This window comes from Tessaracoccus antarcticus (assembly GCF_003688855.1).
Taxonomy (GTDB): Bacteria; Actinomycetota; Actinomycetes; order Propionibacteriales; family Propionibacteriaceae; genus Arachnia; species Arachnia antarctica.
Window position 1 is genome coordinate 801,045 of the sequence record NZ_REFW01000002.1, and the last position, 54,850, is coordinate 855,894.

The following is a 54,850-nucleotide window of genomic DNA, read 5'->3' on the forward strand; positions in this document are numbered from 1 at the left end:
ACTCTGGTGACGTGGCGTAGCTTTCCAGATAGGCATGCACCGCGGACATCCCGCGGGAGTGCAGGGTCACGGCGTCCAACCGGGCGCGGAGGTCCTGGACAAGATGGGTGTAGTCGGCCATCGCCTCGGCCAGCCGTCGCCGCTGTTGCCAGTGGTACTCGCTGGGTCCTGACGTGATGGCGGAGCGCACACGCTCATCGATGCGGCCCATTCCCTGCCGGAATGTGGCCACGGCACGGCGCACCGCCGGGTCCCGCAGGTCGCTGCACACCTCCTGCCGGTACTCGACCGTATCTGCGTCCCCCGGGGGACGTGTGAACAGTTCGACCATGAGACTGTCCTTCCCGGCGTCGCTGAGGGAGGACAGAACATGGTCGAGACGCAGGTCTGTGAGTGTGTCCGGGCTGACGGGTTCCGCGACCCGCACGGGGCCTGCGGAGAGGACACTGACGTCCGGCGTCTGCAGTGGGGTGGACGGTCCTGGGGTGATGGTGCGGGTCTCACGCGAAACGCTCATGGTCGTCCTCCATGATGGTGACGAGCAGGAGCCATTGGCCACTGTGGCGTTCAACGGCGAGCCCCACCGCCGCGTTCCTCCGATTCTACGTCGGATGACCGGAATCGGGACCGACCGGGAGTAGCGTGAAAGGCACTACGTCTTCATGGAGGTGTCCCGTGTCATTCACCATCACCCACCTGTCCGCCCTCGAGATTCTGGACTCCCGATCCCGACCCACTCTGCAGGTCACCCTCGGTCTGGCAGGGGGCGTCACAGTGAGTGCCGGGGTCCCGTCCGGAGCGTCAACGGGGACCCGCGAAGCGGTTGAACTCCGCGACGGCGACCCTGCGAGGTTCTCCGGGGGCGGGGTCGCAACCGCCGTCAACAACGTCAACACCGAGATCGCCGACCATCTCGTCGGACGCAACCTCACCACCCTGGCGGAGGCCGACGAGGCGATGCAGGGGCTGGATGGGACACCCAACAAGGCCCGACTCGGCGCGAACGCGATCGTCGGGGTGTCGATGGCGTTGGCCCGCGCCCTCGCTACGGCCGACGGTAAACCGCTGCACGCCTGGTTGCCGGGCTTCGGCCAGGCTCCGCGGCTCCCGGTCCCCTGCTTCAACGTTCTCAACGGCGGCGCCCACGCGCCGAACCCCCTCGATTTCCAGGAGTTCATGGTCTGTCCCCTGGGTGCACCGTCGATGGCTGAGGCTGTCCGCTCGGGCGCCGAGGTCTACGCGGCGCTGAAGAAGCGGCTCGCTGCCGGTGGACATTCCACCGGACTCGGCGACGAAGGTGGATTCGCTCCCAACCTGGCCGAGCCCGAAGAGGTTCTGGCCATGATCGTCGCGGCCATCACGGATGCCGGCTACACGCCCGGAACCACAGGGGTGGCGATCGCGCTCGACCCCGCCGCATCCGAGTTCCGCCAGGGCGACGGCAGCTACCGCGTGAATGGCCAGTCGCTGTCCAGCGACGACATGATCGAGCGGTACGCGGCCATGGTGGATGCCTACCCCATCTGGAGTATTGAGGACGGCCTTGGTGAGGACGACCACGACGGCTGGCAACGACTGACCACACGCCTCGGTGAACGCATCCAGCTCATGGGCGACGACAACTTCTGCACCAACCCGGCCATCATCTCCGAGGCCATCAGCGACGGTATCGCCAACTCCGCCCTCATCAAGCTCAACCAGATCGGCTCCGTCACCGAGACCCTGGAGGCCATGGCAATCTGTCATCGCGCCGGGTACACGCAAATGGTCTCCCACCGCTCCGGGGAAACACCAGACACCTTCATCGCCGATCTCGCCGTCGCCACCGGCTGCGGCCAGATCAAGACCGGCGCTCCGGCGCGCGGCGAGCGTGTCGCCAAGTACAACCGGCTCATCGAGATTGCTGCCTCCAACCCCGCCCTTCCTTTCGGTCGGGTCTGAGAGGTCTCCCTCGTCATGTAGGGGTGGTGGGGCGGTCACTCCAGGACAATGTCCACGGGGTCGAGGAGTTCTCCGACGAACTCACCGTCCACCTCATCGCTGAAACCCAGCAGACGCTGCTCTCCGTCGCCATCGGTGATGACCCTCGCGGCGTACAGCGAGTCGTGGTCAACGCGACGGGCCCTGTTGAGGTTCCACGGGCCGAGCAGCGTCTCCCCCGGAACCAGCCACACACCCCCGCCCTGCCCCGCGATGTGGAGGTCTGGGTGCAGTTCCCCCTCGGCGCAACTGAAAACCAGGTGAGGGACGCCGTCGAGTTCCACGTACTGCAGGACCTCCAGTTGCCCGAACTTTCCGGGACGAGACAGGGGCGGCCGAACCTCCCATGTGTCGAGGTCGGGACTCCAGGCGTAACCGACGACGCCCCGGGAGAAGGCGTCCCCCTCCCTGCTGCGCGCCGTGATCAGCATGTGCCAGCCATTGCCATCCGGGTCGGGGACCACCCAGGGGTCACGGAAGGCTTCGTCATGCCAGTTGGTCCCGTCGTACTTCTCGTACCATCGGGGGTCGGCCTCGAGCAACGGGTCGTCGCCGAAGCGTTCCCACTGGATGAGGTCGTCGGAGTCTGCCCGCCCGATGCGCTGGACGGTGGCGTCCTCGACGTTCGAGGTACCGGTGTAGAAGAGGTGGTACCGCCCCGACGGCCCTTCGACGACTGACCCCGTCCAGGTGGTCCTGTCGTCCCAGCCCGGCGTCCGTCGCGGAGCAAGGGCATCCGGCAGCACATCCCAGGTGCGGTAGTCGTCGCTGACGGCGTGACCCACCGAGGGGTTCATGTGCCGCAGGTGCGGATCTCCCAGCGATCGGTGGGCCTGGAGGTAGAACAGGTGGTGGCATCCCTGCTGGTCGTCGATGGACCACGAGTCCCACACCCACTTGTCCTCGAGTACGAGACCCATGGAGCACCTCCCGTTCGTCAAAGAAGGCGAGGATAGCCGACGTCGCGGGGCCGGCAGGACACAGCAGGATGGTCGGCCCCTTGTGGGAAGTCACCACCAGGGGCTCTGTAGGACCGTTGTCCATGGAATCGCTGGTGCACCAGCATCGCCTTTGTGAGCTCGATGCAGCAGAAGGGCGGGACGTGGGCAGAGTACGCGGTGGTGCGAGCCGACGCCTCGATCGTTGTCATTCCTGAGGGGCTCAGCTTCGAGCAGGCCGCCGCACTGCCCGTGGCCGGCAACACTGCCCTGAAGATCTTCCACGTCCTCACCAGCGTCCCGCACGGTGGATCCCTGTTCGTGGCGGCCACATCGTCGCGGCGGCCGGTACCCACCCCCGTCAGTGCAGGGAGTCATCGGCGGGGCCGCGGCGGTAGGCCGTGAATCTCACCCGCAGGTCGGGGCGGCTCGGGGCGGCGCAGAAGATGCCGGCCTCGACGACCAGGGTGGGGTCAAGGTGCGCCACCCGCACGAGTCGCCAGGGTTCGTCATCGACGCGTGCCCGGATGGTGACGGCGTCGCGGTCCCGGCTGGCACGGACGGTGACCTCGCGGCCCCGCCAGTGCGGGATCGGTGCCACCGACCAGTCCGAGGTGCCGTGGGTGACCACGGCACCCACTTGCAGCTCCCCGTCCGAGGCTTCGACACCGGCCTTGATCCACTCGTCGTCGGCGGCGCGCAGGAAGACTCCGGCCTGGTCGAACTGCGCGGAGAAGTCGAGGAGGAACGACACCTCGACGGCCTCCGGGTTGCCGAACGGTTCCAGGAGGGCGTGCTCCGAGTCGTGCACGAACCCGTAGGACGTGTGACGCCACGCGTCGCTGCCCTCCCTTGCCGTGACGACGACATGATCGCCATCGCTCCTGATGTCCTCGGGCGCATGGGTCCAGCGTCCGCCCGACACCAACGCAGGCAGCCCCGCTCCCAGTGACTCTTCGATATTCATGCAACCCATCCTCACTCATCGGCCAGTGCCATGGTGACGGGCCGTCACCGACGTCAGTGGGAGCTCCTGGCATCCACTTCGTAGGACGTGTTGATGGACTCGAAGAAGTTCACCAACTGGAGGGTGTCGTTGGCGGTCGCCATCCACTTTGCCGGGTTCGTGACGCCGTACTCGGGCTCGAACCCCAGTTCTTCCAACCGCCGGTCCGCCAGGTACTTCACGTACTGGTTGATGTAGTCGGCGTTCAACCCGAGAATCCCGTTCGGCAGCAGGTCCCGGTTGTAGGCCTCCTCCATCTCGACCGCATCCAGCACCATGGACCTGATCTCCTCCGCGAACTCGTCGGAGGCCACCTCGGGGTTCTCCTCCAACACCGTGAGGATGAGGTTGATGCCGAAGTTCAGGTGCAGGCTCTCGTCGCGCACGATCCAGTCGATGAGCGACGCGAAGTTGCGCAGCAGGTTCCGCTGCCTGAACGACAGGGCCACCATGAAACCGGAGTAGAACCAGATGCCCTCGAGGATCACGTTGTAGGCCACCAGGTTGCGGACGAAGTCGCGCTTGCCCTCCACGGTGTTGATGTCGAGGGTCTGTTCCGTCATCCTGCGGATGAACTTCACCTCGAACTCCTCCTTGGCAGCCATGGACGGCACGGTGATGTGCGACGCGTAGGCGGCCTTGCGGTCTATGGGGAAGGTCTCCAGCACGTACTCGAAGGCCATGCAGTGGTTGGCCTCCTCCCACATCTGCTTGGCAAGGTAGAGATGGCACTCGGCGGCGTTCACGTAGGGGTAGACACCAAAGGCCAGTGCCTTGTTGACCAGCAGTTCATTGGGATTGAAGTAGCTCATGAGGTGCGTGACGGCGTGTCGCTCCTCGTCGGTGAGCCGCGCGAAGTCGGCCAGGTCCTCACCGAGCTGCACCTCGTGTGGGAACCAGGTGTTGGCGACGGCCTGGTTGTAGAGATCGAGGGCCCACGGATAGGTGACGGGCTTCAGCAGGAGCCCTTCGGCGATGCCGGTCCCGAGGATTCTGGGGTTCGTCATGGTGGTGCCTTCTGGTTCTGTGGAGGTGGACGTGATCACTGGCAGGACTCGCACTGGAGGAGTTCCTGTGGGTCGGTGGGACAGGCCGCGCCGTCCGCGACGCCGACCTCAACCCCGACGGAAACGCTGGATTCCAGGAGCGGACGAACGACGACAGGGGTCACCGACGCCGGCGCACTACGGAGGGTGGCCCCACTGAACCCGAAGCCATGCCTGGCCGGGCGCGACGTCGTCGACTCTGCGTTCCCGGGACGGATCTTCTCCGCCTTGTTCACCCGCACGGTGGACTGCTCGGCGGTGTGGCGCGGCATCATGTGCAGGTAGTAGGTGGTCTTGACCCCCATCTCCCACGCTTTCAGGTACAGGGCGGCCATGCCCTGGACTGATCGATCGGCGAGGTAGATGTTCCGGCTGATCGCCTGATCTATCCACTTCTGGGCCCGGGCCGCCACGTTGATGAAGGCGTAGGGCGACAGCTGGAAGCTGGTGCGGTAGACATCCCTGAGATGGCCCGGGATCGCGTCGATGCATGACACGTCCCCCTGGGCGGCGAGCAGGTCTTCTTTCACCTCATCCCACAGGCCGAGCTTCTTCAGGTCGGCCACCAGATTCGGGTTCACCTCCAGAAACTTCCCCGCCGACGTGGCGCGGCTGAACAGTTGTGCGAACCGGGGATCCAGTCCGGGGGTTGTTCCCGCCACCAACCCGATGGACGCCGTGGGAGCGATTGCCAGCAGCGTCGCGTTCCGCACTCCCCCTGTGACCTTGGCCCGCAGGACGTCCCAGTCGAGGCGCATCGTGCGGGGCACCTCCACAGCCACGTCCCGGTCCCGGGCCAACGCGTCGAGGGTGTCGATGGGCACGAGTCCTTTCGACCATCCCGACCCCGCAAAGTTCGGGTAGGCACCGCGATCCCGGGCAAGGTCAGCCGAGGCGTCGATGGCGTGGTAGCTGATGAACTCCATCACCTCATCGATGAGGTCATACGCCGGCTCGCTGTCGTAGGCGTGGCCACAGCGCTCGACGATGTCGGTGAATCCCATCACCCCGAGACCGATGGCCCGGTTCGCCGTGTTGGAGGTCTGGGATTCAGGCACCGACGAGAGGGTGACGTCAATGAGGTTGTCGAGTTGACGCACGGCCGCCCGGGTGGAGTCCCGCAGACGCTCCCAGTCGATGACTGCGTCCGCGCCGGCGCCCTGCAGATGGCGGGACAGGTTGATGGAGGCGAGGTTGCAGACGGCCACGTTGTCGCGGTCCTGCGGCAAGCAGATCTCCGTGCACAGGTTGGAGAGGTGAATGGTCCCGGTGTTGTCGTTCAGTGCACGGGTGTTGATGGTGTCCTTCCACGTCAGCCACGGGTGCGACGTCGTCTGCAGTGAGACGAGGATGGAGCGGAACTGCTCACGGGCCCGCACCATGGTGTACCGGGGCATCTTCCCCGCTTCGGCCAGTGCGACGTACTCGGCGTAGCGGGCGGAGAAGGCTGAGCCGTAGAGCTCCACGAGGTCCGGGGTGTCCAGTGGGTCGAAGAGGTACCAGGGACTGTCGTCGCGCACCCTCTTCATGAACTCGTCGCTGATCCAGACGGCCGTGTTGGCGGTGCGGGTTCGACGGTAGGGGTCCCCGGAGTTCTGTCGCAGATCGAGGAACTGGGCGAAGTCGAGGTGCCAGTTCTCCATGTAGAAGCACAGGGCGCCAAACTTCTTGCCGCCGCGGGAGATGGCGCGAAGCGTGGAGTCAATGGTGTGCATGAAGGGGATGGGACCCGTCGAGGCCGTGTTGTTGGAGTGGATCGGTGAGCCTTCGCTGCGCAACTTGGTCATGCTCAGACCGATGCCTCCCGTGCCCTTCGTGAGCCACATCACGTCGCGCACACTCTTGGCGATGTGTTCGATGTCGTCCTCGGTCTGCATCACGAAACAGTTGGACAACTGCGGATGTGCGGTCCCTGCATTGACGAGGGTGGAGCCAGCCGCCAGGTATTCGAGCCGTGACATCCGGTGGTAGAAGTCGATGGCTGCGGTGGATGGATCGGCTTCGTTCAGGGACAACCCCATCGCCACGCGCATCCAGAAGAACTGGGGTACCTCGATGGGGTGCCGGGCACCGGCGGCGTTCGGTGCGGTGGTGAGCAGGTAGCGGGTGCGCATGGTGGCCACGCCGATGTAGTGGAGAAGGTCATCGCGGCGGGGATCGAGTGCTGCCGCGAGTTCGTCGAGCCGGAACGTGCCGGCCAGGCGGGCATCCAGGAGTCCGGCCGAGACGCCGGCATGGATGTAGCTGTCGAAACGGCTCCGGTGCAGCGCAACGATGGTGTCGGGGCTGCCGTCTCCGAAGAGGTCGTCGGTGGCGCCGAAGACCCGTTTGTAGAGACCCTTCACCGCCAACCGCGCCGCGATGGTGTCGAAGGCCGGATCCTCCTTGACGTTCTGGAGGGCAACCTGGATCACCGCCTCGTCGAGCTGCTCGGTGGTCATACGGTCGAAGAGAGTGATCTCCAGCTCCGACTGAATCTGCACGGCGCGGGCCATGCTGTCGTCGAGCCCGCGAGCCGCTGTCTCGATGGAGCGCGCGATTTCGTACCCGTCGTAGGGCACTGCTGTGCCGTCGCGCTTGATGACGTGAATGGTGGTCATGAATCCCCTCGGTGCTGACCTGTGAGTGTGCGCAGACACGCGGAGAGGATTCGTCGGACCCGTCAATGGGTCGTGGGACGCCAGCCCTCCCACGAGGCTGCGGAACCGACACCCCGCGGCGCGAGGCGGCAGTGGCAGGTCTTCGGACTCATGGGCGAGACCCGGTGAAAGTCACTGGATCGGACCTACTGGCCATCGCTTCCCGGGACCAGGTCCCAGTGCACTTGATGACGTTCGTTCCCACATACCGCTGCGGGGCAGCTCCGGATTCACACCGGATTCCCTCTTACGACGACCGTCAACCGACGGCCGAACCACTACGAGGATCACCATATAGGCGATTGTTCCGCGCCGCAAGCACCACATGTAGTGGTTCGACGAGAGCGAAAGGCCGTGACGGTCACACCGGCGCGAAGAACTCCAGGGCGTTGCCGTCGGGATCCTTGAAGCTGAGCGCGCTCCCGTACTCGGCGTCCTGGACGCCGCTGTGCACGACGCCGAGTGCGTCCAGGTGGTCCACCCACTGCGACAGCGCGTCGCGTGAGCCGCACGAGAACCCGAGGTGGTCCAGACCGGGGTTGGTGGGGTCGAAGGGGTGCCCGCTTCCAGGATGGTGCTGCGTCAGGCCAAGGTGGGAGCCGTCCGGGAGCGGAAGGACCCGTCGGGTGAACGGGCCGTCCGTCATCCCGCCGTCGGACTGGACACCCAGCACGCGCTCATAGAAGTCGAGGCTGACCTCCAGGTCGGTCACGCTCAGCGCTATGTGGTCAATCCCGGCGAAGCTGGGCATGAGGGCTCCTCAGATCACTATCGGGCACGGGGGTGGTGCACGAGCACACGAATTCTCGGGTTGGGCGCGAGTGTAGATCGCGCAGGAGGGCCGAACCCCCCCTTGTTCAGTCCGTGTCGTCGGCGATCCCGATGCTGCTGACACCCTCCAGTTCACTCACTTCGTGGATCAACTCGTCGATACCTGTCCGGCCCTGGAGTTGCACCAGCATCTCGACGCCCCGCCACTCGCCATGGTTGAAGGGTCGGCTCGAGAGGATCCTCGTCTGTACGTCGCGCGTGGTGGCCAGCATCAGGACCTCCCGCAGAATTCCACGCCCGTCCTCATAGGTCAGCTCCACGATCTCGCCGCCGCTGGTGCGCCGAAGAATGTTCAGCAGTGGCGTCATGAGAATGATGACGAAATGCAGCCCCAGGATCATGAGCGCCACACCGTACATGGCGGCGCCGCACGCCATGCCGATGGCTGCAGCCATCCACACGGAGGCCGCGGTGGTCAGGCCACGCACGGCGTCGCGCTGCACGAAGATGAGACCCGCGCCGAGGAACCCGACGCCTGACACGATCTGCGCGGCAATGCGCGACGCATCCCATTCCAGTACTGAGCCGACGCCGGCCGGGGAGCCGTACAGCGAGACCATCGTGAACAGGCAACTCCCCAGACCGACGAGGACGTGCGTTCGCACCCCCGCGCTCTTGCGTCGCAACTGTCGCTCGAGACCGATGAGCCCGCAGAACACAAACGCCAGCACGGCGCTCATCACTTCCATGGAGTTGGGCATGTTGAAGTCCGGCACGGTACCTCCTGGTGATGTGGGTGCTGCCTCGATGCTATGACGAAACCGGCGAGCCATCGTCACGGTGTCCTACGCGTGGTGTGAGGTCGCTGGTGAGCCGGACGCCTCCAACAGTGTCCGTGCGCCCGGTCCACTGACTCAGGGATACGAGTCGTCAACCTTCGGCTTCAGTTCAGTGGACAAAGAGGCCATCAAGCGGGACGCCAGTAGTGTCTGCGCTGGCGAGTGGGCGATTCTGGGCGTTTCTGTCCCGGATGGTCGCTGAAACTCCACACGTGAGGAGAAATCAGATGACTCGTGGCGAACTTGCCGACGGGGCGGCAAGCGGTCAGGTCTCAGCCGGCCTCCACCGCCAGTCCGGCGGCGATCACACCGTGTCAGTGCCAGCCGGAGTCGAGCTCAGGGTGGCTGCCCCACAACCGATGGCCCTGCTCCTGGACCAGTTCGACCGGACCCTGCTCGTGCCAACACTGGACCGTCTGGGCTGCACCCACTTCGACCGGCCCGAGGCCGAACTGCTCGGAGAAGCCCAACCACTGAACAACTTCGAACTGATCTTCATCGGCGCCGCCCGTGTCAGCGATGACGAAGGGATTCACACTCTTCGCGAGGTGCTGGCCCTGAACCCCAGCGCCACCATCATTCTCCTGTGTCGCAAGGAACTGATGACGCCACCCCTGCTGGTTGCCGCCATGCAGGCCGGGGTGAGTGACGTCGCCGACTGCCGCGATGCCATTGCGCTGAGCACGAGCATCGAGAGGGTCCTGCGGAAGGCCGACACCCGTGCCGAACGGGTGCTGGCCATCGGCGCCCACCCTGACGACGTCGAGATCGGTTGCGGTGGAACTCTTCTTGACCACAGGCGGCGTGGCGACCTGGTCTCCGTCCTCACCCTCAGCCGGGGCGCTGTCGGCGGTGACCAGTCCGAGCGGATCCTTGAGTCGACCGCGACGGCGGTCAGCATGGGGGCACAGCTGTTCCTTGCCGATCTGCCGGACACCTGCGTTGATCCAGGTGTCGAAACCATCCGGACCATCGAGGAGATCGTCAGGATGGTGGATCCGACGGTCATCTACGTGCACTCCAAGAACGACAACCACCAGGACCACCGGGCTGTACACATCGCTGCGATGAGCGCCACGCGCGGGGTCCCGCAGGTGTTCGCCTTTCAGTCCCCTTCGGCGACCAACGACTTCGCACCCACCAGATTTGTCGCCATCGACGAGGTGATCGTCCGCAAGGTGGAGGTCCTGGGCATTTTCGAGTCACAACGCCACCGGTCCTACCTCGAGCCGGAGATGGTCATCGCCTCGGCCCGCTACTGGGCCCGCAACCTCGCCCCCAGGGCCAGGTACGCGGAACCGTTCGAAATATTGCGCAGCATGACGCGTACCCCCACGCAGCCGCCCACCAGCTCCACCAGCTCACTGAAGCCCGCACCCGTGGTCAACATTCATCGTTTAGGGGTTGAGGCATGAACAGCCCGGCACATGGTCACACCATCCTGGTGACGGGGGCCGGCGGCGCTGCCGCCGTCACGCTGATCCGCGCACTGTGCGAGCAGCACACCATCATCGCGGCGGACATGGATCCCTTCGCCGTCGGCCTGTACCTCGTACCCGCCGGGCAGCGGGTGCTGCTCCCCCGGGGAGACGACCCCGGCTTTGTGACGGCGCTGCTGCGCGAGGCTCGCGAACGTGGAGTCGACCTGGTCATTCCGACGGTGGACGTGGAACTGCCCGGCGTGTCCGCGGCGGCCGACGACTTCGCGGAGACCGGCATCCGTCTGCTGGTGGAGAGCCCGGCAACACTGGACCAGTGCCTGGACAAGTGGGCACTCGTTCAGGCGTGCGCCCCGACGGTGCGCGTGCCGGTCACTGTGGTCCTGGACGAGGACGTCACCAGTGCAACGCTCGAGGCGTTGGGGACGCCCTTCATCATCAAGCCGCGTCGTGGCGCTGGCGGACGTGGATTCGCGGTGATCGACAACGAATCAATGCTCGAGGGACACCCCCGGGATGGCTCGCACATCCTTCAGGAGTTCCTGCCGGGCGAGGAGTTCTCCATCGATGTCCTGGCCCGGCCCGACGGTCACATCGTGGCCGCTGTCCCCCGGCTCCGGGACAAGGTTGATTCCGGCATAGCAGTGGCCGGACGTACCGTCCACGATGACGGTCTGATCGCGTTCGGCCGCTCAGTGGCCGAGGCAATCGGTGTGGTGGGCGTGGTCAATGTCCAGGTGCGACGTGCCAGGGACGGGAGCGCCGCGCTCCTCGAGGTCAATCCCCGATTCCCGGGCACCATGGCGCTGACCATGGCTTCAGGCATCAACATGCCGGAACTCGCCGTGGACGCCATCTTCGGAGATCCCCTTCCCGACTCTCTCGACTTCACCGAGATCGCTGTTGTCCGGCACTGGGACGAGGTGGTGGTGCCCATCGCCGAGTACGCGCTCGGGTCACACGCATCACGGAGCCCAGATGCATGAGCCCGGCGCCTTCCACCATGACGTCGCAGCCGCGATCGACACTCGGGTCGACTCCCACACCCATTCCGACTGGACTGACGGCGCGGACAGCATCGACGACATGGCCGATGCCGCCGTCGCGGCTGGCCTGAGGACCTGGGGGCTCAGCGACCACGTCCGCCACGACACCACGTGGCTGCCGGAGTACGTCACAGCAGTGCGGGCACTGCGGCGCGACGATCTCCTCATCCGGTGCGGGGTGGAGACAAAGATCATGAACGTCTCGGGACAGTTGGACCTTCCCCCCTCGTTGCCCGCCCTGGACTATCTCCTCATCGCGGACCATCAATTCCCGGGAGTCGACGGACCCGAGCACCCGTCGTCGGTCCGCGACCGACTCGCAGCCGGTCAGGTCACACCCTCGGCTGTGGTGGAGCAGCTCGTCGAGGCAACGGCCGCGGCACTGAGGTCCAGTCCCCTGCCACCCACGGTGGCCCACCCGTTCAGCCTGCTGCCCAAGTGCGGTCTCGACGAGCAACTCGTCACCGACGAGCTCCTGGACGTCCTCGCCACTGCATGCAGGGCCGTCGACGGCGCCGTGGAAGTCAACGAGAAGTGGCGGTGCCCCTCAGCACGGGTCCTCAGCGGCCTCATGCGGCGCGGCGTGACTCTGGTCGCAGGAAGTGACGCGCACCGCACAGCCGACGTCGGCCGATACACCCACCTGCACGAAGTCCTGGCCTCATTGTGATGCGGGGGCGATGACCATCACCGCACCGAGCACATTCTTCGGTTGGCTGCTCAGCGCGCTCATCCTCATCGGAGCGCTTCCCATGCTGTGCTCCGTGTTCCAGTTTTTCCTGGTGGGGCTCCACAGGTGGTTCTCGCACTACGACCGGGCTGATCCGGCCCACATGCCCCGCGTCGCAGTCCTCGTGCCTGCCTGGAACGAGGCACTCGTCCTCGACTTCTCTGTGGAGCGCATGATGGCGCTGGACTACCCGCAGGACAGGCTGCGGCTTGTCATCGTCGACGACGCCAGCACCGACGACACCCCCGACCTGCTCAGGGAGAAGCAGGAGCGGTACCCGGGTCGGATCGTCGTGCTGCGAAGGCAGCAGGGGGGCCAGGGCAAGTCGCACACCCTGAACCACGGGCTGGACGTCATCCTGGATGACGACTGGGCTGAGGCTGTACTCATCACCGACGCCGACGTCGTTTTTGCCCCGGATGCCATCGCAAAGCTGGCACGCCATCTCGCTGACCCCGAGGTGGGTGCCGTCATGGGTTTCATCCGCGAGGCAAGTGCTCCCCCCCACTGGTTGAGTCGCTACATCGGCTATGAGTATGCGACGGCACAGCTCGCGGCGCGTCGGGCGCAGAACGTCATCGGAGCACAGGCCTGCCTCGCCGGAGGCGCGCAACTTCTCAGCCGCGACAACCTCGAGGCACAAGGTGGGCGGATCGACACCACGACCCTCGCGGAGGACACTGTCACCACGTTCCTGACCCAGCTCGGCGGGCGGAAGGTGATCTTCGACCCCAACGCCCAGTGCTTCGCCGAGGAACCCGCCAGTGTCACGGGGTTGTGGAAGCAGAGGCTGCGGTGGTCGCGCGGGAACCTTCAGGTGTCGCGGCGTTTCCACTCCGTCTTCTTCCGGCGCAGCACAGTCCACCACCTCGGCAACGCCTGGCTCGGGCTCCAGTGGTACTCGACGTTGTTGCTGCCGGCGTTCATGGTGCTGGTGTCGGTGGCACTGGTGGTGATGTGGCTCTTCGATGCGGGCGACGCCAACCTCCTCTTCCGGATCTTCTGGAGCATCAGCGCCTTCGCGTTCGTCTTCACCACCACCTTCACCCTCACGCTCGACCGCAGGGTCGCGGCCCGCAGTTGGCGTCAGGCCTTCGTCTTTCCGGGGCTGGTCAATCTCAGCCTCATGGCCTACGTCATCGCGCCCGGCCCCATGCATGACCTGATCAGGGCGAGCTGCGAGGTCATTGGCCTCGGCTGGACGGAAGAGACCCGCAGCCTCCTGGCGCTGTTCGCCTATGCCTGGACCTCCTTGTGCATGCTCTTCGCCTGGCTCATCTTCCGGTTGGACCGCCTCACATGGATGCGTCCGGTCCTGTCGGTGTTCATGCTCGTGGTCGGCTTCGGGCCATTTCTCTGTTCCATCACGTTCGCGGCCTATGTCGCCCAACTCCGGGGAGCTGCCACCACCTGGGACAAGACGGAAAAGACCGGGAAGGTCGGTATCTCGTGAGCGCGACACCTGAGCGGGTCGACGAAGCAACGGTGGCCCTGAGTGAGGACGTGTCGTTCGAGCGGGGGCTGCTGTGGAAGGGATTGTTCTCCCTGGTGGTCGTCCTCGCGCTGGCCTACGCACGGATGCGGTGGTGGCTGTGATGCGGCGCCCGGCGTGGAAGGTCGCGCGCGCGGCAAGCTCCTCGAGCGCGATGGTGCTCACCGTGGCCACGTTCGCCCTCGCCGGCGTCCTTGGCAGCCTGATGATCCCCTCCGCAGCCGCGTCAGGCGAACCGGTCTGCGATTCGGCCGCTTCGGTGGAGTGGCAGTGGATCTGTTCACAGCTCGGCACCGGAACTCCTGTGTCCACGACGTCCACGATCGCCCCCGACTCCGACTACCCGCCGGAATGGACCGGACCCGTCTCCGGCACCTTCACCCTGCGTGATGTGGCCGCACCCGCCACCATCGCCGGATCCCCCGTCGTCATCGACACCCCTGTTTCCCTTGCCGACGCCTACCGGGGGCTCGTGGCGGGCCACGTGGAACTTCCGCAGGAGCCGGGACGCTGGATCATCAACGTGCTGCGAACCACTGACGCTGGTACTGCGCAAGCGCAACTCCAGACCATGGTCAACGCTGACGGCACCTTCACACTCGATCTCGGCACGGCGCGGGCACAGGAGCCCGGGAGCTGGGGTTTCCAGGTGCTCGACAGCCTTCATGGCTACGTACAGGAAGGCGCGACATGGCCGCAGCCAGCCGTTCTGGACGGCCTCGAGGTGCGCGCAATCGTCGTCACCGACACCGCCTACGTCATCGACACAGTGGAAGTCCACGCGGACAACACCTTCGCGTTCCCCTCGAGCCGGCCGGGCACCAAAGTGTTCCAGTTGATCGACACCACCTCCGGCTCGGTGCTGGCTGAGCATGCGCCAACCACAGGCCTGGTGCGGTCCTACGATGCCGCCGTTGGGACTCCCGCGCACGGACGCACGTTCACCTACGACCAGGCGCTCTCGGTCATCACGGCGGAATCGGTGGGCGACGACGCCCTCGCCCAGCAACTCGCCCGGGGGCTCATGCGCCTCCAGAGCGTTGGCGGCCGCAATGACGGCGCCTTCGTCACCTCGGCAGCCGCCCTGAACCCCGAGGCAGCTCAACGTGAGTACCGCACCGGCAACCACAGCATCGCCACCTACGCGCTGCTGCGCAGGCTTGGGGACCTGTCGCCCTCTGACCCCGACCGCCCTGCGCTCGTGTCCTCCACCACCCGCGGCGTCGAGTGGCTGCTCGCGCAACAGCAGTCGGGTGGGATCATGGACGGCCTCGTCACGGGGGGCAGCGGGAGTCTTCGTCCCGATGGCTCCTTCGATCCCTCGACGTCGATTCCCTGGGCCTCCACCGAGCACAATCTGGACGCCTGGCACACACTACGGCTTGCCGCAGAGGTTCTCGATGATCACGCTGCAGACCGAGGTGCTGCACGCCTCGAAACCGCGATCCTCACCCGCCTCTGGAACCCGGTGACGGGTCGCTTCCATCAGGGCTGGCAACCTGAAGGCGCCGACCCCACCCCGATGTTGGATCTCAACAGCTGGGGGGCGATCTTCCTCCAGAAGGTCGGTCGGGCGGATCTGGCGGCAGGTTCCCTGAGCCACGCGCAGGACTTTTTCGTCACGGACTCGGCAGTGTCGGGTTACGCCCCCCGCCTGCCGACGGTCTCTACTGCCGGAGTATGGTTCGAGGGCTCGGCCGGTGTAGCCCTGGCGCAGGGACGTCTGGGTCAGGGATCGGCCGCGGCCGTGACCATGGGGCGTTTGGAAGCGGGACGGCTGGCAAGTGGCGCATGGCCTGAGGCCACGCGGGTGGACGCTTCGATGGACATGACGAACGACCCGGCAATCGCCGCCACCGCCTGGGTCTTGTTGGCCCGAGCGTCACTCTCGGGGCACCCCACGATTTGGGACGATTGATCACATGAAGGAGCACCACCGCACATGACCTACACCCAACCCCTGGGGTATCGCCTGCCCGCGAGCCAGAGTCTGCCGTCGCTCAGTCGTGCCCTCGAGCGGTTCGGGTGGCCACTGTGGCGAACCGAGGTTCTCAGGGCCGTCTCCACGGTCTCCGCCGAACTGCTGGCCTCACACGGCGATCACGGTTCGGTCTACCGCAAGTGGTCCCACGACCAGATCAGTGAGTCCGATCTGGTGCTCAGCCATGTGAGCGACGGCAGCATTGTCTACAGGGCAGCAGAGTTCCTCGACATCGGCCACAGCCTCATGCACCGGATGTCCGCGCTTCCTCTGCCCGTGAAGCTCGACCTGCGGTGCCGCGCGCAGCTCATGGACGACCCGGGCGATCCCGAGCGTCAATGGACCTACGTGCTGTTCGGCACAGAACACCAACGGCTTGAGGACGCCTTCCTGCAGCTGCGAGGCATCGAGGTGTACGCCCTCACCGTCGAGGACGACATCCTGCAGGACCACGAGTCGGATCCGCTCTGGAGCGCGCGCTCCGTCGTGTGGGATCGGGTGCTGGCGCCCTACACCCGCTCATCCCCGCTGTCGATCTCCGCCCCCGAGCCGCAGGTCACCTTCGACATCGGGGAGTCCCTGTACTACACCCACATGGACGACGAGTTTCAGGCGCAGGGTAAAACAACGGTGACTGCCGTCGTGAAAGAGGTGTCACGGATGTTGGGCGACCAAGCACCGGGTGACCTCCTGGAGCAGCTCACCGCACCGATCAAGAGCTGAGCTCGATGGCCCGAACTGACCGGGCCTGACCCCCAACACCCACGTGCGGCGGGTGGGGAGGCACCCCCACCCGCCGACGCGCCGTCCTCAGAGGGAGGGGCGTCTCGCCAGAACCGACCTGGATCCGGCCAGCAACACCAGCATCAAGATGATCCCGACAGCAGCGTCCACTTCTCCGTCGGCGCCGGTGTGCGGCAAGCCCGGTGTGGGGCCGGTTCCGGGTGATGGGGTGGGCGTGGTCGAGGGTTCTTCGGCGGGCAGGGGGGCGGTGATGAGTCCCCAGTTCTTGACGAAGAAGTCAGCCGGATCGATGACGCCGCGCGCAGATGCCCACTCAATGAGGAGTTGGCGGATTTCTCGTTGCTCGTTGTACACGACCTTGGCGTCCGCGACGTGCGGGAACCCGCCGCCACCACTGGCCCGGTAGTTGTTGAGAGCCATCACGAAGGCGTCACCGTCGCCCACGGGTTTGCCGCCGGGGTAGGTCAGGCCCGTGATGCGTTTCCCGACGGGCTGGGAGATGTCGATGGAGTAGTTGAGGCCCGAGAGGATGTCGTAGTTGTAGTCCGGCTCGTCCCCCGCGTTGGTCCCTACCTCGGGGTCGAACGTCGCACCCTCCTTGACCTGGTTGAAGTACTTCGCCGAGTACTCGAGGTAGTCGCGCAGCTGTGCACCGGTGAGCTCCACCGCCATGAGGGTGTTTTCGTAGATGTAGAGACCCGCGATGTCCCGGATGCTCACCTTGCCTTTCGGGAAGACAGCCGTGCGGGAGAAGGGCGCCGCGATGGAGACCAGCGTGGCGTCCCCCAGGTCCTTCCCCAGTGCGGCGGCGACGGTCTCTGTCTGCACCCGGTTGATGAAGTCGATGATGGGTGTGTCCTCGTAGCGTGAAGTCTCCGCCTTCAACTCGGCCACGGAATCTGCCACCGGTCTGTTGACGTAGTCGATGGCCGCCTGGTGCTTGTCGGCCAGGAGGTCCTTGAGCGACTGGTCCTCCGACGAGATCTCGTAGCCGTACGTGGCAACGGCGTGCGGTGCATTGCCCTCACTCCAATCCACCATCCACCCCTGGCCATCGGTGTCTTGTACGAGCTTCACAGTGGTGCGGGTGATGCTGCGCGCCCAGTAGTACGGCTGTGTCAGCAGTACCTTCTCCCCAGCGACGTTGGTGATGATCGTCTCCGGGTCGTCCCGATGGGTGTGTCCGAACAGGATGTAGTCGATGCCCGGCACCTGGTGGGCGACATTGTTGATGGCGTTCTCGTACAGGGCCTGTTCGTCGTAGCCGTCGTCGGGGGCGTCCCCCTTGCCGCTGTGGGCGTTGATGACCACGACGTCGGCCTGCGCCGCGACGATGGGCACCCACTCCTTGGCTGTCTCCACGAGGTCGCGGAACTCCAGGATGCCGTCGACGTTCTGCTTGTCCCAGATCCGCACACCGGGGGTCACCAGGCCAATGACACCGACCTTCACGGTTGTGCCGTCGATGGTCCGTTCGATGATTTTGTACGGCTCGAGCCACGGCTCGCCGGTGGCGACGTCGATGACGTTGGCCCCCAGGAGTGCAGGCCCGCCCTCGTCGGTGTGCAGGTCCCGCTGGTAGGCCTTCAGCATGTCCAGGCCGTAGTTGAACTCGTGGTTCCCGATACCCAGGGTGTCGTAGCCGATGTGACGGAAGGCCTGCGCCATCGGGTGCTCCTCCTCGCCGGACAGGACGGCCCGTCGCCCCTCCCCGAACCCGTAGTAGTAGGTGAGGGGCGTGCCCTGGATCACATCGCCGCTGTCCATGAGGACGACCGATTCGGGCCCCACTTCTTCACGGACATCGTTCACATAGGACGACACCCTGGTCAGGCCCAGCACGTCGGCCTCCTTGCTGTACTCGGCGTTGGCGAAGTAGTCCCAGTTGTAGACGTGTCCGTGAACGTCGGTGGTGCCAAGGAGTGTCAGATCGATGCTGTCCGGCTCTGCATGTGCCGGACTGGTCAGGCCGGCCATCGCGGCAAGAGTCAACGCGGCGACAGCAACACCTGCAAGAGGTCTGCGCATGGGGAACCCTTCGGATCATCGGAGATTGCATCGCACCGGTTGCGACACTGCATCCAGTGCGCCTGACGCTACGTTTTGTCCCAAGGGGCTGTCAACCGTTCTACTGGCTGTCTTTGCGCAGAAAGGAAACTGCGCCCTCCCCGAAGCGCTCAGCCATGGTGGCGTCGTGATTCGGGAACAGGAATGGGTCCCTGGACGTGGTGCCACCGAGACCGGAATTCATGATCGACTCCCCCTGAAGATGTCGGTTCACCCTGGGTGGGAGGCTCTCCTGTTTCGCTGTCAGGATCCAGAAGTGGCCCTTGTTGCACGCTATGAGAATTTCGTCCTTCCCCGCAAAGATGCTGATTCTGCCGTCGTCCTGCGTGTGTTCCATGACCATGCGATCGCCTGCCGTTTCAGTTCAGAGTCCAAAAGCCTCGGGGTATTTCGTTCGTGCGTGATTGAGCAACTCCGGCTCTCTCGACGTTGCGACCACCGCAGTCAACGCTGCCGTCGCCTGGTTTGCCTTCTCGTCCGCCTTGGCGGCCTTGTTTTCCGCACTGGCCTTGCCCTGCGCCCCGAACCAGTAGCCCAGTGCCGTCGCGGTGAGGGGCAGGACCACCAGGAGAATGTCCTTGGCTCGTTGATACTCGTCAACGACGGTGGTGCCAGCGGTGTCCCGTGTGGGTGCAGTGCCGATACGCATTGACACCTCGAACAGCCACCATGCAGCCAGCACCAGGAGAATCAGTGTCAGGACTGGCCGAAACCAATCAGTGACTCCGCGCTCAGGGACCGTTGACGCCGCCGTGTTGGGAGTGATTGTCATGGCTCATACTGGCAGCCACAAAAGAGAAATGTCAATGACATTTAATAGTGCTTCTGTCACTGTCCTGGATGGAACTCGCAGGGTCTGGTGAGGGGCGGAGAACCGTCGTCTCTGCGACCTTGCTTGAGTGAACAATCGTCACCGGAGACAAGCCGTCTCACCCCTCGGCTGACGGGTTCGTGGGCAGCTTGGTGCCCGCGAAACTGTGGTGGAATGTCCCGATCTCGTGGCCGCGGCGGTCGCCGAGACGTCCTGCCAGCACCTGCCCGACAATCACCTCGAGGATGCTGGTCACCAGGGGTGACGCCACGGGCAGTGTGATCCCGATACTGCCGGGGACCGGGGCGGTGCTGATGTGCAGGACCGGAACCCCGTCCCCGACCATCACCTGGACGAGCTCGACCGCGCGGCCCCCGCCGAAGACCACACAACACGACGCACCCGGTAACGCCTCCGCGGGTCCGTGCAGGTACTGGTCGGTCTGGAAGCAGGCCGACGGCAGGCGGCCGGCTTCGCGTACCAGCAGCGCGGTCTCCCCTGCCGAGGCGAAGGACGAGCCTGCGCCGACGCACTCCACGGAGCCCGGCGAGGTCGTGGCATAGTGCCGGGAGAGGAGCCCATCCACTGCTGCCATCACGCTGGGCACCCACTCCCCCACCCGTCGGGGCGCCGACTCGAGCTCGTCGGCAAGACCGGCCAGGCCGAGCGACTCACCGACCAACGCAAGAGCGACAAGCGTGGAGGTGTAGCCGGAGACATATACGCCCGCGTCGGACACTGAACCCAGCGGAACCACGGTGTCGGCCACCGCTACGACCGGGGAGCCGGCAACGTTGGTGATCACGATCCGATGCCCAGCGCAGCGTGCGAGGGCCTCGATGGTTTCGGGGCTCCGTCCGGACTCACTGATGCCGATTGCCAGCGCCGCGGGCGAGAAGGAGAGTCCGCGCCAGTCGGCCGCCGGCCAGTTGAGTACTACCCTGTCGCGGCGCCGAGCCTCGTGGACGAGGAACTCAGCAGCCCACGTCGAAGCCCCCATGGCGAACACGGCAAGCACCTCCCCTGCTCGCCATGGCGGCAATGCGGCCCCCGCCAGCGCCTGCTTCACCGCCGTGGTTGTCCCAGCCAAGCTCTGGGGCTGGTCGCGAAGGGTATTCCAGTAGTCGGCGCGGTCCATTGTCTACCCCTTGATTGCTCCTGCGGACATGCCGCTGACGATGTTGCGCTGGAAGGCGAGTGCAATCAGGATCGGTGGCAGCGCGGCGACGAGGCCGCCCGCGGCAACGAGCCCGAAGTCGGTGGTGTAGCGGCCCGAGAACTCCGCGATGGCCACCGGGAGTGTCTTCGCAGCGTAGGTCGAGGTGAAGACCAGCGCGTAGAGGAATTCGTCCCAGGCCAGGAAGAAGGCAAACATCACGGCGGTGATGATCCCGGGCCTGGCGGTGGGCAGGACCACCCACCACAGTGCCCCCATCCGGGTGCAGCCATCGACGCGGGCCGCATCCTCCAATTCCTCGGGCACGGTGAGGAAATAGTTGGAGAGGATCCACAGCGTGAAGGGCACCACCAGCGCCAGGTCCACCAGGATGAGGCCGAACCGGTTGTCCAGCAGTCGGAGCTGGTTGAGGATGAAGTACAGCGGGATCAGCAGGGCGATCTGGGGCAGCATGTAGGTGCCGAGGAAGACGAGCAGGGTGAGCCTGCGTCCGCGGAACCGCAGGCGGGCAAAGGCGTAGGCCCCGAAGATACTCACTACCATCGCAATCGCCACCGTCACCGAAGCCACCACCAGGGAGTTGGCGATGGCTTCGAGAAATCCTCCACCCACGCCGTTCACTCCCCCAGGTGTGAGGATGGCGATGTAGCGGGTCAGGTCCGTTTCCTGGGGTAGCCAGCGCAGCGGCCTGTCCAGCAGTGAGCGGGCCGGCGTCACCGAGGCGATCGCCGTCCAGAACACGGGAAGCAGGTAGAGGACCGCAACAACCACGGCTGTCACGTGCAGGGCGATCAACTGGCGTCGGGTGGGCCTCACAGCAGGCTCATATCGGACGTGCGAATCAATCGCAGGTAGGTCAGGCAGAGAACGGCGATCGCCAGCACGATGAGCATTGCCATCGCTGAGCCCATGCCGAAGTTCTGGTCGGAGAACGCTGTGACGTAGGTGTAGTAGGAGATCACTGCGGTGCCGTTGGCAGGGCCGCCCCGGGTCATGGCGTAGATGATGTCGAAGACCTTGAACGCCTCGACGGTGCGCAGCACCACCACGATGCTGATCGCGGGCACCAGCAACGGCAGGGTGATGGCGCGGAACCGTTTCCACCAGCCGAGGCCGTCGACAGCCGCTGCCTCATAGATCTCGTGGGGAATCCCCGTCAGGCCGGCCAACAGGAAGAACGCAACAAGCGGGGTGGTCTTCCACGCATCCGCGAGGATGACCAGGTTCATCGCCTGCCACGGCTCGCTGAGCCAGGGCACGTAGTCATGGATCACGCCCAGTTGGGTGAGCAGGGCGTTGAGCGCGCCGTACTGGGCGTTGAAGATTCCCCGCCACATGGCGGCGTTGACGATGGTCGGGATGGCCCACGGGATCACAATGAGGGTGCGGAAGAGCCACCGCGCCCGCAATGGCGCGTTCAGCAGCAGTGCCAAGGCCAAGCCGAAGACCAATTCGACAGCCAGCGAAACCACGGTGAAGTAGAAGGTTCGGCCCAGCGAAGCCCACACCGACGGTGACTGCAGCATCCCGATGTAATTGCCCAGACCGATGAAGGCGGGGGCCGGGTCAAGTGCCGAACGCACGTCGAACAGCGAAACCAGCACCGTGCGGTAGAGCGGGAAGAGCACCACACCGAAGACCGTCAGGATCGCCGGGGCCAGCAACAGCCACGCAAACCGGGTCTGCACCCGGCTCGTGGAGCTGCGCCGACGTCTCGGCGTCCTGACGGCATCAGTGCTCATGCAATCACCCTGCGAGGCTCTGGTTGCCCTGGGTCACGGCATCGTCGAGAGCGGTCTTGACCGGCTTGATGCCCAACAGGGCATTCTGGATTTCCACCTGCAGGATGCTGGAAACCTTGTTGTAGTTCACCACCTGTGGCCTCAGGATTGACTCGGCGTAGGCAACCTTGCAGGCCTTGAACACCTCGGGATTGATCTTCACCACGTCAGGGTTGGAGTAACTGGATATCCAGTTGGGCATGGCCGACTCCGCCAACGGGTCCTGCACCCCCTGGCTCGTGGCGAACTCGATCAGCTTCCAGGCCGCGTCAGGGTTTTTCGAGCCGACGGTGATCGCGAAAGCCATGGCGCCATTGACGCCTGGCCTCATGTTGTCGGCGCCCGTGGGCGTCGCACTGACGCCGCACTTGCCGACGACCTTGGACGCCTTCTCGTCGTTCAGATCCCGGAACGCGGACTCCCAGTTCAACCCGAAAGCGGTGTCACCACTCTGCATGGCCTTGATCACGTCGTCCTCCAGGAAGGTCGGCGAACCCGGGGCCGACGTGCCGTCCTTGAGCGAATCCACCATCAGCTGGAGGGTCTGCTGACCCGGCGTGTCGTTGAAGATCAGCTTCCCGGACGCGTCGGTGAAGGCGCCACCGAAGGAACCGAGCAACTGCGCGAAGTCGCAGACCACGGCTTCGGCCTGCGACCAGCTCCACGCGATCGGGTTCTTGCTGACGCCCTTCTCCATCATCGTCCGTGCTGCTTTCATCACTCCTTCCCACGTGGTGATGTCATCCTCGGTGACCCCCGCCTTCGCCATGAGGTCCTTGTTGTAGTAGAAGAGCTTGGTGGAAGGGAACGCGGGTGCGCCGTAGAACTGCTCCTTGTAGAGGGCAGCCTGCAGAGCGCCGCCCTGCATGTCTGTTTTCCAACTGCTGGGGACGCGGTCGGTGACGTCGGCAATCATCTTCTTCTCGGCGAACTCCGGCGGCCAGATGACATCCATATGGATCACGTCGTAGGTGCCTGCAGCCGCCGAGGTGACGATCTTGTCGTGCAGCGCCTCGTAGGCCACGAAGGTGGGGTTGACGGTGATCTCCGGGTTGGCGGTGGTGAATTTGCTGATCACTGTGGCCCAGTCCTCCTCGGTCCACCCGGCCTGCTTCATCAGGAGGATGTTGACGGTGCCGGTGGGCACACCCCCGGTACCGGCGCTCGTGGGGCCTGCTGCGGGATCGGAGGCTCCCGTGACGGAGCAGCCTGCGGCCCCAGCCGCAACCAAGGCACCTCCGGTGAACATCAATGCCCGTCTTGTCAGAATCATGATCGGCTCCCTTCGATGTGCGCGCGAGACCGCGCGACTGGTGGTGATGACTCCGCCGTCACGTTGGCGGAATGGGAAAGCTGGCTGAGAAGGGCGAGTTCCTGTCGGGCCAGCAACACGGCGCCGCCGACCGGCGGATCAGTGAGCAGCACCACCGGCAGCCTGGGATGGAGCTGATGGACGCCAACGCGGATGGCCTCGGCGAGCCGTGGCTGCGCAGTCACCACGCCCCCGGCAAGCACCACGGCGCCGGGGTTCTGTCCGCCTGCGATGTGCAGCTCCACCAGTTCGACGAGTTCGGAGGCGTGACGCTGGATGACGGTTGCGGCCAACGGTGATCCGGCGTCTGCGGCTGCGAACACGGCTGGCGCCAGACGTCCCCAGTCAGTGATCGAGTGTCGGCGCTGGAACTCGGCGGCAAGGTCCTCCTCCGGCTCCGCGGACGGGGGCAGCCCCAACATGTTGCTGAGGTGGGTCAACGCGATCCGGTCGGGTCGGCCGCGGTCCCACTCGCGCAAGAGGTCGCGGACAAGGTCGCGCACCAGGGCTGGCGCGCTGCCCTCGTCGCCGACCAGGTATCCGTGGCCGCCCAGTCGCACTTCGACCCCGAGGTCGTCCATGGCGAGCACGATGGAGCCGGTGCCGGCGATGACGCTGATCACCGCCCCGGGGTAGCCAGCCGCTGGGCCGACGAGCCCCGCGTCGTTGAGTACTCGCACCGGGCCCATGGACAGTCTCCCCAGCTCCGTGGCAAGGTCGTCGGCGACCCGATCCGAGTCGATCCCGTGGGCGCCCACCACCAGTGCCGACCCGACCACCCGGTCCCCGCCCAGCTCGCGCATCAGAGCCGCGGCGTTGACGGAGCATTCGATCGCAGAACCGGGAGACCACCACTGTGATGTGGGAATCACGTAGTCGGCGAGGCGATCCGGGCCGCACTCGACCCGCACGTGGGTTTTGGTTCCTCCCACATCGACGCCGATGACTTTCCCCGGTTGCACGCTATCTCCTGATGATATTGAGGATTCCCTCACCGTAGTCGTGGCGCGTCTCCAAGGAGTGGTTGTTGTCGAAGCGCTCTCCGGTCGGATCATCGACCCGACCGGAGAAGCTCAGCCCGCGCCGCAGTTCGCTGGAAGGAATTCGTGCCGCCCCTGCCAGCACAGGCGCATACTGACGACAACGACGCCATGCATGGAGACCGTCGGCACTGTTGACCACGTCACTCCCCACCACTCAGCGTGGCCTCACCGGAAGGAGCATCATGATCAGCGAACAGACGTCACCCGAGACGAAGGGCGTCACTGTGGAGGTCCTTGGCACGGTTGATCTGGCGGGCGAGATCACGGGCATGGAGGGACGACAGCTCCGTATGCGCAGGGTGACCATCGACCCCGGGGGCGTCTTCGGCCCGATCCACGACCACCAGGGCCGACCGGGAACCGTCTACATCCTTGAGGGAACAATCACTGACCATCGCAACGGGATCGCGACGGACTACGGTCCGGGATTGGGCTGGCCGGAGGATCGGCACACGACCCATTGGCTCGAGAACAGGGGAAGCGCTTCGGCGGTCGAGATCTCCGTAGACGTCGTCATGAAGGAGTGAGCCTCTATGAGGACGCCCCGGTGGACTTCTGCAGTCGGTCGGCGAGAAAATGCGCGGTCCGGGACCAGGCAAGTTCCGACGCCTGTGCATGGAACCACGGCATGTCCCCGTTGTCGAAGGCATGGTTGGCGCCGGCGTACGTCATGATGGCCGTCTCGGGCTGAAGTGTGAGTGTTGCCTCGATGCGTCGCACTGTCTCCACCGGGATGAAGTCATCGGCCAGACCGAAGTGATGCAGGCTCGGTGCACCCACCCGGTGGTGCTCCACGAGTCCGGGCAGCGCCGAACCGTAGTAGCTCACGAGCGCATCCACGGGCTGGGCAGGATCCTGGGTCTCCAGGGCCGCCGCCACGGCGAAGGCAAGCCCGCCCCCGAAACAGAAGCCGACGAGACCGACGCCTCCGGTCACGTCCTCGCGGTCCCTCAGCGACTGGACGGTGGCCGCGCCATCTGCAACCGCAGCATCCCAGTCGACCGCTCCGGAGCGCGCGACGCCCTCCTGCAGCGCATCAGGTCCCTCGATGGGTGCGGTTGCTCCCGGGCCGAGACGCCAGTAGATCTCGGGAGCAAGCACCACGTATCCCAGATCCGCCAGGTGTCGGGCGCGGCGTTCGATGTAGCCGCTGATACCGAAGATCTCCTGCATGAGGGCGACCCCAGGGCCTGTGCCGCTGGCGGGCAGCCACAGGTGCGCAGGCATCGCGCCGCCGTCGGTGGGGATCAGCACTGTCTCACTCATGCCAGCAGTATGCCGCGGGTGGGCGTCTCTCCTGTGCACCAGATCGATTCAGACCCAGCCAACTCTCAGACCGGGACCGTGATCTGAGCGGATCTTGGCTGGAGGGTGGCGCTGGCCCGCCGCACCCGTCGTTCCCATGATTTCCACGCAGCGCGCCATCTGTGTGATCGGCGCATGGCAGATTGTCGGATGGCAGCGATCCAATCGTGAATGGAGCGGGCATTGCCTGAGTACAGGAAAAGGAAAGCAATACCCTCAGCGCATGGAAATATCTGGCCGTAGACTGTAAGGCAATCCACGCCCTACCGGACTGACAAGTCAAGACAACCCTTGGGGCACACTGAGGGTGTGCATTTGTGTCGCGACGAAGGAGAGTGGAATCGTGGTGAAAAAGCCGCTACACATTGCTTTGCACAACGACTTCCCCGTCGTCGCCCTCGGGTTGAAGACCATGCTTGCGCCATTCGGGGACCGGGTGGTGTTGGTGGAGGTGGCCACTGAGATGCCGGTGGAGGGACCCGTCGATCTCACCCTCTTCGACACCTTCGGCACCGTGCACAGCGAAGGCCAGGACATCGACGCAATCCTCTCCAGCGATGCCGCAGGCAAAGTCGCTGTCTATTCATGGAACCTGCATCCCCAGTTGATCGACGACGCCCTGTCCAAGGGGTGCAGCGGATACGTCAGCAAAGGACTTGACGGCAAGGATCTGGTCGAAGTGCTTGAACGCATTCACGGTGGCGAGGTCGTCGTCTCCACGGAGGCTGAGGGGGCGGACGGCAGACCCGTCACCGCCGAGAACACCGACGTGACGTGGCCCGGCAAGGACGAGGGTTTGAGCCCTCGTGAGTCGGAGGTCATCGCCATGATCGTGCAGGGCTGCACCAACAACGACATTGCTGAACGGAGCTATCTCAGCATCAACTCCGTCAAGTCCTACATCCGCTCGGCGTACCGCAAGATGGGGGTGGAGCGCCGCTCGCAGGCGGTGCGCTGGGGCATGGAGAACGGCTTGTTGCCGGCGAAGAATCGGCTCAAATTCAACTGAGCCTCGGCTCGTGCGCCAGGCAGAGATGACACCCCCGCAGAGGAGGAGGTCCGACTCGCCACACGTTGGGACCGAGACAGGCGCAATCTGGCCGGGTACGTCTGCGGAAAGCACGTCGTGACCGAGAACGTCACCGAGGTGGTGGTCGTGAGCGTGACATCCACACTCACTGTGCCAGCCCTCACGTGCACTGGGTCCCACTCGTGGGGATGAGTCGTGGTGGCTCGAGGCACCGGCCGAGGAAGCAGGGGCAGATGCGGGCGCGGGGTGCTTTCGCCTGACGTCGAGCAGTAACGTCACGCAGCCCCGAAACGCGAGTGACGCGTGCAATAGTGGAGGAAATGGGAGCACCGCAGCCTCCCGCGAGGGCCTCGGCTTGGAAGGGTGACAACGGCATGAGCCTTGAGAAGGTCGTTTTCGGATTCTTCGTTCTCCTCGCGGCCACTCTCAACTTCGGCTTCGTCATCGGCGACATCTCCAATCCCGAACAGCACAACATCTACGAACTGTTCGCGGCATTGGCGGTCAGTCTCATCGCCACAGTTCTGAAGTTCGGTGACCGCACGCAGATCGGAGCAGTCCACCTGGCCACGAGCCTGGTCGCAGATCTGCAATTGATCGCAGCCGGTGTCGCATGGGTGTGGGCCACGGAGATCTCATCAGGCGGACTCACGGCGTACTCCACCTCCAGTGTGGTTTCGCTCGCAGGTGGTGCACTCCTGGCCAACCTCGTCTCGGTGGTGTTGCTGCTGACCGAGACCGTCAGCTTCCGTCGCGTGTGAGCAACGGTCCCCGATGAGCAACCGGCAGCGTTCGTCATGGAAGCGGCTGCTCAGGCAGCGTCGCGCCAACCGCGTGACCTCCATGGCGCACGTCGAGGCGTCTCGCCAGGCGTCCTCGACGATCTTCCTCATCATGCGTCGCATGCGGGCCCCGCTCATCACGCTCATCGTCATCCTGTCGGTCAGCGTGGTGGGCCTCTCCCTCATCCCCGGTGTTGATGGAGAGGGCCGCCGCGCGTTCATCAGCTTGTTCCAAGCCTTCTACTTCATGAGTTTCACCGCTGCCACCATTGGATTCAGTGAGTTGCCCTGGCCGTTCACCGCCGGGCAGCGGCTCTGGGTCATCTTTTCCATCTATCTGTCCGTCATCGGCTGGGCCTACGCACTTGGGTCTCTCCTGTCTCTCATCCAGGACAAATCGTTGCGGCATGCGCTTGCCATGGGGCACTTCACACGCAAAGTGGCTCGGATGCGTACTCCGTTCCTGCTCCTGGCGGGCTACGGACGGGCCGGGGAGCTGCTGGTGAAGGACTTCGACGCGCTTGGCCAGCAGGTGGTGGTGATCGACACGTCCCAGGATCGCATCGACGCACTGGACGTTGCTTCCTTCCGGGCTGATGTGCCGGGGCTGGTGGGCGATGCTGCAAACCCCTATTACCTGCGAGCCTCCGGTCTGGATCACCCGTGCTGCACGGGTGTGCTGGCCCTGACGGGTGATGACGAAACCAACCTCGCCGTAACCATGGCGGCTGTGCTGACACGACCCGATGTGCCCGTCATTTCGCGCACCATATCGAGGGCGACGGCGGAGCGAATGCAGGCCTTCGACACGGTCACTGTCGTCAACCCGTTCGACCGGTTCGGCGACCACCTTCGCCTGGCCCTCAACGCCGCATCGTGCTACCGGTTGCTGGTGTGGCTGGAAGCTGGGCCGGGCGCGAAGGTCCCCGAACTCGTTCAGCCTCCCGTCGACGGCCACTGGGTGGTGTGCGGCTACGGGCGCTTCGGCAGGGAGGTGACCGCTGACCTGCGCGACGCCGGCCTCGACGTGGTCGTCGTCGACGGAGCCGATGACGTCGACCCCGCCCCGGGTCTGGTGGTGGGTGACGCCTCCGATCCGGACATTCTGGCGTCGGCCCGCGTAGCCAGCGCGGTGGGCTTGATGGCTGCCACCGACAACGACACGTACAACTTGTCGATCCTGGCTTCGGCCAAGCGGCTCAACCCGGGAATGTTCCTGGCCGCACGGCAGAACCGGCAAACCAGCGCGGCCCTGTTCGAGGCCATCGAGGTGGACAGTCTGATGGTGCCGAACGAAGTGATCGCGCATGAGGTGTACGCCCAGATCAGCACACCACTGCTGTGGCGTTTCATCCAGGAGATGCCCGGACGCGGAGACGGGTGCGCCTCCGACCTGGTGGAACGGTTGATGGACAACTGCGGCACCAGACTGCCCTCACTGTGGCGGATCAGTCTCCAACCCGGTGAGGCCCCCGCCCTCTTGCACTGGTTGGCTGAGGGTGACGTCACGCTCGGTGACCTTCTTCGCAGCCCGGAGGACCGCGACCAACAACTGAAGGTGGTGCCGTTGATGCTGCTGCGCGGAGACCAGGCGATGCTCGCCCCGCGATCCTCGACGGTGCTGGCGCGCGGCGATCAGCTGCTCTGTGCTGGGCACGTCGCCGAACGGCGCGAACTGCACGCCACTCTGCAGGATGACTCCGTCGCCGCCTACGTCATTGTCAACGAGCGGCTACCGTCCACCTGGGTGTGGCGTGCGCTCTTCGGCCGGCGCAGGTAGGGCCACGGACAACTGTGCGGAGGTTGTGGGACTTGCATGCACCGCACTGACAAGATGGGTCGATGAAAAGCTCCCGACACCTCATCCGGGCTGGGGTACTCCTCAGTGCTTGCGTCGTGGCACTGACCTCGTGTTCCAGCGGGGGAAACGCCGCGAACACGACAGGGTTGATGACCGATGGTGAACTTGTCGTCGCGATGAGCGGGGAGTTCAAGCCGTTCAGCCACTTCGACAACAACGAGCTCACCGGCTTCGACTACGACATTGCGGTGGCGATCGCCGGCGAGATGGGATTGACGCTGAGAACAGAAACTGCAGCGGTGTCGTCTCTCATCCAAGGACTCCAATCACACAGGTATGACGCGCTGATCGCCTCGCTGTCCCCCACGGACAAGCGCAAAGAGGTCGTGGACTTCACCGAGGCCTACTACTCCTCCGGTGCGCAGTATTTCGTCACCACTGACTCGGATTGCCAAAAGTTCGATATCAACTCCGATGTGAAAGTCGGCGTCGCCAACGGGACCACCTATGCCGAGTACCTGAGCGAGCAGGGCTTCACGGGCGAGGTGGTGAGTTTCGAGTCCGATTCCATCGCACTCGAGGACACTGAAGCTGGACGCCTCGACGGAACCATCACCGATCGGCTCGTCGGCCTCTACCAAATCAACGAGGCAGGCCGTGACATGAGGCCATGCGGCGATCCGCTCTACACAGAGGGCCCCGCCATCGCAGTGGCCAAGGGAAGTCCCCTCAAAGATGCAATCGACGACGCGCTCACCAAGATCAAGGATGACGGCACCTATGCCGACATCAGCGAGAAATGGTTCGGCCAGGACATCTCCCAGCCCTGAGGGTGAGTCTGGCCCGGCAAGGCCGAGGGATCGGCTCCTTGGGATCCGGGGGCGTCGCCCCCATCGTTCAGGACCCGGAGCACACCCCCTTGTAGGTGGGTGCACGCCTGCGTAGGCTGCCGAGATGACCGATGGCCGGGTGCAAGCAGCGGACGAGGAATGGCCTGAGCGGATCCGACGTGCCCGGATCGGTGCGGCCGAGGCCGGGATCGACGCATTGTTGCTCTCGCCGGGGCCGGACCTGCGCTACCTGACCGGATATCAGGCGCTGCCGCTGGAGCGGCTGACATGCTTGGTGGTGAGGGCCGGGTCCGATCCGGTGATGGTGGTCCCAAATCTGGAGCGTCCCGCCGCCCAGGCCTCTCCTGCCGGAGCCGCCGGCCTGGAAATTGTGGGCTGGGACGAGACGGATGATCCGTACGATCTCGTGGCCCGCCTCGTACCCGACGCCGCGGTCGTGGCGCTCGACAACCAGATGTGGGCGGAGAAGGTGCTGCGACTGCGCGCCGCCCTGCCGGGCGTCGGGCAACAATTGGCCGGTGAGGTGATGTCGCCGCTGCGGATGCGCAAGTCGCGCGCCGAGATTGACGCGCTCCGGCAGGCCGGGGCCGCGATCGACCGGGTGCACGCGCGGGTGCCCGAGTGGTTGAGGGCCGGGCGCACGGAGCGTCAGGTGGGTGCCGACATTGCCGAGGCCATACGCACCGAGGGGCATACGAGCGTGGACTTCGTGATCGTCGGCTCGGGCCCCAACGGGGCCAGCCCTCACCACGAGTTGTCCGACCGGATGATCCGCCCGGGCGATCCCGTCGTCGTCGACATCGGAGGCACCACATCGGCCGGCTACTGCTCGGACTGCACGCGAACCTATGTGGTGGGCGAGCCGTCCGTGGACTTCCTCACCTCATACGACGTTCTGCATCGAGCCCAGACCGCGGCGGTGCACCACGTCCGCCCAGGGGTGACCTGCGCCTCCGTCGATGCCGCGGCGCGCAACATGATCACCGACGCTGGCTTCGGGGAACTCTTCATCCACAGGACCGGGCACGGCATAGGACTTCAGACCCACGAGGATCCCTACATCGTCCAGGGCAATGACCTGCTCCTGGAGCCCGGCATGGCCTTCTCCGTCGAACCGGGGATCTACCACCCCGGTCACCATGGCGCACGCATCGAGGACATCGTCGTGTGCGTCCAGGACGGCGTGGAATCGCTGAACCGGGGCAACCATGACCTCGTACTGGTTCCGGCCTGATAGCCCGGGAGGTCCCTCCGACCGCGGCGGGGCGTTCCGCAGGCTCAGCGAACGCCGCGCATCGTCTTCTTGAGCGTCGGGACGAACGCTGCCAGAATCACGCCCAGCACGATCGAGGTGCCACCAAGGAACGAGAAGTACGGGACCTCGTCGTTCCGATCGTAGAAGCCAGCGAGGATACCCGCGAGGGTGGTGCCGATGGACACGGAGAGGAAGAACAGGGCCACCATCTGGGTTCGGAATGCTTGCGGTGCCAGCTTGGTTGCCACCGAGAGACCGATCGGGGACAAGAACAACTCGGCCAGCGTGAACAGGAACAGGATGAAGACCAGCCCCAGAAGTGGTGTGCTGTTGGGTCCCCCGCCGGCGAACGGGATGAAAGCCAGGAAAGCCAGACCCATGACAATCAGGCCGCAGGCAAATTTCAGCGGCGAGCTGGGCTGGCGTGATCCCAGCTTCGTCCAGACGGCGGCGAAGATCCCGGAGAAGACGATGATGAAGACGGGGTTGATCGACTGGACCCAACTCGGCGGCATTGTCCAGCCGAGAATGGTCCTGTCGAGACTCTCCTCGGAGTAGATGGCCACGACGGTGAACTGCTGCTGGAAGAGGGCCCAGAAGGCGGCTGAGGCGATGAAGAGGGGGATGAACGAGACCACCCTGCTGCGCTCGGTGGCATCAACACGGGGACTTTTCAGCAAAAGGACGAAGTAGGCGATGGAGGCGAGAATTGCCAGACCTGCCATGACATTTGCCAGGTTGCCGGCATTCACGAGACCGGTGAAAAGCACCCCGACGATCACCGCGAGGGCAGCAACCCCGACGAGAGCGAAACGCCCGAATTGTGCCGACGGTAACGGGTTGGGTATGTCGTGTGCCGCTGCCGGAAGATTCTTGCGGGTGAGTGAGTACTGCGTCAGACCCACTGCCATCCCCACGGCTGCGGCGCCGAATCCGAAGTGGAAACCCCAGCTCTGCTGCAACCACCCGGTGATCAGCGGTCCCACGAGGGCACCGACGTTGATGCCCATGTAGAAGATCGAGAACCCGGCGTCGCGACGCTCGTCCCCCTCCTCGTACAGTGTGCCGACCAGAGACGTGGCGTTGGCCTTCAGACCACCGGAGCCGACCGCGATCAGAATGAGCCCGATGGTGAGCCCGACGACGTCTGGCAGCACCGCCAACGAGATGTGGCCGAACATGATCATGATCGCGGAGTAGAGCAGCACCCGCTCCGAACCCAGCAGACGGTCAGCCAGCCAGGCTCCGAGGATCGTCGACAGGTAGACCCCGCCGCCGTAGGCGCCGACCAGTCCGGTGGCGACACCGCGGTCGATGCCCAGCCCGCCATCTGTGACGGTGAAGTACATGTAGTAGAGCAGGATCCCCTGCATCCCGTAGAACGAGAAGCGCTCCCACATCTCCACGCTGAACAGGTTGGCCAGCATGCGGGGATGTCCGAAAAAGGATGCCCGGGTGTCGCTTGGGGCGGGCGACTCGACGGTGCTCATGCGTACAGTGGAAACCCCACGGACTGTGATGTCAACCTCGAGACCCTAGTCGTCGCGGCCTGACCACCCGAGGATGCGCTTGGCTTTGCCGCAATCGAAGAACCCCTGGTTCCCCGATAATTGCCCTCGGATCTGTGTTCCCGGATGCCGGGACCTGGCAAATGCCTCGGAATCCTCGTCGAGAACCGTCCGGTCCGCTACGACAAAGAACACCTCGTGGCCGGACAAATCGGCGGTGAGCGCCAACCGGCAGGCGTCGATCCACATGCGGTGTGTGGTGTAGCCCCACAGTCCGCGTGCTGCTCCCTCGCTCAGGTCACCGGAGCTGTTTCGTTGGGCTTCGGCACGGTCACGCATGAACATGTGCAGACGAAGACTGGCGACGCTGAGATCCGGATGCAGGCGTACGACGGAGTCGGCCTGCTGCTCCCCCACCCATTTCGACAGACTGTAAGGGTCCTCGTTCCGCGTGGCGTGGTCCTCGTCGACGGGAAAGTAGTCGAACGCGGGCGCCCGGCTCCAGGTCAGCCCCATCGCGTTGACACTGGACGCCATCACCACTCGACGCATGCCCAGCTCAATCGCGACGCACAGCACGTTGTAGCTCGCCGTCACGTTGTTGTTGTGCACGAGGTGAGGCGGGTACCCCTCGGGTTTCGGAAAGCCTGCGAGGTGCACGATGGCATCGGCCCCACCGCAGGCATCAAGTAGGTCCGCATGATTGTCGGCACTCACCCCCACGAACCCTTCACCCCATTCTCCGTCGGGCGATGGAGGCACGCGGTCTGCGATGACAACGTGGTGGCCGGCCGCAGCAAGGCCGCGCACCGTGACCTGCCCCACCCGTCCGCTCCCACCGGTCACCACTACGCGCATGCTGCACCTTGCCTCGTCACTCCCGCGAAACCCATCACCGCTCGACCTCCAGTTCATCCATCAACCCCTGCATGTAGCCGATGCTCAAGCTCCAAGGATTGCGTCCATCCCCCACCATGCGGGGAACGTGATCCACGATGACAATGCCATTGAACCCGACCTCCTTGAGTGTTCTCATGTAGCGCCGCATGTCGCCGTAGCCTGCGTCGATGAACGTTTCCGTGAACCTCGGTAAAGGGGCGTCGACGTTCCTGAAATGGACTTTCCACAGCCTCCCCTGAGCAGCGAACCCTCGAATGGCCTCCTCCGGCGTACAGCCCATGGATGCGCCGCCCTCCAACCAGGTACCGAGACACAGGCAAATCCCCAGGTTCGGACTATTGGCGAGCTCAAAAGCTTGCTGATATCCCTCCCAAGAACTTGCGACACACCGTGGTACTCCTCCCAGGGTGAGGCCCGGCGGATCGTCCGGGTGGAGCCCGATGTTGATGCCGAGTGACTCCGCCACCGGCGCAACCTGTTTGACGAAGTAGTGGAAGTTGGCCCAGATCTCCTCTGGTGAGTACTCGCACCCGTCGACGGTCGTCATCGCATACTCATCGCCCACCCAGAACCCAGTCGCGGTCTCAGGCTCATACATTCTCGCCAGCGCACCCCCTCGGGCGCTACCCGGTTGCGAAGACTGCCAGATGCCATTCGCCATGTGCGCGTACGTCGTGTAGGTCAGTCCAAGCGCAGCGATATTGGCCAAGTAGTGAAGGTATTCCTCAATTTTCTGATCTCGATCTGGGAGACCGAGAGTCACCGACCTCATGTTGTGGACCGAGGTGTCCCCAATGTTGGTCAGCGCCAGACCTGCGGACTCGATTCTGGTCTTGACCTGCCGGAGGGTGTTGAGATCCGCTCCGGTCGTGCTCACCGTGACGTACCGAACACCGATCTGCAGGGCGTACACCAGGTCATCGTCATCAAACCCCTCGTGAAGCTGAAGCGTGAGTTTCACCGATTGTGTCCTTCTCGTATCGGAGGATGCATCATCGTGAGTGCCAGATTGGAGATGAGCGCATCAGGACACGATCGCCAGCTTGCCCGGCGCACCCTTCTTGAAGGCCTTGTAGGCAGCGACGCCTTCGCGAAGCCCATACGTTGCCGTGACCATGCGGTCGGGGTGGAGGTTCAAGCGAGAGATGAGTCGGACTGCCTCAGAGGACTCAGCCATGCTCGACACCCACGAGCCCTTGACTGTCAATTGCTTCATGATGAACAACTCCGCCACATTCACACTGAGGTCACCCCCGCCGAATCCAATGAAAACAACGCGTCCCCACACTGCCGCTGCCTCGAGGCACAGATGTCGAGCGGCATCACTACCCGTGCAGTCGATGGCAACATCCACCCGATGCCCTCCTGTGAAGTGATTCACTTCCTCCACAGCATCCGCTTCGGCGGAGCTGGACACCGTGTGGACAATCCCGAACTCGCGCGACTTCTCAGCGCGAGCGCGGTCGATGTCGACTCCCATCACGATGGCGCCAAGTGAGGACGCGATCATGGCCACGGAAAGCCCCACAGGTCCGAGTCCAGCGACCAAGACGAAGTCGCCAGCCGTGATCGTGGCCTTTCGGCAAGCAGAAAACGCTGTCGAGAAGCCACACGCAACCATGGCGCCGTCAATAAATGAAACATTGTCCGGAAGATGAATCAGCGATCTTGACTCAGCCAGCAGGTACTCCGCGTGTCCGCCGTTGCGATGACCGCCGTATGCTGCACGCGCGCTGGAGCTACAACTCACCGGATAGCCCATCAAGCAGCTTCGACAATATCCACATCCCAGAAGGTGGTGGGCCGAAACCCGGTCTCCAGGAGAGAACCCCGTGACCAGTTCGCCCACCTCCTCGACCTCCCCCGCCGGTTCGTGGCCCGCCGCAATGAATGCTCCGTCTGGGCCGCGCAGGCCCTCTTCCGTGTCGTAAGTGTGGAAGTCACTGCCGCAGAGTCCCGACGCCCGGATCCGGATGAGTACCTCTGTCGGCCCTGGGGCCGGCACCTCGAAGTCACGAATCTCCGCCTTGCTGTTGCCAATGAACACAAGTCCATCCATGGGTGGGATCTTCTCCTCTCGTCAAATTCTCGGAGGTGGAAAGCGGACTTCGGGAACGCTGTGCCGACACGGAGCGGGTAAGCGATTCGTTGGACATCAGTCCTTCACCGCTCCAGCCGTGAGCCCTAAAGAGATGTAGCGCTGCGACGCAATGAGAAGGATGGTCGCAGGGATGAGTGCAATGGTCGCGGTTGCCATGATTCCACCCCACTCCACATAGTCGTACGCAATGAATTTGAAAAGACTCAGTGAAAGCGGGGTGATGGTTCCGTTCGTATTGAGCGTGACCGCCCACAAGAAATCACCCCAAGCGAAAAGAAAGCTGAAGAGTCCTGCGGCTATGATTGCGGATCTCGTGGTCGGAATGATGACCGACAACAGTGTTCGCCACTCCCCCGCGCCATCCAGATACGCGGCTTCCCTTAGCGACGCAGGGATCCCGGCTATGAAGGGAGTCAACACCAATACCGTGAACGGCACGCCAGCGGAACTGTTTGCGATCACCAGACCTGGAATGGAGTTGAGCAGTCCAATCTTGCTGAAGATCAGGAAGACGGGGGTTGCGATCATCACCGTGGGGACAACTTGGGTGATCAGGATGAGGAACATAGCAACCGCAATCCGGCGCCAGCGGAAAACAGCCAAAGCGTAGGCGGCGGGTATCCCGATCACCAACGACAGCGCAGCAGACAGCACTGCGATGAGCAGACTGGTTGCCAAAGGACCGAACTGCGCCGAGATATTGGCATAGTTCTCCAAGGTGAATGTGCGGGGGATGAGGGTGGGGTTGGGTTTGTAGAAGTCCGACGTCGGTTGGAACGACGACAGCACCACCCATGCCAAAGGGAAGAGCAGAACCGCAAGTATCGCTATCCCCACCACGGTCTGACCGTAGGGACCAACTGAACTTCTGAACCTACGCATTAGCATGCTTCCTCTGGACGTACGTGTAGCCGATGATGATCAGCCCCGACAGAAGAAAAAGGACATCCGCGACTGCTGCACCCTGACCGAATTTGTTGCTCTGGAAGGAGAGGCTGTAGGACCACGTCGAAAGCAGTTGGGATGAGTTTCCCGGCCCGCCCTTGGTGAGCGTCCACACGAGGTCGAATTGCTTCAGCGTGTATACGAACCCCAACACCAGCAGGACTGCTATGACGGGGCGGAGTGCTGGCATGGTGATGTACCAGAAGCGCTTCCAATAGCCGGCGCAGTCGATGGCGGCAGCTTCGTACTGTTCCGTTGGTATGCTCTGGAGGCCCGAGTGCAGCAAAACCAGGTTGAAGGCTATGCCGATCCAGATGTTGATGATGATGATCGACACGAGCGCTGTGTCGTTTGACGTCAGCCAGTGCACAGGCGCGACACCGAAGACCCCAAGGAGTTGGTTGAGAAATCCGCTCGGATCCTTGAAAATGAAGCGCCACGCGGTGGTTGCCACAATGGAGGGCACGAGCCATGGGAGAACCAGCATTGCCCGAATGGTTCGACTCAGCGGAAAGTTGTTGTAGAAGAATAATGCGAGCGCGAGTCCAATGATGAATTGGACGAACAGCGAGGCGAGGGTGAAAAAGAGGGTGTTCAAGAGGGCCGTACCGAAGTTTGGGTCTGTGACTGCGCTGACAATATTTGCAAAGCCAACGAATTCGGAAACGCCCGTGATCATGGATTTCAGATCGTAGGACTGAAAAGTGAGCCAGATGTTGAACGCGATCGGATATCCGAATACCAGGAGCAAAAACGCCAGTACCGGCAGGATGAAGAGCACTCTTGCCGCCGACGCGCGCATCCCGTGCGGACGGCGACGAACGGAGTTTTCTATAACGTGTGACATGTCACGGTTCCCTTGGCTGAGTGCTGGAACACGATTTCAGTTGGTCCTTCTCGATGATCATTGGCCTGCAGGCGGGAGCTGTTACCCAGCCCCCGCCACATCACGGGCGGTGCTGGCCTATTCGCCCTTGGCAGCTGAGGCCTGCGCCTCAGTCATCGCATCCTGAGCGGTTGCGTCACCGGTTGCGATCTTCTGGAGAGCCGTCGAGATGGCCAGAGTGCGGGACTGGTAGTCCGCACCCACCTCCTCGGTGCGTCCACGCGACGTCTTGAGCTGTTCGGAGAGCACTGTCAGGAACGGGGATTCCCTCAGAGCCGCCTCCTGAGCCGGAATGTAGGAAGGCAGGTACCCGAGCAGCTTTGTTCTCTTGACCAGCCCCTCAACGTCGGTCGACCACGAGACAATGCACTCGCTCACGGCCTGGAGCTCGTCACCGGAAACGCTGGAACCTGCAGACAGAACCTCCCCACCGAACGGCACGATGGGCGCGCTGCCGTCCTTGCTCACTTGCGTTGTCATCCCAATCTCGATGCCGTTGGCCTTCGCCTGCTCCAACAAGTTACTGAGAGTCCACGTCCCAACCTGCGCCATCGCAACCCGCCCCGCGGCCACCTCGCCGATGATGTCGGTGGACTGCCATTGCAGCTGTGCCTGCGGTGCGTAGCCGTCTTTCAGAAACGACGCCCAGAATGTCGCGGCTTCGACGGCCTCAGGGGACCCGAGATCAGCAATGGATCCCCCAGCCGACCACAGCTGAGCCCAGAAGTTCCACGAGAGTGTCTCGCCGGCCACAAATGTCTGCGCGAATCCGTACCGGCCATCGGTTGTCAGCTTCTTTGCCGCCTCGGTCAGGTCAGCCCAAGACTTTGGAGCTTCCAGGCCGGCTTCATCCAAGAGCCCCTTGTTGTACACGACGACTTCGCCGTTGTTTCCAACAGGGAGGCCGTACTGCCTACCCTCGAACTGACCGGACTTGAATGGACCCTCGACGAAGTCGTTGGGGTCCAGGTCACCTATGGAGATCGGCGAGAGCACCCCGGCGTTCGCCAGCCCGGCCACCATCTGGTTGTCCGCCAGGATCGCTGCCGGACCATCTCCACTGGCTGTGAGCTGGATGGCCTTGTTGAAGATGTTCTCCGAGTCCACCTGCAGCTGCTCAAACTTGTACCCCGTGTCCGCGGAGCATTTGTCGAAGAACTCCTGGTACATGGGAAGCTGATCGCCCTGCGCGTAGGTCAGCACCACTAGCGGCCCCTTGTCCTTCGGCTCCTGCGGCCCGGCGGGGCCACTAGCGTTCCCGCCACATGCAGTGACGGCCAACGCTGCTGCCATCACGGCAGCAACTGCGAGCTTGTTCATGAGTCTCCTCTGACTTGGATGTGCTGGCGCGGAACGATCTGTGTACCGGCAGCGGTGATATCGGAACTCTTCGTGTTGATGAGCGCTGCCAAACGACGTCCGCAGCGAGGTCGTAGCTGGTTGCGTGGCCGCGGATGGCGGCGCTCATCCCTGTCCACTTGTGCGTCAACTTACATCCCTGTGTCAGCATGTGCAACGGCGTTGTAGATATTGCGACCACATTGATGCAAGACTGTGACCATGAGCGACCCGCGACGTGGCGAAGCCCCGACCTTGGTGGATGGGCACTCCGGATCTGTGACGGCTCCTTCGGGACCACCACGAGCGGACATGCAGGTGTTCGACAGGCACGGAGCAATGGCGACGCCGTCGATGGTGACCTCTCTGGACGACGAGCGAAGTGGGCACCCGATGAACAACGACAAGGCCGACATGGCAACACGACCAGCGGCACACCCACCCGCAGAGCGTGAAAAGCCGTCGTCGCTGACGATGCTGAAAGGACTGCGAATCTTGGAACATGTCGCCACCCAGTCCGAACCACTCGCCGTTGGCGATGTCGCGTCCGCCCTCGACCTGGACAAGTCCACTGTTTCCCGGCTCCTCGCCGCTCTGCGCACTGCGGGATACGTACGTCAGGCGCCGGACCGTCGTTACCAATTGACTTCCAAGCTGTTGTTCCTGACGCGCAACTTTCGCCCCGCCGAGCATCTTCGCGACATTGCCCGCGCTGCGGCGCAGCAGCTGCACGAAGCGTTGCAAGAAACCGTCCACGTCGCGTCCATCAGTTCCGGCGAGATCGTCTTCGTCGACTTTCTTGAGTCCCCCCATGCCGTGCGCATCCAACTCCCCACCGTCCCCTCGCCCCTGCACGTGACGGCCATCGGCCGGGCGGCGCTCTCGCGGATGTCCACCGACGACAGGCTTCGGGCGCTCCACGAGTCCGCCGTTGCCGCAGGTCTCCCCCTCGCCGATGTGGACACGGCAGAGTTGAGAGAATCCCTCACGATCGCCTCTCAGCGTGGCTACGCCACCTACAACAGCGGAGATGAAGTGATTCGAGTGGCGGCGGCCATCACCAACGAGACCGGGGAGCCAGTGGGCGGCATCAGCGTCTCTGGTCCGGCCTACCGGATTCGTGACGAGGTGGGAGCGATTGGTCAGATGCTCGTCACGGTCGCATCGGGGGTTCAGGGGTGACGCCGTGAGCGGCCGCGCACTGCCCGCGGGTCGAGGATCGCCACCGGCACCACACCACCCAACCGGCCGTCATACGCCCCAGGACCAAAGGACACGAACTATGTTAGAACTCGGTGAAATGCTGCAACCGCATCTTGCAGGGACCAGCCTGTGGCCCCTGATGCGGCAGGCAGGAATCGTCCGTGCGGTGGGGACCTTCTATCAGCCGGACAGGTTGGAATACGGGGAGCAGCCGTGGGACTTCCTCCCCATGCTCCGGCTCAAGCAGCAGTACAACGACAACGGCTTCCAACTCGACGTGATCGAGGACCGCCCCCCCATGGAACTCACCAAGCGGGGACTCCCGGGACGAGACGAAGAGATCGACCACGTCATCACTCTCATCGAAAACATGGGCCGTCTCGAGGTCCCAGTCTGGTGCTACGCGTGGATGGCAGACTTCGGCTGGCTCAGGACGTCCACGACCATCCCCGCTCGCGGCGGCTCAACGGTCAGCGGTTTCAATCTGGATCTCATGCGCGACGCCCCGCCCACCCCACAGGGCTCACTGAGTGAGGAGACGCTCTGGAGCAGCCTGAAGTACTTCCTTGACTGCGTGCTCCCAGCTGCTGAGCGAGCGGGCGTGACGCTGGCGATGCACCCCGACGACCCACCGCGCTCCCCCATCCGAGCGGTTGGACGCATCATGAGCAGCATTGAGGGATTCGACCGCCTCCTCTCTCTCAACCCCAGCGCCCGCAACGCCATCACCTTCTGTCAGGGCAACTTCCGCCTCATGACCGACGACCTTCCTGCAGCGATCCACCATTTCGGCAGGCAGGGGAAAATCGCGTTCGTCCACATGCGGGACGTCGCTGGCACGCGCGACAACTTCGTGGAGACGTGGCACGACGCCGGCCCCACCGACATGGTCGCCTGTTTCAACGCTTACCGGGAGATCGGGTTCGACGGTGTCATGCGTTCAGATCACGTCCCCTCCCTCATCGGCGAGGAAGACCTCATCGCCGGCTACGGAACGCTTGGCCGGCTGTTCGCCGTCGGGTACTTGCGCGGCCTCCAGCAGGCTGCCTTTCACTGAGTCCCATTGCCCTGCGACCCACATCGCGGTGGCCCCCATCCATCGTCACCCCAACATTTCGGAGAGTGGACATGCACATCCAGCCAGGGCTTGAGACCATCCAGGCAATGACCGATCAGTGGCACGGTGATCGCTTCGACGACGGAAGGCCGCGGGTACCCGATGCCGTACTCGAAGAACTCCGTACGGCCACCATTGAGCAGGTCTGGCAGGTTTTGTGGGACGCGGGCTATGAGCACCAGTTCGAGGGTGACTGGTTGGTCACCCATCCCGGCCGGCGTCTGGTGGGCCGGGCCGTCACGGCACAGTTCCTGCCCCGACGCCCGGACCTGGACGATGTCATGGTGGAGACCGCGAACCGCGAAGGCCGACCGACCCGCTCGGACAACCAGAACTGGCTCGTGGTGGAGTCCCTAGTGGACGGCGACGTGATGGTGGTGGACATCTTCGGCAAGATCTACGAGGGCACGGTGATTGGGGACCAACTCGGCACCGCCATCGACTCCAAGACCAAAGCCGGAGCGGTGATCCACGGCGGTATCCGGGACCTTGAGGGCATCACCTCGCTTTCCAACAGCGTCGTGTACTACCGCGGCACGGATCCCACACCCATCCGTAAAGTGACATTGGCCGGTCTGAACATCCCGGTCCGCATAGGGGGGGCTACGGCCATGCCTGGCGACGTCGTCCTTGGTACACCCGCAGGCGTCCTGTTCATCCCACCGCATCTTGCCGAGGAGGCTGCGCAACAGGGCGCCGCGACCCGACGCCGCGACCTGTTCGCCAAGGGCCGCCTCGCGGAAGGTCGGTACTCCACCTCGCAGATTGACGTCGAGATCTGGGCCGAAGACATAGAAATCGACTACCTGTCCTGGAGCAGCGCCCAGGGGTGACGTTCATGCCACTGGCCGTACGTGCGCGCCACGTCGCCCCGCCTGTCGACGTGGATCGGAGCAGCAGGAGCATCTCTTCGAGGTGTGTTTCCAGACCGGAGATGGATGTGGTGAGGGGCAATCCGTCCGCGGACGCTCGGAGGATCTGACACGCCATACATGGTGGATCAAAGCCGCGTCGTGGGGCCACACCTTCTCTCATTACTCACGGCTCCCGTGGCGTCACTCGTTTCGACCCAGGGATTGACGAGTTGCTGGGCGACCGGAGTGACAGACTGGCCGTATGCGCATTGCTCTCACTGGATCCTCTGGCAAACTCGGCTCGGTCGTCGCACGTCAGCTTCGTGAACTCGGCCATGATGTTGTGGGGTTGGATGTTGTTGGCCAACGCGGGGACGGATTCGTACGAGTCGAGTTGACGGACTACGGCCAGGTCGCCGACGCTCTGGCAGGCGTGGACCGCTCCCCCCGTTTCGATGCGGTCGTCCATCTTGGCGCCATCCCCGCCCCCGGGATTCTCCCCGATGCTGCCACCTTCCACAACAACATGACGAGCACGTTCAACGTGTTCTGGGCGGCGGTGCGCACCGGCATCCGACGCATCGTCTATGCGTCCAGTGAGACCGTGCTCGGCCTGCCGTTCGACGTGCCACCCCCCTACATTCCCGTCGACGAGGAGTACGCCCCGCGTCCCGAGTCGGTGTACTCCATTGTCAAGACGCTCGAAGAGCAGTTGGCCCGCGAGTTGGTGCGTTGGCACCCCGATCTGTCGATCACCGCACTTCGTTTCTCGAACGTCATGTGGCCAGAGGACTATGCGGAGTTCCCGACGTTCGATGCCGACGCCACCCTGCGCAAGTGGAACCTCTGGGGCTACATCGATGCGCGCGACGGTTCCCAGGCGGTTGAGCGTGCACTCGAGGTGGCACCCCCCGGGTTCGACAACTTCATCATCGCGGCGGCCGACACCGTCATGTCGCGGCGGAATGCCGAGCTCGTTGCAGAAGTGTTTCCCCAGACCCCGGTCCATGGCGATCTTGGCGAGCACGACACGATGCTCAGCATCCACAAAGCCCGACGCCTGCTCGGCTTCGATCCGCAGCACACCTGGCGCACGGAGGCCTGAGTCCGCGTCGCCGTGCGTTCCTGGAGTCGGTGACCGGAGTGTGGGAGGCTGATCAGCCCCTCATCGGGTACTGCAGCGCATCGTTGTCGGCTCGCAGGATGGCGGATTCTGCGAACGGCTCGTCCCGGATGACCAACCGGAGAGGCACCTCGTAGGCGGTATCGGCGCTGGGCGGCGGCGCGTCACCGTCGGGCCGTTCTTCGATTGACACGCGTCCTCCGCTGAGCGACTGCACCCTTCCCTGGAGCCATGCGAGGAAGCTGGCCCGGGCAGCAGGAAGACTCAGTGCGCGAGTCAGGGCGTCCCCCACCAATGAGGGGGCGAATGGGGAGAGGTCGGGCGCGCGAACATCGGCCAGAGCAACTGCGATTGCCTCGTAGATGTCGAGGTCGTTGGCCACGAGCCCGTCCCCTTCCCGTCTACAGGACTGCAAGGACGAGCGGCAGGGTTCGCATGCCGATCTGGGCGACCTGCCCCCAGTCGACATCTGCGACCGTGTCGGTCACCGTGTCCCAGGCATCCGAGAGCCACGACTTGCTGAGGTCGGGCGAGTACTCCTTGCCTTCCTTGTGTGCCTGGATCGGCTGGATCGCTGCCTGTAGCCACATTCCGAGTGCCTTGGTGAAGGCCGGGTCGTCCAGGTGTGGCGTGACGATCTCCTTCAGTTGGGCGACAGCCTGATCCTTGGCAACTTGTGTGGTGAAGGCCTTGCCGATTCCGAAGATGCTCATGACCTGACTGACCGTCTGGCCGGCGACCCGGGGGTCGATGCCCACGGTGGACGCCACCGTCGAGGCAACGCTCGGAATGATGCTGCTGAAGAAGTCCATCCAGCCCTTGTCTTCAGCGCTGGTCGGTGTGGTTGCTGTGAGTGCCATAGTGCACTCCCTTTCCGGTTGTGGGTGGATTCTCTTGGTCGCCTCATCCAGACATGCCTGGATGGTGTGGTTGGTGGCCCTAGCCGCCAACCCCGAGACCCTGAAGGAACGAGTCGAACAAGCCGTCGCTCGGCGCGTCCTCTGGCGAAAGGGTCTGAGTTCCTGTGGGTGTCGACGATTCGGTCGCTGCGCCGTAGCCGATGATGGTTTGCGTGAGCCAGCCGGCATGGGCGATGGGGGCCTCGACGATGGGGGTCTGGCGCATGTTCAGTGTCTGCAGTCGTTGATCGACGCTTCCACACAACGCCTCGGCCGATCTTGATGTGCCGCCGGCCTCGATCTCACAACCGAGCGCCCAAGTGAACGCCGAGAGCCCGTCAGTGGGAGGGCTTCCTGCAGCCGCGGTCTGGTCGCCAAGGCATGCTGCGAACAGCACCCCATTCAGTTCAGAGCCACCGTCAACGCTCTTCGCTGAGGGTGCAGAATTCGTTCCAAATGCTGCCGGGGAGAACTGTTTCGCGACCGTCCCGGTGTCAGAAGTAGCCGGGTGGCCGAAGGACTTGAAAGAGGTGGCCTGGGTGAGACGCGCCACGTCGGCAGCAGCCCGTTCGGGAGTCGGCCTCCACACCTTCGCGCGCGCGGCCTGGAGGCCGCCCGGAGCGAAGAACAGCTTCTCGAGCCCTCCCGAGTGACAGGCATCGATGACGCAGGTCAGTGTGCCGAGCGCCACGTTCTGGCTGAGGTCGACCAACTCGGTGTCCTCGAGGAACGCGTCGTACAGGCAGAGGACCTCGGTGTAGGTGGTGCCCTTGACATAGCGGTACCCGTGGGAGGACTCGAAGAAGACGATTTCGTCTCCGGCGCTCACTCCGTCGAAAAGGTGGCTCAGTTGCTCCCGTACATTTGCGAGAGTGGCGTCGTTGTCGTGGAGGACGGCGATGTCCTGGGCATCGAACCCGTAGTAGCGCTGCAGCAGGTCCTGGAATCGTCGGGTATCTGCCACGCAACTATTCAGATTGTTCTGGGGGTCTGGATAGACATCAATGCCCACCAGAAGCGCCCTCTTTGAGGTCATGACTCTGCTCTCACTTTCTGGATGCGATGGAGGATGTACAGGGCTGGGCGGGACCGTGGGGGCAATTCCTCAGCTGTGCAGCCTTGGCCAGCTTTCTGCGGGTGCCATGGCGAGTGGACCGCACCCCCAACCGAGGCCCAGGCCCACAACGTTGTTCACGATGGTCTTCGTCGTTCGCATTGCTCAGCTCCATCCAGATGCTGTACTGGTGTTCCATCTGGGTGCTGTACAGGTTGCAACCATCGTGACCGGAGCCGCCACGATTGGGCAGACCCGTGTCCCACTTGGACACGGCCGCCAGAAGGTCGACGTCAGCAGTGCATTCGGTCTTCGGAGATGTGTGGAACAAGAGGTCCCGGATGGAACTCAACCTTGAACACCTTCACAGCTTCGCGGTTCTCGTACGAACGGCCCATTTCGGGCGGGCGGCGGAGGAACTGCACATGACGACGTCTGGCCTCTCCAAACGCATCCGTTGCCTGGAAAGGGAGGTCGGTGCGCTCCTCGTCGAGCGTGGACCGGGCGGATATCAGGGACTCACCGATCGTGGAAGATCGCTGGCGGAGCGGGCACCACTGATACTGATCGCCGCTCACTCCGCACGCCGGGACGGGGACGATGAGGTGGTGGTGCTGGGCTTCCCCGGACGGCTCAGCGACTACTTCACTCAAACGCAATTTGGACTCCTGGTGGATTGCCTGTCCTGGGAGCGCCCCTTGACACATCTCCGGCTACAGGGTGTTTCCTATGCAGATGTCCGGGATTGCGTCATCAATGGCTCCGTCGACGTTCTGATCGACATGGTGGACCCCATCCGAGCCGGCTCTCTTCAGATCCCCCTTGCAGAAGTTTCTCGCTCCGCCGTAGTCACTGACTCCAGCGCTCTCGGCGAACAGGATCCTGTGTTCCTCCAAGACGTCGTGGCGGAGCCGATTCTGCACGATTCCCGCCTCGACCCGTCCTGGATGGGTCCCTGGGTGCTCGCGGACGTGGAGAGGCACTCACCCGGGCGACTCGTTGACGTGGCTGCATCCGGGTTCCGGGAAATCAGCGAGGCCGTCAGGACGGGTCGAGGTATCGCTGTGGTGCCGGGATTCATGGCCCAATCGCTCCTACCGGCCGGGTTGAGGGGAAGGACCATCCTGGACGCGCCGCTCGTACAGGTCCGTGCGGTCATTCGCTGTGGTGAGAGTCGCCCCCAGGTAGCGGCCTTGGTCCGTGTACTGCAGGTGCTTGGGCATGCTCTGAGCTCTCCTGTTTCAGCGCCACCCGGCGCCCGAGACCACCGCAGATGAGAGGCGGGTGGCTGGGCGCTCACTCGGGGAGGTCGTCGCCGTCCTGCAGATCGGAGCCCCACCCGGCGGCGAAGAGGATGTCCGCCCCCTGAACATCTTCAACAAGTCGGCTCAGCAGTTCCGAGGCACTTCTGGAGCGCAGGAGCGCGTGCTGGTCCATCGTGTTGAGCGGTGCGATGCCGGCGACCTGCCAGATGCGCTGCGCCAGATCGGACGACAGTTCTATGTCGGCCGGCCATGGAACTTCGACGAACTCAGTTGCCCTCGAGATGGTGGCACGCACCGCAGCCTCGGCCTCGTTGACCTCTGAGGGGGTGGACTCATCAATCTCCACAGGGGCAAGCTCGCGCACCTCCGCCCGCGGGAACGGATCATCCTGCAGCCAGCGGACCACCTCGAAACGTGCACCACCCGTGGCCAGCAGCACGATGAAGCCCTCGCTCTGCTCCACGGAAACGATGCGGGCCACCGTGCCCACCCCGAACCGGGTGTCGCCGCCCCCGACCTCGGAGCCTCGTTCAATCAGCACCACCCCGAACTCTTGCTCAGTCTCCTTGAGCACCGACGACAGCATCGCGATGTAGCGCGGCTCGAAAACTCGGAGCTGCAACGGCATCCCGGGAAACAGCACGGATCCGAGAGGGAACATCGCTAGCTCACGCGTGGCGCCGGTCATGACAACGATCCTGCCGGACGAAGGCCGGCGAAGCGAGCCCTGACAGCAACTTCGCGAGGGCGTTCTCGGGGATCAGTGAGGGCACATGAGGCGCAGGGAGACGCGCCGGACAATCGTTGGGCAACCTCTCAAGGTCGCTGGATGGCTTTGGCCGGAGTCCGGATGTTGCCGGGATCGGGAGCAGCGTAGAGGTTCCCGAACCCGTCCCTGATCTCCCCGACACAAACACTTCCCGGCGGGCTGGTCGCACCTCTGAGGAACACTGAATCAACAACCGTGCCGCCGGGGTGTGACGTGGGATGCACGACAGCAGACAGCCCGCTGACCGCAAGGTTGGCCTGCAGGAACTCCAGCGGAGTCCCACAATCGAAGGCCATGGCCTGTGTGACGAACAGGTCGAGAGAGCCGATCCTCGGTCGCCAGACTTCCTCGTAGAGTCCCGACGGCTTGACCTGCAGCCCCCGCGCCAACTCGTTGGGCAGGAGGCTGGCACCCACGAACCTCAGGGTGCCGAAGTCACTGGCTCGACCGACATCCTTCACAAGAAGACGAGGCCCCGTCCGGTCCCATCCGGCAACGAAATCCTCGTCGAGTGCTGCGAGCCAGGTGTCGGCATTGAGGATGAGCAGGTCATCATCTTCCAACCAGTGGGCCACCTGTGCCACGGCGCCTGCGGTACCCATCAACTGGGGTTCCCGCGAGACGTGGATCGAGGACCGCTCGACGAACTCGACGATCTGCTCCGCCAGGTGGAAGGCGTTCACGGCCGTCCTCGCTGCCACGGCCGCCGCCTGGCTGATGGACCTGGCCAGCAACTCCTCGTTGTTCACGGTGAGTAGGGGTTTGGGGGTCACGTCGGTGAACGGTCGCATGCGGGTGCCCAGACCTGCCGCCAACACCAGGCAGGCCAGCCCTCGCTGCGGAGGCTCCACCGATTCACAGGCATGACAGATCCCAGGGCGTGGAGGGTTGCGGCTCATCGTTGCCCTTCGTCAGTCACTGGATGGTGATTGTGCCACCGGCATCGACAGTATGCAGGAAGGTGACCGCATTCCGCTCCTCCTACTGGGCCATGAATTCAGGGCTGCAGCGTTGGGTCTGGCTTTTCTGATCAAGACGAACGTGGGCCGGTCGAATCCTGGGCGTCCTTTAAGGTGTCTTGGCCTCGGCCACCGACGCGCACGTCGATTTGCTCACACGGCTTGCCCCCGAACGCGCCTTGCGCACCCAACGGGCCGTTGCCCGCGAGTGGATTGACGACCAGCGCGCCGTCGGCGGCATCGGTATCATCGGGCTCACACTGTCGGAGCCGGACGGGCTCATTGACGCCGCGAGCGACGCTCGCCTGCCCTTCGTCATTGTCGACCCCGTGGACACGCACCATCGCCGCATGGTGAGCGTCGGGTCGAGCAACTGGGCTGGCGCACGCACCGCGACGGAGCACCTCATAGGGCTCGGGCACACGCTCATCGCATGGATCGGTGGGCCCGAGGGCTCCGATGCCGCCCGCGACCGTCTCTACGGCTACCAGGCGGCGCTCGACGCCGCCGGGCTCGAGATCGACCCTGCCCTTATCCGGTCGGGCCAGTTCGACGTTGCTGAAGGCGCTCGGCACGCACGTGAACTCCTCACCTCGACGAACCCGCCCACAGCGATCATGGGGGCCGACGACGAGATGGCCTTTGGCGTGCTCGCCACAGCCCACGCGCTTGGCATCCGGGTGCCGGACCAGCTCAGCGTCATTGGTTTTGATGACACGCCGCAGGCTGCATGGGCGACCCCACCACTGACCACCGTCCATCAGCACCTCGAAGGCATGGGATGGATGGCGGTCGAGACCGTCCTCGCGATGGCTGAAGGGCGCCGTCCCGCGTCGCGGCACGTCGAGCTGGCAACATCACTCACGGTCCGCGACAGCACGAGCGTGGCGCCTCACTGAGCCAACGGCGCCCCCTGTGCCCGTGGACGAACTCAAGTCATGACACATCGACCAACGGACAGCCGGGCTGCGAATGCGCGGCTCCCCGATTGGCAAATTCGCCCGCAGAGTGCACGTCGTGCAATCGTCGATGCGGCATTGTGCCGTGATGTAGCTTGCCCAGAATCCAGCGGCAGCGGTGGACCGACGTGCTGTGCCCCACAGGGAAGGACCACACCTCGTCCGCTGTCCAAAATCCTGGCGCTACTCACCCTGCGGCGTGGCGGGGCCGTCTTCGAGTCGGCGTCAAAAACTGAGCCACCTCGTGGCGAGCGCTGGCACTGACGTGGTGAGGTTGTTCCTCGCCAAGCCTCTCCCGTGACACTCGTTGCGCGGCAACACCGTTATCGCCACGGTCAGCATCTACCGCCCGGTCGTGATTCCACCTCGATCATTGGCAAACGCGTTCGTGCCGGGGCCCGGATGTAACTCCAGGCCCCGGCACGACGATTCTTCAGTGGTGTGTCAGGAGAACAGGACGATGTTGTTGAAGATCTCCTTGGTGATCCAGCCGTAGCGGACGGGCTGGCCGGTCTTAGCGATGTTGTCGATCACTTTGGCCGTGGCGTAGGAACGGCACCCGTTTCCGCCGGTGGCGGGCGTATTGCATTCGGTCCTCCACTGACGTCCGTCAGCAGCGGTCCAGGAGCCGGTCCTGGCCAGCGGATTGCCCGCCCACACCGACTTCTTGGCGGGGAGGTAGGTGAGGTTGTTGAAGGTCCAGCCCAGCTTCTTGATGAATTGTCCCTTGACCTGGGTCACCGTGGTGGCCTGGATGAGGGTGCGGCAGCGCTGGGTGACGGAGTAGGGCTCGCAGGACGTGAACCAGTGGCGCCCGTTGTAGTTGTGGTAGCCGGGTGTGGTGTAGATCGATCCCGGGTACGAGGGGGTGGGCGGCGGGGTCGTGACCGGCGGGGTGGTGGTCGGCGGGGTGCAGGTGGTGGCACCAACGGTCACGATCCCGCTGATCTTGACGGTGTTCCCCTCAGCATCCTTGGTGGGGCTTGCCGTCCACCCGTCAGGGATGGTGGTGAAGGCGTGACCGTCCTTGGCGGTGGCGATGATCAGGTACTTTCCTGCCGCCAGTGAACTGAGGTCACCGGCCTTGGTGCCGGTCTTCTCACCGACGTAGACCTCCACAGAAGCAACACCGTCCTGGGTCAGGGTCACCGATCCAGGCACCGATGCTCCGGAAGCGCTGCAGGTCTGCGGGGCTGTGGTGGCGGAAATGGTGGCCGCCAGGGGTGTCTTGGCAACACCAATGCGATCCATCATGTAATTGGCCACATGAACGAAGTAGTCCTCCCCCTCAGGGGTCAGGTAGCCAGCACTGATCTGCCGCGCATCCACTTCGGCCATCAACGCCAGGTACTGTGCGCGGGTCTTGTAGGCGGTGGTGAAATCACTCAACGACATCAGATCCATCACACCATGAGCTGTGAATCCCGGACCATCTGTTCCAAGATACTGACCGAGGGGGTGGTCGATGAGACCGTAGCGAACCCCTCCCAGGGCGTTGCCGGCGTCGTCCCGCAGGAGCGCTCCGGTAGCGGTGGTGGTCTCCCACAACGACGGTGCAGCCGGAATGCCTTCCTGGTGCCACTTCACCAGCGCGTCCGTCGCCGCAAAGATGGTGGGCTCCAGAGGGTAGTGATTGAGCCTCTCCAGAAATTCGGGCTTGTGGACATCAGTGTTGAACGACCGGCCGCTCTTTGCGATCTCCTCATCGGAAGGGATCACCGGCGACAGCAGATCAGTGTGAGGGGTACCGGGTACCGCCCAGACACGCTGCTTCGGCGGAAGGCTCCGGGGGCCTCTCCTGTCCAGGATCGCCTCTGAGTCCACGAGGATGTTGGGAACCGAAAGCACCGGATCCACAGCCGGGGTGGCCCGACCACCCGTCCGCAGTGAGCGACCGGTGAGACCAGCGACATTCAAGTAGCCGTCGTAGACCGACTGACCGTTCGCCTCCTCCGCGAGACCGGCGATCTTGTTGGTGTAGGTGGCAAGGTAACCGCCCGATTGGGACTGCCCCGTCAACAAGATGGTCTTGGGCTCCTGGCCGCCCAGGATGAGACCTGCATCCTCACTCTTCAGAAGGGCACCCATCTGGGCGATGATGTCCCACGCCTGCCCCTCCTCATCCCAGGCAACCGGGGCATAGCGCACGGGATCGTAAGTCTTCAACGCCTCAATCTGACTCGGCTTCGAGACGATTCCCACATACGTGTCTCCATTGGCGAAATGATGCTGCCACAGCCTGCGCCACATATCCTCACCAGCGAACCCATTCGAGGCGTTAGTCACTTCGACATCGATCACCCCGGAAGAGTCAGCCGCCTTGGCGGGGCGGCGCACGATGATGCGGTTCACGTAGGGAACATCCTCCGTCACAACCGCGACGTCGCCACTGGCGTCGTCATACACATTACTGGTCCCAGAGAGGAAATATTCCTCTTCCACATAGCCGTAATCCGCCACGTCGAACGGCACCCTGGCCCGCTTCATGCTGGAGAACATGTGGGTGGTGTCGTCCTCAAGAATGGGCCCCTGCACCTCCGGAATCATACTCAGTGAATGCATGATCGAATCATCCGGATTTGCATTTGGGCCGGCATTCTCCGCGGAAGCGGGGACTACCCATAGCGAACACGTCATGGCTGAAGCAGCCGCCAAGGCCGACGCAGCACGTATTCTGCGGTGAGAAACTGAGGGTGGCATCTGATTGTCCATTCTCTCGGTGGATAACGCCATGGTTCTTTTACTTCGCGCATCTCATGCAGAATAAAAGAGCAACGACAGCCGTCGTCGTGGGACGCCGCACCCGGATCTTCAGTGACCTTGGGTGAGCACAAGCTAGCGCCGTCGAAATTGGCCCTCCAAGAGGTTGCCACCATTTGCCACACCACCAACGTGCCCTTCTCGTCAGAGCGGCCGAGCCGGGGCGAGGCCATCCCCGGGGGTCGGAACTGTCGATGACGGCTCGAGAGCCCGAAGATGTTGTGACGACGCGGCCATCAGATGCACGGGCCGTCAAGGCCTGCGCACCCTCACCGATCGCCGGATCGAGGTGGAGGGCCCACTGAACGCAGGGCGTGCGTCCGTGGGTACAGCGATACGAACCACACAGTTCTCATCCGGATCCTGTGAGGGCACACTCCCGGACCTTTGACATGACTGCGCAGCGACGGCAGGACGAGAAAACGGCAAGAGACTTGAGTGAGCTATTCAGTAGATTGAGTGTGGATTGTTCCCGCTTGGATTTCCCTGGTGGGTCCAACCAACGCTGCCATAGTCATTCGTTTTTGCTTGTGAAGCAACGTGCTTTTTATGGCTGCGTCAAGTATTAAAATGGAACGTTGTTGGGGTGGTTCAGAAGTGGTTGCTCACCCCATCGATCGTGGCTGGTTGCAACCGTGTGGGGTCCGGTCATGGCAGGGTGCGGGTAAGCTCTTTGTTGTAGCTTTGTGGGCTCTTCACAGATAAGAGTGGGTGACCTGATCAGGATCTTGTCGGGCTGGTGATGTGAGGGAGCCCTCAGGTTGCAAAGATGGAGGTCTCTAACGTCTCCGCTTTCCAACCCAAGGGCTCTTGTGAGAAACGCTACCCCACCTTGCCTTGATCAGTTCTGCCGTCTGGACCGTCTGGGTCTGAGCGTGGTGGCTCAACGGGTCGAACCGGGATACACGATGTTGTCGTGCGTGCCGACGACGGCCCCGACGTCTTGTCCTGTGTGCGGCCAACCAGGTGGCCGTCATGACACCGTGGTTCGTCGCGTGGCGCATGTCCCGTTTAGGTGGAAACCGACAATATTGGAGGTGTTGGCGCCGCGGTACCGGTGCCGGCCATGCGGGCGGATCTGGCGTCACAATCTTCAGGCCGCTGCTCCGTCTCGGAGCAAGCTCTCGCGGGATGCGATCACGTTGGCGGTGAAGTCCGTGGTCATTGATCGGATGTCGATCGCCCGAATCGCAGCCAACTTGGGCGTGGCGTGGAAAACCGCCCACGACGCGATCCTGGCGAGTGCCGCTGAGTTGCTCATCAACGACCCTGACAGGCTCGATGGGGTCACGACGGTCGGCGTCGATGAACATGTGTGGCGTCACACACGCTTCGGCGGCAAGTACGTCACCGTGATCATCGATCTCACTCCGACAAGAACCGGAACCGGTCCATCGCGCCTGCTCGCGGTGGTCGAGGGACGCTCGAAGAAGGCGTTCAAGACCTGGCTCGAGGCCCAGACCCAACAGTTCCGAAAGGCCGTAGAGGTCGTCGCAATGGACGGCTTCACCGGCTACAAGAGCGCTGCAGTGGAAGCCATCGAGAAGGTGAAGATCGTGATGGACCCGTTCCATGTGGTCGCCTTAGCCGGCACGAAACTCGACGAGTGCAGGCAGCGTCTCCAGCAAGAAACCTTGGGCCATCGTGGACGCTCAGGCGACCCGCTCTATGGGATCCGCCGGGCCGCGAGAACCCGCGCCGGACTGCTGACTGAGAAGCAACACCACCGACTCGCCGCTGTCTTCGCCAACGAGGACCATGTCGCATTCGAGGTGACGTGGAGCGTCTACCAAAGGGTCATCGACGCTTACCAAGCCGAGAAACCTGCGACCGGGAAGAAGCTCATGACCGACTTGATCAAGAGCATCCACACCGGTGTTCCCAACGGGTTGCCAGAGGTCCGCATCCTGGGTCGCACGATGCAGCTGCGTCGTGATGACATCGTGGCCTACTTTGATCATCCGGGCACCAGTAACGGTCCCTCCGAAGCGATAAATGGGCTGTTGGAACACCTACGCGGCACTGCTCGGGGCTTCCGGAACCTGACCCACTACATCGCCAGATGCCTACTGGACGCTGGCGGCTTCATGAATCGCTCTGGGTTAGTTGGAGACTCCTGAGTTTGGAACGAGGATGGGGTCATGCCGAACGAGGTATCAGTAGGGAAGCCGACGACGCGTCGGTATTCAGAGCAGGAGAAGGCCGCTGCGGTGCGGATGGTCCGCAGCCTGAGGGCAGAGTTGGGATCCAGTCAGAACACCGTGGGTCGGGTCGCGACGCAGTTGGGCTACGGTGCCGAGTCCGTGCGGGCCTGGGTCAAGCAAGCCGACATTGATGACGGCGT

The 54,850-nt window shown here is 63.8% G+C and carries 52 protein-coding genes and 2 riboswitches (1 of these 54 running past the window's edge); of the genes, 23 read left to right on the plus strand and 29 right to left on the minus strand.

Annotated elements, in window-relative coordinates; genetic code table 11:
• A protein-coding gene (locus tag EAX62_RS10980) for a MutS-related protein (RefSeq protein ID WP_121901676.1) crosses the window boundary here: on the minus strand, positions 1–517 show its 5' end (the start). It extends 1,079 nt beyond the left edge of the window; 517 of the gene's 1,596 nt are visible here — the first part of the coding sequence; the start codon lies at positions 515–517; its stop codon lies off the left edge, out of view.
• Positions 518–535: 18 nt separating this feature from the next.
• A riboswitch (Fluoride riboswitch) is annotated at positions 536–597 on the minus strand.
• 78 nt (positions 598–675) lie between these two features.
• Between EAX62_RS10980 and eno the strand changes: the two genes are divergently transcribed.
• Positions 676–1,941 carry a phosphopyruvate hydratase gene (eno, locus tag EAX62_RS10985; protein ID WP_121901677.1) on the plus strand — a complete coding sequence of 422 codons (1,266 nt, stop codon included), beginning with the start codon at positions 676–678 and terminating at the stop codon, positions 1,939–1,941.
• Positions 1,942–1,976: 35 nt separating this feature from the next.
• On the opposite strand, the gene EAX62_RS10990 is transcribed toward eno, so the two are convergent.
• The gene (locus tag EAX62_RS10990; RefSeq protein WP_121901678.1) at positions 1,977–2,900 is read right to left on the minus strand and encodes a glycoside hydrolase family protein; all 924 of its coding nucleotides are present in this window, start codon (positions 2,898–2,900) and stop codon (positions 1,977–1,979) included.
• 153 nt (positions 2,901–3,053) lie between these two features.
• Between EAX62_RS10990 and EAX62_RS10995 the strand changes: the two genes are divergently transcribed.
• The gene (locus tag EAX62_RS10995) at positions 3,054–3,323 is read left to right on the plus strand and encodes a hypothetical protein (protein WP_147454087.1); all 270 of its coding nucleotides are present in this window, start codon (positions 3,054–3,056) and stop codon (positions 3,321–3,323) included.
• On the opposite strand, the gene EAX62_RS11000 is transcribed toward EAX62_RS10995, so the two are convergent.
• The 5 genes from EAX62_RS11000 to EAX62_RS11020 all read right to left on the minus strand — a co-directional run bounded on the left by EAX62_RS11000 (position 3,280) and on the right by EAX62_RS11020 (position 9,156).
• Entirely contained in the window at positions 3,280–3,885 is a 606-nt protein-coding gene (locus tag EAX62_RS11000; protein WP_121901680.1) for a DUF1349 domain-containing protein, read from the minus strand. The genes EAX62_RS10995 and EAX62_RS11000 overlap by 44 nt on opposite strands.
• Positions 3,886–3,938: 53 nt before the next feature.
• On the minus strand, positions 3,939–4,931 hold the full coding sequence (locus EAX62_RS11005; RefSeq protein WP_121901823.1) for a ribonucleotide-diphosphate reductase subunit beta: 993 nt from the start codon (positions 4,929–4,931) through the stop codon (positions 3,939–3,941).
• A gap of 35 nt (positions 4,932–4,966) precedes the next feature.
• Positions 4,967–7,570 (minus strand): ribonucleoside-diphosphate reductase subunit alpha, encoded by a 2,604-nt coding sequence (locus EAX62_RS11010; protein WP_121901681.1) that lies wholly within the window; start codon positions 7,568–7,570, stop codon positions 4,967–4,969.
• A 116-nt stretch (positions 7,571–7,686) separates the two neighbouring features.
• Positions 7,687–7,904, minus strand: a riboswitch (cobalamin riboswitch).
• A gap of 66 nt (positions 7,905–7,970) precedes the next feature.
• The gene (locus EAX62_RS11015; RefSeq protein ID WP_121901682.1) at positions 7,971–8,360 is read right to left on the minus strand and encodes a VOC family protein; all 390 of its coding nucleotides are present in this window, start codon (positions 8,358–8,360) and stop codon (positions 7,971–7,973) included.
• Between the two features lie 106 nt (positions 8,361–8,466).
• Positions 8,467–9,156 (minus strand): MgtC/SapB family protein, encoded by a 690-nt coding sequence (locus tag EAX62_RS11020; protein ID WP_158600645.1) that lies wholly within the window; start codon positions 9,154–9,156, stop codon positions 8,467–8,469.
• 290 nt (positions 9,157–9,446) lie between these two features.
• On the opposite strand from EAX62_RS11020, the gene EAX62_RS11025 reads away from it, so the two are divergent.
• The 7 genes from EAX62_RS11025 to EAX62_RS11050 are packed head-to-tail and all read left to right on the plus strand — an operon-like array spanning position 9,447 to position 16,630.
• Complete coding sequence (locus EAX62_RS11025) at positions 9,447–10,634, plus strand: PIG-L deacetylase family protein (protein ID WP_158600646.1); 1,188 nt, start codon at positions 9,447–9,449, stop codon at positions 10,632–10,634.
• Entirely contained in the window at positions 10,631–11,644 is a 1,014-nt protein-coding gene (locus EAX62_RS11030) for an ATP-grasp domain-containing protein (protein WP_121901685.1), read from the plus strand. The genes EAX62_RS11025 and EAX62_RS11030 overlap by 4 nt, the downstream gene beginning before the upstream one ends.
• The gene (locus tag EAX62_RS11035; RefSeq protein WP_121901686.1) at positions 11,637–12,374 is read left to right on the plus strand and encodes a PHP domain-containing protein; all 738 of its coding nucleotides are present in this window, start codon (positions 11,637–11,639) and stop codon (positions 12,372–12,374) included. The genes EAX62_RS11030 and EAX62_RS11035 overlap by 8 nt, the downstream gene beginning before the upstream one ends.
• A 10-nt stretch (positions 12,375–12,384) precedes the next feature.
• On the plus strand, positions 12,385–13,887 hold the full coding sequence (locus tag EAX62_RS11040; protein WP_121901687.1) for a glycosyltransferase: 1,503 nt from the start codon (positions 12,385–12,387) through the stop codon (positions 13,885–13,887).
• Complete coding sequence (locus tag EAX62_RS16735; protein WP_158600647.1) at positions 13,884–14,030, plus strand: hypothetical protein; 147 nt, start codon at positions 13,884–13,886, stop codon at positions 14,028–14,030. Before EAX62_RS11040 ends, EAX62_RS16735 begins: the two co-directional genes overlap by 4 nt.
• Positions 14,030–15,844, plus strand: a complete 1,815-nt coding sequence (locus EAX62_RS11045; protein ID WP_147454088.1) for a hypothetical protein — start codon at positions 14,030–14,032, stop codon at positions 15,842–15,844. Before EAX62_RS16735 ends, EAX62_RS11045 begins: the two co-directional genes overlap by 1 nt.
• Before the next feature lie 24 nt (positions 15,845–15,868).
• Positions 15,869–16,630 carry a hypothetical protein gene (locus tag EAX62_RS11050; RefSeq protein ID WP_121901689.1) on the plus strand — a complete coding sequence of 254 codons (762 nt, stop codon included), beginning with the start codon at positions 15,869–15,871 and terminating at the stop codon, positions 16,628–16,630.
• 87 nt (positions 16,631–16,717) lie between these two features.
• Here EAX62_RS11050 and EAX62_RS11055 read toward each other — a convergent pair whose 3' ends face one another.
• From EAX62_RS11055 to EAX62_RS11090, 8 genes are all read right to left on the minus strand, one after another.
• On the minus strand, positions 16,718–18,679 hold the full coding sequence (locus tag EAX62_RS11055) for a bifunctional metallophosphatase/5'-nucleotidase (protein ID WP_121901690.1): 1,962 nt from the start codon (positions 18,677–18,679) through the stop codon (positions 16,718–16,720).
• A gap of 100 nt (positions 18,680–18,779) precedes the next feature.
• On the minus strand, positions 18,780–19,055 hold the full coding sequence (locus EAX62_RS11060) for a hypothetical protein (RefSeq protein WP_147454089.1): 276 nt from the start codon (positions 19,053–19,055) through the stop codon (positions 18,780–18,782).
• Between the two features lie 27 nt (positions 19,056–19,082).
• Positions 19,083–19,490, minus strand: a complete 408-nt coding sequence (locus EAX62_RS11065; protein WP_121901692.1) for a hypothetical protein — start codon at positions 19,488–19,490, stop codon at positions 19,083–19,085.
• A gap of 157 nt (positions 19,491–19,647) precedes the next feature.
• Complete coding sequence (locus tag EAX62_RS11070) at positions 19,648–20,667, minus strand: SIS domain-containing protein (protein WP_121901693.1); 1,020 nt, start codon at positions 20,665–20,667, stop codon at positions 19,648–19,650.
• A gap of 3 nt (positions 20,668–20,670) precedes the next feature.
• Entirely contained in the window at positions 20,671–21,522 is an 852-nt protein-coding gene (locus tag EAX62_RS11075; RefSeq protein ID WP_121901694.1) for a carbohydrate ABC transporter permease, read from the minus strand.
• Positions 21,519–22,448 (minus strand): carbohydrate ABC transporter permease, encoded by a 930-nt coding sequence (locus EAX62_RS11080; protein ID WP_121901695.1) that lies wholly within the window; start codon positions 22,446–22,448, stop codon positions 21,519–21,521. Before EAX62_RS11080 ends, EAX62_RS11075 begins: the two co-directional genes overlap by 4 nt.
• 4 nt (positions 22,449–22,452) lie before the next feature.
• Positions 22,453–23,760 carry an extracellular solute-binding protein gene (locus tag EAX62_RS11085; RefSeq protein WP_121901696.1) on the minus strand — a complete coding sequence of 436 codons (1,308 nt, stop codon included), beginning with the start codon at positions 23,758–23,760 and terminating at the stop codon, positions 22,453–22,455.
• Entirely contained in the window at positions 23,757–24,761 is a 1,005-nt protein-coding gene (locus tag EAX62_RS11090; RefSeq protein ID WP_158600648.1) for a BadF/BadG/BcrA/BcrD ATPase family protein, read from the minus strand. Before EAX62_RS11090 ends, EAX62_RS11085 begins: the two co-directional genes overlap by 4 nt.
• 263 nt (positions 24,762–25,024) lie before the next feature.
• Between EAX62_RS11090 and EAX62_RS11095 the strand changes: the two genes are divergently transcribed.
• Positions 25,025–25,369 (plus strand): cupin domain-containing protein, encoded by a 345-nt coding sequence (locus tag EAX62_RS11095; protein ID WP_121901698.1) that lies wholly within the window; start codon positions 25,025–25,027, stop codon positions 25,367–25,369.
• 4 nt (positions 25,370–25,373) lie between these two features.
• Here EAX62_RS11095 and EAX62_RS11100 read toward each other — a convergent pair whose 3' ends face one another.
• Positions 25,374–26,108, minus strand: a complete 735-nt coding sequence (locus EAX62_RS11100; RefSeq protein WP_121901699.1) for a dienelactone hydrolase family protein — start codon at positions 26,106–26,108, stop codon at positions 25,374–25,376.
• A 382-nt stretch (positions 26,109–26,490) separates the two neighbouring features.
• Here EAX62_RS11100 and EAX62_RS11105 point away from each other — a divergent pair, with 382 nt between their 5' ends.
• The 5 genes from EAX62_RS11105 (at position 26,491) to EAX62_RS11125 (ending at position 31,845) form a co-directional block, all read left to right on the plus strand.
• Positions 26,491–27,156, plus strand: coding sequence for a response regulator transcription factor (locus EAX62_RS11105; RefSeq protein ID WP_199711236.1), 666 nt, complete (start codon positions 26,491–26,493; stop codon positions 27,154–27,156).
• 395 nt (positions 27,157–27,551) lie between these two features.
• Positions 27,552–27,938 carry a DUF6394 family protein gene (locus tag EAX62_RS11110; protein WP_121901825.1) on the plus strand — a complete coding sequence of 129 codons (387 nt, stop codon included), beginning with the start codon at positions 27,552–27,554 and terminating at the stop codon, positions 27,936–27,938.
• A 13-nt stretch (positions 27,939–27,951) separates the two neighbouring features.
• A complete protein-coding gene (locus EAX62_RS11115; protein ID WP_121901700.1) occupies positions 27,952–29,739 on the plus strand; it encodes a potassium channel family protein in 1,788 nt (595 codons plus the stop codon).
• Between the two features lie 170 nt (positions 29,740–29,909).
• Positions 29,910–30,590: a transporter substrate-binding domain-containing protein gene (locus EAX62_RS11120; RefSeq protein WP_158600649.1), complete on the plus strand. Its 681-nt coding sequence runs from the start codon at positions 29,910–29,912 to the stop codon at positions 30,588–30,590.
• Between the two features lie 124 nt (positions 30,591–30,714).
• Positions 30,715–31,845 carry a M24 family metallopeptidase gene (locus EAX62_RS11125; RefSeq protein WP_121901702.1) on the plus strand — a complete coding sequence of 377 codons (1,131 nt, stop codon included), beginning with the start codon at positions 30,715–30,717 and terminating at the stop codon, positions 31,843–31,845.
• Positions 31,846–31,889: 44 nt separating this feature from the next.
• On the opposite strand, the gene EAX62_RS11130 is transcribed toward EAX62_RS11125, so the two are convergent.
• The 7 genes from EAX62_RS11130 to EAX62_RS11160 all read right to left on the minus strand — a co-directional run bounded on the left by EAX62_RS11130 (position 31,890) and on the right by EAX62_RS11160 (position 39,526).
• Positions 31,890–33,356, minus strand: a complete 1,467-nt coding sequence (locus tag EAX62_RS11130; protein ID WP_121901703.1) for a peptide MFS transporter — start codon at positions 33,354–33,356, stop codon at positions 31,890–31,892.
• A 45-nt stretch (positions 33,357–33,401) separates the two neighbouring features.
• On the minus strand, positions 33,402–34,232 hold the full coding sequence (locus EAX62_RS11135) for an NAD-dependent epimerase/dehydratase family protein (RefSeq protein WP_158600650.1): 831 nt from the start codon (positions 34,230–34,232) through the stop codon (positions 33,402–33,404).
• Between the two features lie 34 nt (positions 34,233–34,266).
• Positions 34,267–35,235 (minus strand): mannonate dehydratase, encoded by a 969-nt coding sequence (locus EAX62_RS11140; RefSeq protein ID WP_121901705.1) that lies wholly within the window; start codon positions 35,233–35,235, stop codon positions 34,267–34,269.
• A 63-nt stretch (positions 35,236–35,298) separates the two neighbouring features.
• The gene (locus EAX62_RS11145; protein WP_121901706.1) at positions 35,299–36,333 is read right to left on the minus strand and encodes a zinc-binding dehydrogenase; all 1,035 of its coding nucleotides are present in this window, start codon (positions 36,331–36,333) and stop codon (positions 35,299–35,301) included.
• Positions 36,334–36,429: 96 nt separating this feature from the next.
• Positions 36,430–37,215, minus strand: coding sequence for a carbohydrate ABC transporter permease (locus tag EAX62_RS11150; protein ID WP_158600651.1), 786 nt, complete (start codon positions 37,213–37,215; stop codon positions 36,430–36,432).
• Between the two features lie 34 nt (positions 37,216–37,249).
• On the minus strand, positions 37,250–38,167 hold the full coding sequence (locus EAX62_RS11155; protein ID WP_121901708.1) for a carbohydrate ABC transporter permease: 918 nt from the start codon (positions 38,165–38,167) through the stop codon (positions 37,250–37,252).
• Positions 38,168–38,284: 117 nt separating this feature from the next.
• Complete coding sequence (locus tag EAX62_RS11160; protein ID WP_121901709.1) at positions 38,285–39,526, minus strand: sugar ABC transporter substrate-binding protein; 1,242 nt, start codon at positions 39,524–39,526, stop codon at positions 38,285–38,287.
• Positions 39,527–39,937: 411 nt separating this feature from the next.
• Between EAX62_RS11160 and EAX62_RS11165 the strand changes: the two genes are divergently transcribed.
• The 4 genes from EAX62_RS11165 (at position 39,938) to EAX62_RS11180 (ending at position 43,823) form a co-directional block, all read left to right on the plus strand.
• Positions 39,938–40,726, plus strand: a complete 789-nt coding sequence (locus tag EAX62_RS11165) for an IclR family transcriptional regulator (RefSeq protein WP_158600652.1) — start codon at positions 39,938–39,940, stop codon at positions 40,724–40,726.
• A gap of 100 nt (positions 40,727–40,826) precedes the next feature.
• Positions 40,827–41,804, plus strand: a complete 978-nt coding sequence (locus tag EAX62_RS11170; protein WP_121901711.1) for a mannonate dehydratase — start codon at positions 40,827–40,829, stop codon at positions 41,802–41,804.
• A gap of 107 nt (positions 41,805–41,911) precedes the next feature.
• Positions 41,912–42,697 carry an RraA family protein gene (locus tag EAX62_RS11175; protein WP_233557900.1) on the plus strand — a complete coding sequence of 262 codons (786 nt, stop codon included), beginning with the start codon at positions 41,912–41,914 and terminating at the stop codon, positions 42,695–42,697.
• 283 nt (positions 42,698–42,980) lie between these two features.
• Positions 42,981–43,823: an NAD-dependent epimerase/dehydratase family protein gene (locus EAX62_RS11180; protein ID WP_121901713.1), complete on the plus strand. Its 843-nt coding sequence runs from the start codon at positions 42,981–42,983 to the stop codon at positions 43,821–43,823.
• A gap of 52 nt (positions 43,824–43,875) precedes the next feature.
• Here EAX62_RS11180 and EAX62_RS11185 read toward each other — a convergent pair whose 3' ends face one another.
• From EAX62_RS11185 to EAX62_RS11195, 3 genes are all read right to left on the minus strand, one after another.
• Positions 43,876–44,223, minus strand: a complete 348-nt coding sequence (locus EAX62_RS11185) for a hypothetical protein (protein WP_121901714.1) — start codon at positions 44,221–44,223, stop codon at positions 43,876–43,878.
• Positions 44,224–44,242: 19 nt separating this feature from the next.
• A complete protein-coding gene (locus EAX62_RS11190; protein ID WP_121901715.1) occupies positions 44,243–44,701 on the minus strand; it encodes a hypothetical protein in 459 nt (152 codons plus the stop codon).
• A 79-nt stretch (positions 44,702–44,780) separates the two neighbouring features.
• A complete protein-coding gene (locus tag EAX62_RS11195) occupies positions 44,781–45,776 on the minus strand; it encodes a caspase family protein (RefSeq protein ID WP_121901716.1) in 996 nt (331 codons plus the stop codon).
• Between the two features lie 359 nt (positions 45,777–46,135).
• On the opposite strand from EAX62_RS11195, the gene EAX62_RS11200 reads away from it, so the two are divergent.
• Positions 46,136–47,071, plus strand: a complete 936-nt coding sequence (locus EAX62_RS11200) for a LysR family transcriptional regulator (protein ID WP_121901717.1) — start codon at positions 46,136–46,138, stop codon at positions 47,069–47,071.
• A gap of 19 nt (positions 47,072–47,090) precedes the next feature.
• Here EAX62_RS11200 and EAX62_RS11205 read toward each other — a convergent pair whose 3' ends face one another.
• Both EAX62_RS11205 and EAX62_RS11210 read right to left on the minus strand, forming a co-directional pair.
• Positions 47,091–47,747, minus strand: a complete 657-nt coding sequence (locus EAX62_RS11205) for an LON peptidase substrate-binding domain-containing protein (RefSeq protein ID WP_199711237.1) — start codon at positions 47,745–47,747, stop codon at positions 47,091–47,093.
• A 128-nt stretch (positions 47,748–47,875) separates the two neighbouring features.
• Positions 47,876–48,679, minus strand: coding sequence for a nucleotidyltransferase family protein (locus EAX62_RS11210; RefSeq protein WP_158600653.1), 804 nt, complete (start codon positions 48,677–48,679; stop codon positions 47,876–47,878).
• A 227-nt stretch (positions 48,680–48,906) separates the two neighbouring features.
• On the opposite strand from EAX62_RS11210, the gene EAX62_RS11215 reads away from it, so the two are divergent.
• A complete protein-coding gene (locus EAX62_RS11215) occupies positions 48,907–49,686 on the plus strand; it encodes a substrate-binding domain-containing protein (RefSeq protein ID WP_199711238.1) in 780 nt (259 codons plus the stop codon).
• Between the two features lie 504 nt (positions 49,687–50,190).
• On the opposite strand, the gene EAX62_RS11220 is transcribed toward EAX62_RS11215, so the two are convergent.
• The gene (locus EAX62_RS11220; protein WP_147454091.1) at positions 50,191–52,308 is read right to left on the minus strand and encodes an alpha/beta hydrolase domain-containing protein; all 2,118 of its coding nucleotides are present in this window, start codon (positions 52,306–52,308) and stop codon (positions 50,191–50,193) included.
• A 1,010-nt stretch (positions 52,309–53,318) separates the two neighbouring features.
• Here EAX62_RS11220 and EAX62_RS11225 point away from each other — a divergent pair.
• Positions 53,319–54,626: an ISL3 family transposase gene (locus EAX62_RS11225; protein ID WP_121901720.1), complete on the plus strand. Its 1,308-nt coding sequence runs from the start codon at positions 53,319–53,321 to the stop codon at positions 54,624–54,626.
• Between the two features lie 21 nt (positions 54,627–54,647).
• The coding region (locus tag EAX62_RS11230; protein WP_233557901.1) for a transposase at positions 54,648–54,850 on the plus strand (203 nt) is incomplete at its 3' end.

Excerpts from the sequence above, each read along its gene's own strand:
- EAX62_RS10990 (WP_121901678.1), bottom strand. The coding sequence starts at position 2,900 with ATGGGTCTCGTACTCGAGGACAAGTGGGTGTGGGACTCGTGGTCCATC.
- EAX62_RS11000 (WP_121901680.1), bottom strand. The coding sequence starts at position 3,885 with ATGAATATCGAAGAGTCACTGGGAGCGGGGCTGCCTGCGTTGGTGTCG.
- EAX62_RS11005 (WP_121901823.1), bottom strand. The coding sequence starts at position 4,931 with ATGACGAACCCCAGAATCCTCGGGACCGGCATCGCCGAAGGGCTCCTG.
- EAX62_RS11010 (WP_121901681.1), bottom strand. The coding sequence starts at position 7,570 with ATGACCACCATTCACGTCATCAAGCGCGACGGCACAGCAGTGCCCTAC.
- EAX62_RS11015 (WP_121901682.1), bottom strand. The coding sequence starts at position 8,360 with ATGCCCAGCTTCGCCGGGATTGACCACATAGCGCTGAGCGTGACCGAC.
- EAX62_RS11025 (WP_158600646.1), top strand. The coding sequence starts at position 9,447 with ATGACTCGTGGCGAACTTGCCGACGGGGCGGCAAGCGGTCAGGTCTCA.
- EAX62_RS11030 (WP_121901685.1), top strand. The coding sequence starts at position 10,631 with ATGAACAGCCCGGCACATGGTCACACCATCCTGGTGACGGGGGCCGGC.
- EAX62_RS11035 (WP_121901686.1), top strand. The coding sequence starts at position 11,637 with ATGCATGAGCCCGGCGCCTTCCACCATGACGTCGCAGCCGCGATCGAC.
- EAX62_RS11040 (WP_121901687.1), top strand. The coding sequence starts at position 12,385 with ATGACCATCACCGCACCGAGCACATTCTTCGGTTGGCTGCTCAGCGCG.
- EAX62_RS11045 (WP_147454088.1), top strand. The coding sequence starts at position 14,030 with ATGCGGCGCCCGGCGTGGAAGGTCGCGCGCGCGGCAAGCTCCTCGAGC.
- EAX62_RS11050 (WP_121901689.1), top strand. The coding sequence starts at position 15,869 with ATGACCTACACCCAACCCCTGGGGTATCGCCTGCCCGCGAGCCAGAGT.
- EAX62_RS11055 (WP_121901690.1), bottom strand. The coding sequence starts at position 18,679 with ATGCGCAGACCTCTTGCAGGTGTTGCTGTCGCCGCGTTGACTCTTGCC.
- EAX62_RS11060 (WP_147454089.1), bottom strand. The coding sequence starts at position 19,055 with ATGGAACACACGCAGGACGACGGCAGAATCAGCATCTTTGCGGGGAAG.
- EAX62_RS11065 (WP_121901692.1), bottom strand. The coding sequence starts at position 19,490 with ATGACAATCACTCCCAACACGGCGGCGTCAACGGTCCCTGAGCGCGGA.
- EAX62_RS11070 (WP_121901693.1), bottom strand. The coding sequence starts at position 20,667 with ATGGACCGCGCCGACTACTGGAATACCCTTCGCGACCAGCCCCAGAGC.
- EAX62_RS11080 (WP_121901695.1), bottom strand. The coding sequence starts at position 22,448 with ATGAGCACTGATGCCGTCAGGACGCCGAGACGTCGGCGCAGCTCCACG.
- EAX62_RS11085 (WP_121901696.1), bottom strand. The coding sequence starts at position 23,760 with ATGATTCTGACAAGACGGGCATTGATGTTCACCGGAGGTGCCTTGGTT.
- EAX62_RS11095 (WP_121901698.1), top strand. The coding sequence starts at position 25,025 with ATGATCAGCGAACAGACGTCACCCGAGACGAAGGGCGTCACTGTGGAG.
- EAX62_RS11100 (WP_121901699.1), bottom strand. The coding sequence starts at position 26,108 with ATGAGTGAGACAGTGCTGATCCCCACCGACGGCGGCGCGATGCCTGCG.
- EAX62_RS11110 (WP_121901825.1), top strand. The coding sequence starts at position 27,552 with ATGAGCCTTGAGAAGGTCGTTTTCGGATTCTTCGTTCTCCTCGCGGCC.
- EAX62_RS11115 (WP_121901700.1), top strand. The coding sequence starts at position 27,952 with ATGAGCAACCGGCAGCGTTCGTCATGGAAGCGGCTGCTCAGGCAGCGT.
- EAX62_RS11120 (WP_158600649.1), top strand. The coding sequence starts at position 29,910 with ATGACCGATGGTGAACTTGTCGTCGCGATGAGCGGGGAGTTCAAGCCG.
- EAX62_RS11125 (WP_121901702.1), top strand. The coding sequence starts at position 30,715 with ATGACCGATGGCCGGGTGCAAGCAGCGGACGAGGAATGGCCTGAGCGG.
- EAX62_RS11130 (WP_121901703.1), bottom strand. The coding sequence starts at position 33,356 with ATGAGCACCGTCGAGTCGCCCGCCCCAAGCGACACCCGGGCATCCTTT.
- EAX62_RS11135 (WP_158600650.1), bottom strand. The coding sequence starts at position 34,232 with ATGCGCGTAGTGGTGACCGGTGGGAGCGGACGGGTGGGGCAGGTCACG.
- EAX62_RS11145 (WP_121901706.1), bottom strand. The coding sequence starts at position 36,333 with ATGGATGGACTTGTGTTCATTGGCAACAGCAAGGCGGAGATTCGTGAC.
- EAX62_RS11155 (WP_121901708.1), bottom strand. The coding sequence starts at position 38,167 with ATGTCACACGTTATAGAAAACTCCGTTCGTCGCCGTCCGCACGGGATG.
- EAX62_RS11160 (WP_121901709.1), bottom strand. The coding sequence starts at position 39,526 with ATGAACAAGCTCGCAGTTGCTGCCGTGATGGCAGCAGCGTTGGCCGTC.
- EAX62_RS11165 (WP_158600652.1), top strand. The coding sequence starts at position 39,938 with ATGAACAACGACAAGGCCGACATGGCAACACGACCAGCGGCACACCCA.
- EAX62_RS11170 (WP_121901711.1), top strand. The coding sequence starts at position 40,827 with ATGTTAGAACTCGGTGAAATGCTGCAACCGCATCTTGCAGGGACCAGC.
- EAX62_RS11175 (WP_233557900.1), top strand. The coding sequence starts at position 41,912 with ATGACCGATCAGTGGCACGGTGATCGCTTCGACGACGGAAGGCCGCGG.
- EAX62_RS11180 (WP_121901713.1), top strand. The coding sequence starts at position 42,981 with ATGCGCATTGCTCTCACTGGATCCTCTGGCAAACTCGGCTCGGTCGTC.
- EAX62_RS11190 (WP_121901715.1), bottom strand. The coding sequence starts at position 44,701 with ATGGCACTCACAGCAACCACACCGACCAGCGCTGAAGACAAGGGCTGG.
- EAX62_RS11195 (WP_121901716.1), bottom strand. The coding sequence starts at position 45,776 with ATGACCTCAAAGAGGGCGCTTCTGGTGGGCATTGATGTCTATCCAGAC.
- EAX62_RS11200 (WP_121901717.1), top strand. The coding sequence starts at position 46,136 with ATGGAACTCAACCTTGAACACCTTCACAGCTTCGCGGTTCTCGTACGA.
- EAX62_RS11205 (WP_199711237.1), bottom strand. The coding sequence starts at position 47,747 with ATGACCGGCGCCACGCGTGAGCTAGCGATGTTCCCTCTCGGATCCGTG.
- EAX62_RS11220 (WP_147454091.1), bottom strand. The coding sequence starts at position 52,308 with ATGCATTCACTGAGTATGATTCCGGAGGTGCAGGGGCCCATTCTTGAG.